General features: G+C 70.9%; 54 protein-coding genes (2 of these 54 cut by a window edge). 13 read left to right on the top strand and 41 right to left on the bottom strand.

The features are described from left to right. The 5 genes from trpB to ABZ624_RS16465 form a co-directional block, all read right to left on the bottom strand. Positions 1-632, bottom strand: the 5' end (the start) of a protein-coding gene (gene trpB / locus ABZ624_RS16485) for a tryptophan synthase subunit beta (RefSeq protein ID WP_360088291.1). It extends 652 nt beyond the left edge of the window; only the first 632 of its 1284 coding nucleotides appear in the window; the start codon lies at positions 630-632; its stop codon lies beyond the left edge, outside the window. 297 nt (positions 633-929) lie between these two features. Continuing rightward, positions 930-1739 (bottom strand): indole-3-glycerol phosphate synthase TrpC, encoded by an 810-nt coding sequence (trpC, locus tag ABZ624_RS16480; protein WP_360088288.1) that lies wholly within the window; start codon positions 1737-1739, stop codon positions 930-932. 134 nt (positions 1740-1873) lie between these two features. Then, positions 1874-2266 (bottom strand): DUF2752 domain-containing protein, encoded by a 393-nt coding sequence (locus ABZ624_RS16475; RefSeq protein ID WP_360088587.1) that lies wholly within the window; start codon positions 2264-2266, stop codon positions 1874-1876. 170 nt (positions 2267-2436) lie between these two features. Further along, positions 2437-2691, bottom strand: a complete 255-nt coding sequence (locus ABZ624_RS16470) for an HGxxPAAW family protein (RefSeq protein ID WP_360088285.1) — start codon at positions 2689-2691, stop codon at positions 2437-2439. Between the two features lie 168 nt (positions 2692-2859). Next, complete coding sequence (locus ABZ624_RS16465) at positions 2860-3501, bottom strand: TIGR02234 family membrane protein (protein WP_360088282.1); 642 nt, start codon at positions 3499-3501, stop codon at positions 2860-2862. A gap of 259 nt (positions 3502-3760) precedes the next feature. Between ABZ624_RS16465 and ABZ624_RS16460 the strand changes: the two genes are divergently transcribed. After that, positions 3761-4981, top strand: a complete 1221-nt coding sequence (locus ABZ624_RS16460) for a S53 family peptidase (RefSeq protein ID WP_360088279.1) — start codon at positions 3761-3763, stop codon at positions 4979-4981. Positions 4982-4987: 6 nt separating this feature from the next. Here the strand turns inward: ABZ624_RS16460 and ABZ624_RS16455 are convergent, their stop codons facing one another. Further along, positions 4988-6466 (bottom strand): anthranilate synthase component I, encoded by a 1479-nt coding sequence (locus ABZ624_RS16455; protein ID WP_360088276.1) that lies wholly within the window; start codon positions 6464-6466, stop codon positions 4988-4990. Between the two features lie 11 nt (positions 6467-6477). Continuing rightward, on the bottom strand, positions 6478-6903 hold the full coding sequence (hisI, locus tag ABZ624_RS16450) for a phosphoribosyl-AMP cyclohydrolase (RefSeq protein WP_360088273.1): 426 nt from the start codon (positions 6901-6903) through the stop codon (positions 6478-6480). 82 nt (positions 6904-6985) lie between these two features. On the opposite strand from hisI, the gene ABZ624_RS16445 reads away from it, so the two are divergent. After that, positions 6986-7621: a TIGR03085 family metal-binding protein gene (locus tag ABZ624_RS16445; protein ID WP_360088270.1), complete on the top strand. Its 636-nt coding sequence runs from the start codon at positions 6986-6988 to the stop codon at positions 7619-7621. 60 nt (positions 7622-7681) lie between these two features. Here ABZ624_RS16445 and ABZ624_RS16440 read toward each other — a convergent pair whose 3' ends face one another. From ABZ624_RS16440 to hisD, 10 genes are all read right to left on the bottom strand, one after another. Next, a complete protein-coding gene (locus ABZ624_RS16440) occupies positions 7682-9118 on the bottom strand; it encodes an MFS transporter (RefSeq protein ID WP_360088267.1) in 1437 nt (478 codons plus the stop codon). 14 nt (positions 9119-9132) lie between these two features. After that, positions 9133-9720 carry a helix-turn-helix domain-containing protein gene (locus tag ABZ624_RS16435; RefSeq protein WP_360088264.1) on the bottom strand — a complete coding sequence of 196 codons (588 nt, stop codon included), beginning with the start codon at positions 9718-9720 and terminating at the stop codon, positions 9133-9135. 93 nt (positions 9721-9813) lie between these two features. Further along, entirely contained in the window at positions 9814-10569 is a 756-nt protein-coding gene (gene hisF, locus ABZ624_RS16430) for an imidazole glycerol phosphate synthase subunit HisF (protein ID WP_360088261.1), read from the bottom strand. Between the two features lie 6 nt (positions 10570-10575). Then, positions 10576-10971 (bottom strand): RidA family protein, encoded by a 396-nt coding sequence (locus ABZ624_RS16425; protein ID WP_360088258.1) that lies wholly within the window; start codon positions 10969-10971, stop codon positions 10576-10578. Then, complete coding sequence (priA, locus tag ABZ624_RS16420; RefSeq protein ID WP_360088255.1) at positions 10968-11693, bottom strand: bifunctional 1-(5-phosphoribosyl)-5-((5-phosphoribosylamino)methylideneamino)imidazole-4-carboxamide isomerase/phosphoribosylanthranilate isomerase PriA; 726 nt, start codon at positions 11691-11693, stop codon at positions 10968-10970. Before priA ends, ABZ624_RS16425 begins: the two co-directional genes overlap by 4 nt. A 3-nt stretch (positions 11694-11696) precedes the next feature. Further along, a complete protein-coding gene (gene hisH / locus ABZ624_RS16415) occupies positions 11697-12341 on the bottom strand; it encodes an imidazole glycerol phosphate synthase subunit HisH (protein WP_360088252.1) in 645 nt (214 codons plus the stop codon). Next, on the bottom strand, positions 12338-12502 hold the full coding sequence (locus ABZ624_RS16410) for a hypothetical protein (protein ID WP_360088249.1): 165 nt from the start codon (positions 12500-12502) through the stop codon (positions 12338-12340). Before ABZ624_RS16410 ends, hisH begins: the two co-directional genes overlap by 4 nt. Before the next feature lie 4 nt (positions 12503-12506). Beyond that, positions 12507-13100, bottom strand: coding sequence for an imidazoleglycerol-phosphate dehydratase HisB (gene hisB, locus ABZ624_RS16405; RefSeq protein WP_055710051.1), 594 nt, complete (start codon positions 13098-13100; stop codon positions 12507-12509). Beyond that, the gene (locus ABZ624_RS16400; RefSeq protein WP_360088246.1) at positions 13097-14209 is read right to left on the bottom strand and encodes a histidinol-phosphate transaminase; all 1113 of its coding nucleotides are present in this window, start codon (positions 14207-14209) and stop codon (positions 13097-13099) included. The genes hisB and ABZ624_RS16400 overlap by 4 nt, the downstream gene beginning before the upstream one ends. Beyond that, entirely contained in the window at positions 14206-15531 is a 1326-nt protein-coding gene (gene hisD, locus ABZ624_RS16395) for a histidinol dehydrogenase (RefSeq protein ID WP_360088243.1), read from the bottom strand. Before hisD ends, ABZ624_RS16400 begins: the two co-directional genes overlap by 4 nt. A 163-nt stretch (positions 15532-15694) precedes the next feature. Here hisD and ABZ624_RS16390 point away from each other — a divergent pair, with 163 nt between their 5' ends. The 4 genes from ABZ624_RS16390 (at position 15695) to ybaK (ending at position 19764) form a co-directional block, all read left to right on the top strand. Then, complete coding sequence (locus tag ABZ624_RS16390) at positions 15695-17272, top strand: oxidoreductase (protein WP_360088240.1); 1578 nt, start codon at positions 15695-15697, stop codon at positions 17270-17272. Positions 17273-17408: 136 nt separating this feature from the next. After that, on the top strand, positions 17409-18491 hold the full coding sequence (locus tag ABZ624_RS16385) for a hypothetical protein (protein WP_360088237.1): 1083 nt from the start codon (positions 17409-17411) through the stop codon (positions 18489-18491). Positions 18492-18502: 11 nt separating this feature from the next. After that, positions 18503-19243 (top strand): LON peptidase substrate-binding domain-containing protein, encoded by a 741-nt coding sequence (locus tag ABZ624_RS16380; protein ID WP_360088234.1) that lies wholly within the window; start codon positions 18503-18505, stop codon positions 19241-19243. A 17-nt stretch (positions 19244-19260) separates the two neighbouring features. Continuing rightward, complete coding sequence (ybaK, locus tag ABZ624_RS16375; protein ID WP_360088231.1) at positions 19261-19764, top strand: Cys-tRNA(Pro) deacylase; 504 nt, start codon at positions 19261-19263, stop codon at positions 19762-19764. Between the two features lie 54 nt (positions 19765-19818). On the opposite strand, the gene ABZ624_RS16370 is transcribed toward ybaK, so the two are convergent. The 4 genes from ABZ624_RS16370 to ABZ624_RS16355 form a co-directional block, all read right to left on the bottom strand. Then, positions 19819-20454: an AAA family ATPase gene (locus tag ABZ624_RS16370; protein WP_360088228.1), complete on the bottom strand. Its 636-nt coding sequence runs from the start codon at positions 20452-20454 to the stop codon at positions 19819-19821. Between the two features lie 34 nt (positions 20455-20488). Next, positions 20489-21310, bottom strand: a complete 822-nt coding sequence (locus ABZ624_RS16365; RefSeq protein ID WP_360088225.1) for an ABC transporter permease — start codon at positions 21308-21310, stop codon at positions 20489-20491. Between the two features lie 76 nt (positions 21311-21386). Beyond that, a complete protein-coding gene (locus ABZ624_RS16360; protein ID WP_360088222.1) occupies positions 21387-22400 on the bottom strand; it encodes an ABC transporter ATP-binding protein in 1014 nt (337 codons plus the stop codon). A gap of 112 nt (positions 22401-22512) precedes the next feature. Further along, positions 22513-23724, bottom strand: coding sequence for an NYN domain-containing protein (locus tag ABZ624_RS16355; protein ID WP_360088219.1), 1212 nt, complete (start codon positions 23722-23724; stop codon positions 22513-22515). A 226-nt stretch (positions 23725-23950) separates the two neighbouring features. On the opposite strand from ABZ624_RS16355, the gene ABZ624_RS16350 reads away from it, so the two are divergent. Then, positions 23951-24127 (top strand): hypothetical protein, encoded by a 177-nt coding sequence (locus tag ABZ624_RS16350; protein ID WP_360088216.1) that lies wholly within the window; start codon positions 23951-23953, stop codon positions 24125-24127. Positions 24128-24198: 71 nt separating this feature from the next. Here the strand turns inward: ABZ624_RS16350 and dnaE are convergent, their stop codons facing one another. Then, positions 24199-27738, bottom strand: a complete 3540-nt coding sequence (dnaE, locus tag ABZ624_RS16345; protein WP_360088213.1) for a DNA polymerase III subunit alpha — start codon at positions 27736-27738, stop codon at positions 24199-24201. Between the two features lie 201 nt (positions 27739-27939). Between dnaE and ABZ624_RS16340 the strand changes: the two genes are divergently transcribed. From ABZ624_RS16340 to ABZ624_RS16325, 4 genes are all read left to right on the top strand, one after another. Then, on the top strand, positions 27940-29280 hold the full coding sequence (locus ABZ624_RS16340; RefSeq protein WP_360088210.1) for a DUF2252 domain-containing protein: 1341 nt from the start codon (positions 27940-27942) through the stop codon (positions 29278-29280). Positions 29281-29348: 68 nt separating this feature from the next. Beyond that, positions 29349-30038: a hypothetical protein gene (locus ABZ624_RS16335; RefSeq protein ID WP_360088207.1), complete on the top strand. Its 690-nt coding sequence runs from the start codon at positions 29349-29351 to the stop codon at positions 30036-30038. Between the two features lie 79 nt (positions 30039-30117). Beyond that, positions 30118-30960, top strand: coding sequence for a thioredoxin domain-containing protein (locus ABZ624_RS16330; protein ID WP_360088204.1), 843 nt, complete (start codon positions 30118-30120; stop codon positions 30958-30960). 92 nt (positions 30961-31052) lie between these two features. Continuing rightward, positions 31053-32723 (top strand): alkaline phosphatase D family protein, encoded by a 1671-nt coding sequence (locus ABZ624_RS16325; RefSeq protein WP_360088201.1) that lies wholly within the window; start codon positions 31053-31055, stop codon positions 32721-32723. A 7-nt stretch (positions 32724-32730) separates the two neighbouring features. Here ABZ624_RS16325 and ABZ624_RS16320 read toward each other — a convergent pair whose 3' ends face one another. Continuing rightward, the gene (locus ABZ624_RS16320; protein ID WP_360088198.1) at positions 32731-33309 is read right to left on the bottom strand and encodes a dienelactone hydrolase family protein; all 579 of its coding nucleotides are present in this window, start codon (positions 33307-33309) and stop codon (positions 32731-32733) included. Positions 33310-33414: 105 nt separating this feature from the next. Here ABZ624_RS16320 and ABZ624_RS16315 point away from each other — a divergent pair, with 105 nt between their 5' ends. Then, positions 33415-34521: a mechanosensitive ion channel domain-containing protein gene (locus tag ABZ624_RS16315; protein WP_360088195.1), complete on the top strand. Its 1107-nt coding sequence runs from the start codon at positions 33415-33417 to the stop codon at positions 34519-34521. Between the two features lie 61 nt (positions 34522-34582). On the opposite strand, the gene ABZ624_RS16310 is transcribed toward ABZ624_RS16315, so the two are convergent. The 5 genes from ABZ624_RS16310 to ABZ624_RS16290 all read right to left on the bottom strand — a co-directional run bounded on the left by ABZ624_RS16310 (position 34583) and on the right by ABZ624_RS16290 (position 39626). After that, a complete protein-coding gene (locus tag ABZ624_RS16310; protein WP_360088192.1) occupies positions 34583-36169 on the bottom strand; it encodes a Na+/H+ antiporter in 1587 nt (528 codons plus the stop codon). Between the two features lie 94 nt (positions 36170-36263). Further along, positions 36264-36731 carry a GNAT family N-acetyltransferase gene (locus tag ABZ624_RS16305; protein WP_360088189.1) on the bottom strand — a complete coding sequence of 156 codons (468 nt, stop codon included), beginning with the start codon at positions 36729-36731 and terminating at the stop codon, positions 36264-36266. Beyond that, positions 36728-37672, bottom strand: a complete 945-nt coding sequence (locus ABZ624_RS16300) for an RluA family pseudouridine synthase (RefSeq protein WP_360088186.1) — start codon at positions 37670-37672, stop codon at positions 36728-36730. Before ABZ624_RS16300 ends, ABZ624_RS16305 begins: the two co-directional genes overlap by 4 nt. A gap of 89 nt (positions 37673-37761) precedes the next feature. After that, positions 37762-38361, bottom strand: a complete 600-nt coding sequence (gene lspA / locus ABZ624_RS16295) for a signal peptidase II (protein ID WP_360088183.1) — start codon at positions 38359-38361, stop codon at positions 37762-37764. A gap of 59 nt (positions 38362-38420) precedes the next feature. Then, complete coding sequence (locus ABZ624_RS16290; protein WP_360088180.1) at positions 38421-39626, bottom strand: TraR/DksA C4-type zinc finger protein; 1206 nt, start codon at positions 39624-39626, stop codon at positions 38421-38423. 606 nt (positions 39627-40232) lie between these two features. Between ABZ624_RS16290 and ileS the strand changes: the two genes are divergently transcribed. Continuing rightward, positions 40233-43376 (top strand): isoleucine--tRNA ligase, encoded by a 3144-nt coding sequence (gene ileS, locus ABZ624_RS16285; RefSeq protein ID WP_360088177.1) that lies wholly within the window; start codon positions 40233-40235, stop codon positions 43374-43376. Positions 43377-43542: 166 nt separating this feature from the next. Here ileS and ABZ624_RS16280 read toward each other — a convergent pair whose 3' ends face one another. The 13 genes from ABZ624_RS16280 to ABZ624_RS16220 form a co-directional block, all read right to left on the bottom strand. Next, positions 43543-44694 carry a DivIVA domain-containing protein gene (locus ABZ624_RS16280; protein ID WP_360088174.1) on the bottom strand — a complete coding sequence of 384 codons (1152 nt, stop codon included), beginning with the start codon at positions 44692-44694 and terminating at the stop codon, positions 43543-43545. 52 nt (positions 44695-44746) lie between these two features. Continuing rightward, the gene (locus tag ABZ624_RS16275) at positions 44747-45037 is read right to left on the bottom strand and encodes a YggT family protein (RefSeq protein ID WP_351247084.1); all 291 of its coding nucleotides are present in this window, start codon (positions 45035-45037) and stop codon (positions 44747-44749) included. A 61-nt stretch (positions 45038-45098) separates the two neighbouring features. Continuing rightward, positions 45099-45740: a cell division protein SepF gene (gene sepF / locus ABZ624_RS16270; RefSeq protein WP_360088171.1), complete on the bottom strand. Its 642-nt coding sequence runs from the start codon at positions 45738-45740 to the stop codon at positions 45099-45101. A 128-nt stretch (positions 45741-45868) separates the two neighbouring features. Next, positions 45869-46588, bottom strand: a complete 720-nt coding sequence (locus ABZ624_RS16265; protein ID WP_360088168.1) for a YggS family pyridoxal phosphate-dependent enzyme — start codon at positions 46586-46588, stop codon at positions 45869-45871. A gap of 6 nt (positions 46589-46594) precedes the next feature. Beyond that, a complete protein-coding gene (gene pgeF, locus ABZ624_RS16260) occupies positions 46595-47323 on the bottom strand; it encodes a peptidoglycan editing factor PgeF (protein ID WP_360088165.1) in 729 nt (242 codons plus the stop codon). After that, positions 47320-48528, bottom strand: a complete 1209-nt coding sequence (gene ftsZ / locus ABZ624_RS16255; RefSeq protein WP_360088162.1) for a cell division protein FtsZ — start codon at positions 48526-48528, stop codon at positions 47320-47322. The genes pgeF and ftsZ overlap by 4 nt, the downstream gene beginning before the upstream one ends. Positions 48529-48807: 279 nt before the next feature. Beyond that, complete coding sequence (locus ABZ624_RS16250; protein ID WP_360088159.1) at positions 48808-49605, bottom strand: FtsQ-type POTRA domain-containing protein; 798 nt, start codon at positions 49603-49605, stop codon at positions 48808-48810. Between the two features lie 26 nt (positions 49606-49631). After that, on the bottom strand, positions 49632-50720 hold the full coding sequence (gene murG, locus ABZ624_RS16245) for an undecaprenyldiphospho-muramoylpentapeptide beta-N-acetylglucosaminyltransferase (protein WP_360088156.1): 1089 nt from the start codon (positions 50718-50720) through the stop codon (positions 49632-49634). A gap of 6 nt (positions 50721-50726) precedes the next feature. Further along, the gene (ftsW, locus tag ABZ624_RS16240) at positions 50727-52088 is read right to left on the bottom strand and encodes a putative lipid II flippase FtsW (protein ID WP_360088153.1); all 1362 of its coding nucleotides are present in this window, start codon (positions 52086-52088) and stop codon (positions 50727-50729) included. Positions 52089-52156: 68 nt separating this feature from the next. Further along, entirely contained in the window at positions 52157-53593 is a 1437-nt protein-coding gene (gene murD / locus ABZ624_RS16235; RefSeq protein WP_360088150.1) for a UDP-N-acetylmuramoyl-L-alanine--D-glutamate ligase, read from the bottom strand. After that, the gene (gene mraY / locus ABZ624_RS16230) at positions 53575-54648 is read right to left on the bottom strand and encodes a phospho-N-acetylmuramoyl-pentapeptide-transferase (RefSeq protein WP_360088147.1); all 1074 of its coding nucleotides are present in this window, start codon (positions 54646-54648) and stop codon (positions 53575-53577) included. Before mraY ends, murD begins: the two co-directional genes overlap by 19 nt. Then, the gene (gene murF, locus ABZ624_RS16225; protein ID WP_360088143.1) at positions 54645-56051 is read right to left on the bottom strand and encodes a UDP-N-acetylmuramoyl-tripeptide--D-alanyl-D-alanine ligase; all 1407 of its coding nucleotides are present in this window, start codon (positions 56049-56051) and stop codon (positions 54645-54647) included. Before murF ends, mraY begins: the two co-directional genes overlap by 4 nt. A 28-nt stretch (positions 56052-56079) precedes the next feature. Then, positions 56080-57325, bottom strand: the 3' portion of a protein-coding gene (locus ABZ624_RS16220; protein ID WP_360088140.1) for a UDP-N-acetylmuramoyl-L-alanyl-D-glutamate--2,6-diaminopimelate ligase. It continues 275 nt past the right edge of the window; the window shows 1246 of its 1521 coding nt (coding positions 276-1521); the start codon falls outside the window, past its right edge; its stop codon occupies positions 56080-56082.

Here is a 57325-nt window from a genome sequence, read left to right as displayed (position 1 = left end):
GGGAAGGGGTGCGGTCCGGCGACGGTCCCGAACAGGTAGTGCGTGTGGTCCACGTTGGCGACCCAGTCGCGGAACGCCTCGTTGATGGCGTCCTTCAGGGTGCGGCTGCCGGACTTCACCGCGACGACCTCGGCGCCGAGCATGCGCATACGGGCCACGTTCAGGGCCTGGCGCTGGGTGTCGATCTCGCCCATGTAGATGGTGCAGTCGAGGCCGAAGAGGGCACAGGCGGTGGCCGTGGCGACGCCGTGCTGGCCGGCGCCGGTCTCGGCGATGACCCGGGTCTTGCCCATCCGCCTGGTGAGCAGGGCCTGGCCGAGCACGTTGTTGATCTTGTGGGAGCCGGTGTGGTTGAGGTCCTCGCGCTTGAGGAACACGCGGGCGCCACCCGCTTCCGCGGCGAAACGGGGTACTTCAGTCAGCGCCGACGGACGGCCCGTGTAGTTGACCAGCAGGTCGTCGAGTTCCCGGGCGAACTCGGGGTCCTGCTTGGCCTTGTCGTACTCGACGGCGACCTCGTCCACGGCGGCGACGAGGGCCTCCGGGATGAACTTGCCGCCGAACGCGCCGAAGTAGCCCTCAGCACTGGGGACCTGACCCTCCGGGTCGGGGTAGAAGAAATTGCTGGGCATGCCAGAACCTCACGGTGAGTGTGTGTGAAAAGACACTATTCGCCGTGGGGGCGGAGTCAGTCGTACGACCTCAGGCCGTGTGTGGCTGGTCGCGCAGTTCCCCGCGCCCCTTTGGGGCGCGCTGCCATCGACGGCCGTTCACCTGCCCAGGTTCGTCGCCGATGACGTACCGCACCCTGCGACCGTGGACACGCCTCGCGGGGGCGCGGCAGCCCCTTGGGCGGCAGCCGCGTGCCAGGCGGGCGTGCCGGTCCATGGTCGTCACGGTGGGAGTCATCGGTACCAGCCTACCGGCGGTCAGCCCCGCCCGTGCCGCAGAGCGGGGTGTTCGCCCGCGGCGACCAGGTCGGAGACGGCGGTCTTCGGGTCACGGCCGGTGACCAGGGACTCGCCGACCAGGACCGCGTCGGCGCCGGCGTTGGCATAGGCGATCAGGTCGTGCGGGCCACGGACACCGGACTCGGCGACCTTGACGACGTGGCCCGGGATCTCCGGTGCGACCCGCTCGAACGTGCCGCGGTCGACCTCCAGCGTCTTCAGGTTGCGCGCGTTGACGCCGATGATCCTGGCGCCCGCGTCCACGGCCCGCTCGACCTCGTCCTCGTCGTGGACCTCGACGAGCGGGGTGAGGCCGATGGAGACCGCCCGCTCGATCAGCGACTCCAGGGCCGGCTGGTCCAGCGCGGCCACGATCAGCAGCACGAGGTCGGCGCCGTACGCCCGGGCCTCCCACAGCTGGTACGAGGTGACGATGAAGTCCTTGCGGAGTACCGGGATGTCCACGCGCGCGCGGACGGCTTCCAGGTCGGCCAGCGAGCCGCCGAAGCGGCGCTGTTCGGTGAGGACGGAGATGACGGCCGCGCCGCCCGCCTCGTAGTCCGCGGCCAGCCCGGCCGGGTCGGCGATCGCGGCCAGCGCGCCCTTGGAGGGGCTGGAGCGCTTGACCTCGCAGATCACCTTCACGCCGTCGCCCTTGAGCGCGGCCACCCCGTCCTTGGCGGCGGGGGCCTTGGCCGCGCGCTCCTTGAGCTCGTCGAGGCTGACGCGTGCCTGCCGCTCCGCGAGGTCGGCACGGACTCCGTCGATGATCTCGTCGAGCACACTCACGCGAGCGGCCCCCTTTCAGACGGTGGTTCCTTCAGGTGTGGAAAACCTGTGGTCACTGCGATGGTATCCGCAGCGGCGCGGAGCCCTCGCATCCGGTGGACGCCGGTCCCACTCCCTGGACGTCCACCGCTTGATCAGGGATGCAGCCAGCCTCCCGACGGCAGGTTCCGGACGGCCGTGAACACCAGCAGCACCGCGCCGGCGGCCCAGAGGTGCACCGGTCCCAGGTCCACGCGCATCGGCCGGCCGCGTGCCGCGCGGATCACCCACACGGTCCACAGCACGGCGAAGCCCAGGTAGGCGGCGACGCCCAGCGCGTTGTCGTGCAGGGCGGTGAGGAGGTCGCCGTGGACGAAGGCGTGCGCGCTGCGCAGGCCGCCGCAGCCGGGGCAGTACAGGCCGGTGAGCCGGTACAGCGGGCAGACGGGGTAGTGACCGGGTTCGTTCGGGTCCACGGCACCGACGTATGCGAAGGCTCCGGCGACGGCGGTGAGGAGCCCGGCCGGGAGGGCGAGGCGCCGCCACAGCGGGTCGGCAACGGCGTCATACGGGACGGCCTGCGGGACCGGGAGACTGTCGGCGTTCACGCGACCATTGTCTCCTGCGCGTCGGCACCACGCGCGCGATCCGCACACCGCGAGGGGCGGCCCCATCCTCTCCGGATGCGGGCCGCCCCTCGCGGAAGCGGTGGGTGCGTTCAGCTCTCCGCGGCGACCGGCTCACGGGTCGCGACGGGGCCCTCGGCCATCTTGAGGGGCTTCCGGTCCGCGCCGAGGCCCATGGCCTTCATGATGCCGCCGACCACCGCGCCGGCGAGGATGAGCACCATGCCGGCCCAGAAGCCGACGGCGTTGGCCATCACCATGAAGGCGCCCGAGACGCAGAAACCGATGAAGGTAATGATGACACCGGTCCAGGCGGCCGGGGTGTGGCCGTGGCTGCTGCCCGCCATGTCTGTGCTCCTCGTTGCTGTGTAGGTGTCCCAGGGGAGTGTCGTACGGGTCGTACCGCTCGGGGCCCGTCCGTCACTGTCCGAGCCGGACGCTCGTCGTCCATTGTCCCGTACGGGCGCGTGTGCCGGACGCGGGGGTGGCGTCTGCTTCGCCACATCCGCGGTGGGTCAGGCTCCCGTCGGGTCCTCGCCCCGGTCCAGGGCCTTCCAGATCTCCTCGGGCCGCTCCGGGTCGACCGGCCGTGCCTTGCGGCGCGGGCGGTCGGTGCCGCGCTCGTAGCGGCCGGACATGGCGGGCCACTGGCTGCCGTAGCGCAGCGCGAGCAGGCCGGCGAGCAGGATCAGCGCGCCGCCGACGGCCGCGACGTACGGCCAGCCGGTGTGGCTGAGCGCGGCGACGGTGGCGGAGGTGTCGCCGCTCGCCTGGGCGGCCTTCTCGTCCAGTGCCGAGCTGTCCGAGGCGGCGAAGAGGGCGGCGGCCGTGATACCGGCTCCGGACAGCGCGAGCAGCCCGGCGACGGCGAACCGGCCGGCCCTGCGGACGGCGAAGACGGCGACGAGCGCGGCGAGGCCCACTATGGCGAGGGCCGCGGGGATGCCGGTGACGTCGCTGCCCTTGGCGGTGAGCGGGAACGCGCCGCCGGCCACCGTCGCGGTGCCCTCCGCCCAGCGCTGCCGGGTCGCGAGCAGCGCCACGGCCGCGCCGAGCGCACCGCACAGGAGGGCGAGGGCGAGGCTCCGCCGGCCGGACCGGGTGGGTCCGTCCGCTTCCGAGCGGGGGTGAGGTACAGCAGCAGTCATGTACTCCACTATCGCCTCAACCCGCTGCGAACCGTCACCCGGGTCCGTCAACCCATGGGGAATCCAGCCTTCCGTCACGACAGGCTCAGGAACGGCACATGAATTCTCCAGGCACGGCAAAGGAAGGTCCCGTCTTCAACCGTCGCCTTGTTGACGTGGCCCCGACATCCGTAGGTTCTGCGCGACCTCGGCGCGACACCCCGCGCCGTGGTGGCATCGCGCACCCCCCACAGCCCTTCCCGGTTCACCCACCTCGTGGAGGAGTACGTTGCGCAGAACCGTTTCCCTCACCGCCGTGGCCACGCTCGCCACGGCCGCCCTCGCCCTGGCCGCACCGGCCGGCCAGGCGGCCCGGGCCACCGCCTCCCCGTCCCACGGCGTCACCGTCGCGCACGCCTGTGCCGCCCCGGCGAAGAAGGGCGAGATGGCCTGTAACGCCCTCCAGGTCACCTCGGGCACCCCGAAGTCGGCGCACGCCGAGAGCGATCTGACCGCGGCCGCCGCGCCCTCCGGCTACGGCCCCGCCTCGCTGCAGGCGGCGTACAACCTGCCCGCGGCGAGCGGCGGTTCGGGCCAGACGGTGGCGATCGTCGACGCCTACGACGACCCGAACGCCGAGTCCGACCTCGCCGTCTACCGCTCCCGGTACGGCCTGTCCGCCTGCACCACCGCGGGCGGCTGCTTCCGGAAGGTGGACCAGAGCGGCGGCACCCACTACCCGCGCGCCGACTCCGGCTGGGCCGAGGAGATCTCCCTCGACCTCGACATGGTCAGCGCGGCCTGCCCCAACTGCAGGATCCTGCTGGTGGAGGCGAGTTCGGCAAGCATGACCAACCTCGGCACTGCCGTGAACACCGCGGTCCGCCTCGGTGCGAAGTTCGTCTCCAACAGCTACGGCGGCTCGGAGTCCTCCAGCGACGCGACGTACGACTCCAGCTACTTCAACCACCCGGGCGTCGCCATCACCGTCTCCTCCGGCGACAACGGCTACGGCGTGGAGTACCCGGCCGCCTCCAAGTACGTGACCGCGGTCGGCGGTACGTCCCTGAGCACCGCGTCCACCTCCCGCGGCTGGAACGACACGGTGTGGAGCGGGGCCGGCTCCGGCTGCTCCACGTACGACGCCAAGCAGAGCTGGCAGAAGGACACCGGCTGCGCGGGCCGCACGGTCGCGGACGTCTCGGCGGTCGCCGACCCGAACACCGGGGTCGCGGTCTACGACAGCTACCGCTCGGCCACCGGCTGGATGGTCTTCGGCGGCACCAGCGCCTCCTCCCCGCTGATCGCGGCGACCTACGCGCTGGGCGGCGCCCCGTCCTCCGGTTCGTACCCGGCGTCCTTCCCGTACGCGCACACCTCGGCGCTGTACGACGTGACCAGCGGCTCCAACGGCAGCTGCGGCGGGTCGTACCTGTGCACCGGCACCACCGGGTACGACGGCCCGTCCGGGCTCGGCGTCCCGAACGGCACCGCCGCGTTCACCGGCTGAACTCTTCTATGAGCTGAGCCTGTTGGCCGTGTACACCGCGCGGAGGACCGCCGCCGCCTTGTTGCGGCACTCCTGGTCCTCCGCCAACGGGTCGGAGTCGGCGACGATGCCGGCTCCGGCCTGCACGTACGCCGTGCCGTCCCGCAGGAGGGCCGTACGGATCGCGATCGCGGTGTCGGAGTCGCCGGCGAAGTCCAGATAGCCGACACAGCCGCCGTACAGGCCGCGCCTGGCCGGCTCCAGCTCGTCGATGATCTGCATCGCCCGCGGCTTGGGCGCGCCGGAGAGGGTGCCCGCCGGGAAGCAGGCGGTGAGCACGTCGAAGGCCGTACGGCCCTCGGCGACCTTGCCGGTGACGGTGGAGACGATGTGCATCACGTGCGAATAGCGCTCGATGGACATGAAGTCGACCACCTCGACCGAGCCGGGCTCGCAGACCCGGCCGAGGTCGTTGCGCCCGAGGTCGACGAGCATCAGGTGCTCGGCGCGCTCCTTGGGGTCGGCGAGCAGTTCCTCGGCGAGGGCCTGGTCCTGCTGCGGCGTGGTCCCGCGGGGCCGGGTACCGGCGATGGGGTGGACCATCGCCCGCCCGTCCTCGACCTTCACCAGGGCTTCGGGGGACGAGCCGACGACGTCGAACCCGTCGAAGCGGAACAGGTACATGTACGGCGAGGGGTTCGTGGCCCGCAGGACGCGGTAGACGTCCAGGGCGCTCGCCGTGCACGGGGTCTCGAAGCGCTGCGAGGGCACGACCTGGAAGGCCTCGCCCGCGCGGATGCGCTCCTTGATGTCCTCGACGGCCATCTGGAAGTCCGGGCCGCCCCACAGCGCGGTGTACTCGGGCAGCTCGGAGGGCGGCAGGACGGCCGGGGGCTGGGCGACCGCGCGCGTGAGGTCGGCCTCCATGGCGTCGAGGCGGGCCACGGCGTCGGCGTAGGCCTCGTCCACGCCGGTGTCGAGGTCGTTGTGGTTGATCGCGTTGGCGATCAGCAGGACCGAGCCCTCCCAGTGGTCCATGACGGCGAGGTCGCTGGTCAGGAGCATGGTCAGTTCGGGCAGGTGCAGGTCGTCGCGCTCGCCGGGGCCGATCTTCTCCAGCCGGCGGACGATGTCGTAGCCCAGGTAGCCGACCATGCCGCCGGTGAAGGGTGGCAGGCCCTCCTGGTGGGGGGTGTGCAGGGCCTGGATCGTCGCCCGCAGGGCGGCCAGCGGGTCACCCTCGACGGGGACGCCGACGGGCGGGGTGCCGAGCCAGTGGGCCTGTCCCTCGCGCGCGGTCAGCGTGGCGGCGCTGCGGACTCCCACGAAGGAGTAGCGGGACCAGGAGCGGCCGTTCTCCGCGGACTCCAGCAGGAAGGTGCCGGGGCGCTCCGCGGCGAGCTTGCGGTAGAGCGCGACCGGGGTGTCGCCATCGGCGAGGAGCTTGCGCGTGACCGGGATGACACGCCGGTCGGTGGCGAGCTTGCGGAAGGTCTCGAGGTCCATGGCGGCTGACCTTACTGACCGGATGCCGAAGCGGCGGAACCGGCGTCCTGGTCGTCGTCCTGGTCGGCGTCCTTGAGGAGCACGTCCTCGTCGAAGCAGGTGCGCGCGCCGGTGTGGCAGGCCGCGCCCAGCTGGTCGACCTTGACCAGCACGGTGTCTGCGTCGCAGTCCAGCGCGACCGACTTCACCCACTGGACGTGACCCGAGGTGTCGCCCTTGACCCAGTACTCCTGGCGGCTGCGGGACCAGTAGGTGCAGCGGCCGGTGGTCAGCGTGCGGTGCAGCGCCTCGTCGTCCATCCAGCCGAGCATGAGCACCTCACCGGTGTCGTACTGCTGGGCGATGGCGGGCAGGAGACCGTCGGAGCTGCGCTTGAGACGGGCGGCGATCTCCGGGTCGAGGCTGCTGGGCCGGGGCATCCCGGTCGTACTGGTCATGGGTGCCATTGTGCCGCGCGGCACCGACAGTGACCGGCTCTGTCCATTGGGCGGACCTTCCACGGGGTCGTAGGCTGACTGCATGTCGACCTTTGCCAAGCGTGAACGGCTTTTGCTCGCCGACCTCTTGGAAACCGTCGGTCCGGACGCCGAGACCCTCTGCGAGGGCTGGCGTACCCGGGACCTGGCCGCGCATGTGATCGTGCGTGAGCGCCGCCCGGACGCGGCCGGGGGCACGCTGATCAAGCAGCTCGCGCCGCGCCTGGAGAAGGTGATGGCCGAGTACACCGCGAAGCCGTACGAGGAGCTGATCCAGCTGATCCGCACCGGCCCGCCGCGCTTCTCGCCGTTCCAGCTCAAGCAGGTCGACGAAGCGGCCAACATCGTCGAGTTCTACGTCCACACCGAGGACGTCCGCCGCGCCCAGCCGGACTGGACCCCGCGTGAGCTGGACCCGGTGTTCCAGGACGCCCTGTGGTCCCGGCTGGAGCGCACGGCGCGGCTGGTGGCCCGGGGTGTGCCGACGGGGCTGGTGCTGCGCCGCCCGGACGGGCAGACGGCGGTGGCGCACCGGGGCACCCCGGTGGTGACGGTGACCGGAGAGCCGTCGGAGCTGCTGATGTTCGCGTTCGGCCGGCAGAACGCGGCGAAGGTGCAGGTGGACGGCGAGGCGGACGCGATCGCCACGCTGCACGAGTCCAGGCAGCTGGGCCTGTGATGCCGGGGGCGGGCAACGGCGATCCGGTGCAGCCGGTTCGGCCGAAGGAGTGAACCGCGGTCAGCCGGGGAGCTCCGCGCGGCGCAGAGCCGGTACGACGAGGGCGACGAGCCCGCCGAGGCCGCAGACGGCGGCACTGACCACGTAGACCGGACCGAGCCCCCAGGCGCCGATCGCGGCCGCCGCGACGGGCATGCTCAGCGGGGTGACACCCAGGCTGATCAGACTGGAGGCGGCGGTGACGCGGCCCAGGCGGGCGGGGTCGGACTGCGTCTGCAGCAGGGCCCCGCACAGGGCGCCGCTGAGCCCGGCGAGCAGGCCGACGAGCAGGGCCGTACCGACGGCCGCGGCCAGGCTCGACACGAAGGCGAGGGCGCCGACGGCCACGGAGCCCGCGGCACACGTGCACCCGGTGACCAGTCCGGCACGCGGCAGCCGCCCTCGCACCGTCAGCAGCAGCGAGGCGGCTCCCGCGCCGGCCCCGAATCCGGCCAGCACCCAGCCCATGCCGGAGGCGCCCCAGCCGCGATGGTCGGCGAGCAAGGTCAGGACGACGTTCAGCGGGCCGACGAAGCCCAGGTCGCCGAGGGCGATGACCAGCATCAGCGGGGCGAGGACGCGGTGGCGGCGGATGTGGCGCAGACCGTCGCGAAGGTCGCTCCACACCGTGCCCGTCGCACCGAACGTGTCGTCCCGGGCCGCGCCCGACGCCACAGATCTGTCATCCCGGGCAGCCCCCGGCGCCGCAGGTGCGTCGCTCCGGGCGGTCCCCGGCGCCTCGGACGTGTCGCGCCATGCGGCCCCCGGCACCTCGGTGTCTCCCCATGCGGCCCCCGGCGCCTCGGACGTGTCGCCCAGGGCTGTCCCCGGCTGTCCGGGCGTCCGGCCCGTCGGCAGGTCCCGTATCCGTACGGAGAGCAGCAGCGGGACGGAGACGGCGATGAAGAGGCCGGCGAGCGCGAAGGCCGCGGCCGCGCCGCCGAGGGCCACGCCGAGGCCGCCGAGCGGGGCGCCGACGACGCTGGAGAGACGGATGGCGAGGCCGCGCATGCCCTGGACCCGGGCCAGCTGGTCCTTTTCGGTGAGGCGGGCCGGGAGGGCGCCGACCGCGGGCATGAAGACGGCGTCGACGGTACCGAAGACCAACGCCAGCAGGGCGAGCGGCCACAGGCCGGGGCGGGTGAGGGACAGCAGGGCGGCCACGGCGAGGACGGCGGCGCAGCGCACGGCGTCGCTGCCGATGACCACCCGGCGCGGCCCGAACCGGTCGGCGACGACTCCCCCGCCCAGCATCAGCACGGCCCTGGGCAGCGCACTGGCCGACATCACCAGCCCGGCCTGCGCCGGCGTCCCGGCCCGCACGGCCGCCCAGGACAGGGCGAGGTAGTAGACGTTGTCGCCCAGCATCGAGGAGGTGTAGGCAGCGAGCCAGCGGCGGACGTTGGGGTCGCGGTGGGCCTGCGGCGCGGTCTCCGGCGGTGTCAGCACGGCGGTCACGGCAGGGGGTCCTCTCAGACGCGGAACGGGAAGCCGTACACGTGCAGCGCGACGTGCTCGCGCCCTTGGGTGTCGCCGACGGCCTCACGGGCGCGCCCCTGCTCGTCATAGCGCTTGAGCAGGTCGTGCAGGTCCTTCTTCAGCCCGGCCAGTTCCTCCGCGGTCAGTCTGAGCAGCGATTCGGAGTCGTGGGCGGCGCCATTCCACTCCGCTCCCCAGTGGGCGCGCTCGTCCAGGTACCTGCGGTACATCTCGGCGCGCTGTTCCAGGAACATGCGCGAGGCCGCCAGATGGGCGGCCACCTTCTCGGGGGCGTCCTGGAAGTCCTGGTCGCGGATGGAGACGCCTTCGGAGGACGGCTGCCACCAGCGCTCGCGGGCGTCCGCGCGGCGCGGCTCGGCCTCCTCCACCAGCCCGTGCTCGGCAAGCTTGCGCAGGTGGTAGCTGACCAGGGAGACGGCCTCGTCGACCTGTTCGGCGAGCTGGGAGGCGGTGGCCGCCTCGGCGATGAACAGCAGCCGGTAGAGCTTCATGCGCAGGGGGTGGGCAAGCGCCTTCAGGGTGCCCACGTCCGTGATCCGGCGCTCCTCTTCATGAGCCATACCCCGACGGTAGATAGGAAAGAGAAGTTGCACAACAGATTTTGCGCAACTTCTCTTTCGTGTCTTCTTCTCGTGCCGGAGGTCAGCGCGGCGTCACCGCACCGGGTGACCGGCCTCCCGCAGTGTCTGCTTCACCTCGCCGATCCTCAGGTCTCCGAAGTGGAAGACCGACGCGGCAAGTACCGCGTCCGCGCCGGCCTGGATGGCCGGCGGGAAGTGGGCCAGTGCGCCGGCGCCGCCGGACGCGATCACCGGGACGGTCACGTGTTTGCGGACGGCCGCGATCATCTCCAGGTCGTAGCCGTCCTTGGTGCCGTCCGCGTCCATGGAGTTGAGCAGGATCTCGCCGGCGCCCAGCTCGGCCGCGCGGTGCGCCCACTCGACGGCGTCGATGCCGGTGCCGCGCCGGCCGCCGTGCGTCGTGACCTCGAAGGAGCCCGACTCGGTGCGGCGGGCGTCCACCGACAGCACCAGCACCTGACGGCCGAAGCGCTCGGCGATCTCACGGATCAGTTCGGGGCGGGCGATCGCGGCGGTGTTCACGCCCACCTTGTCGGCGCCCGCCCGCAGCAGCTTGTCCACGTCCTCGGCCGTGCGGACACCGCCGCCGACCGTCAGCGGGATGAACACCTGCTCGGCGGTGCGGCGCACCACGTCGTACGTCGTCTCCCGGTTGCCCGAGGACGCGGTGATGTCCAGGAACGTCAGCTCGTCGGCGCCCTCGGCGTCGTACACCTTGGCCATCTCGACGGGGTCGCCCGCGTCGCGCAGGTTCTGGAAGTTGACTCCCTTGACGACCCGGCCGTTGTCCACGTCCAGGCAGGGGATGACTCGGACCGCCAGGGTCATGACTGCTCAGGCTCCTCTGAATGCTTCGAGTTCTACTTCGACCAGGATGCGCGGGTCGACGAAGCCGTCGACGACGAGCAGGGTCGAGACCGGGCGTACGGAGTCGAACATCTCCTTGTGCGCCCGGCCGACGGCGTCCACGTCCCGCACATGGGTCAGGTACATCCGCGTACGGATGACGGAGTCGATGCCGAGTCCCAACTCGCCGATCGCCTCGATGGCGCTGGTGAAGGCCACCTTGGCCTGTTCGTACGGGTCGCCCTCGCCGTACAGCACATCGCCCCGGAAGGACGTCGTGCCCGCCACCAGCACACGGTCGCCCGCCGCCACGGCACGTGCGAAACCGAAACTCTCTTCCCAGGGACTTTCGCTCTGCACGCGCCGTACGGCTTCGGACGTCATGACGACACAGCCTCCAAGGCCTCTTCCAGGGTGAACGCCTTCGCGTACAGGGCCTTCCCGACGATGGAGCCCTCGACACCGAGGGGTACCAGTTCGGCGATGGACCGCAGGTCGTCCAGGGACGACACACCGCCCGAGGCCACCACCGGGCGGTCCGTCGCCGCGCACACGTTCTTCAGCAGCTCCAGGTTCGGGCCCTGCAGCGTGCCGTCCTTCGCGATGTCGGTGACGACGTACCGGGCGCAGCCCTCCTTGTCGAGGCGCTCCAGCGTCTCGTAGAGGTCGCCGCCGTCGCGGGTCCAGCCGCGGCCGCGCAGGGTGGTGCCGCGCACGTCCAGGCCGACCGCGATCTTGTCGCCGTGCTCGGCGATGACCTTGGCGACCCACTCGGGGGTCTCCAGCGCTGCCGTGCCCAGGTTCACGCGCGTGCAGCCGGTGGCCAGGGCGGCGGCCAGGGAGGCGTCGTCGCGGATGCCTCCGGACAGCTCCACCTTGATGTCCATCGCCCGGCTGACCTCGGCGACCAGCTCACGGTTGTCGCCCGTGCCGAAGGCGGCGTCCAGGTCGACCAGGTGCAGCCACTCGGCGCCGGACCGCTGCCAGGCGAGGGCGGCCTCCAGCGGGGAGCCGTAGGAGGTCTCGGTCCCGGACTCGCCGTGCACGAGGCGGACGGCCTGGCCGTCACGGACGTCGACGGCGGGGAGGAGTTCGAGCTTGGCCATGGTCTACAGGGTTCCGATCCAGTTGGTGAGGAGCTGGGCGCCGGCGTCGCCGGACTTCTCGGGGTGGAACTGGGTGGCCCACAGGGCGCCGTTCTCCACGGCGGCCACGAACGGCCTGCCGTGCGTCGACCAGGTGACCTTGGGGGCCTCGATCACCGGGTTGTGCGACTCCAGGGCCCAGTCGTGGACGGCGTAGGAGTGCACGAAGTAGAAACGGGCGTCGGCGTCCAGGCCGGCGAACAGCTGTGAGTCGGCGGGGGCCTCGACGGTGTTCCAGCCCATGTGGGGCACGACGTCGGCCTGGAGCGGGGCGACCGTGCCGGGCCACTCGTCCAGGCCCTCGGCCTCCACGCCGTGCTCGATGCCGCGCGCGAAAAGGATCTGCATACCGACGCAGATACCCATCACGGGCCGGCCGCCGGACAGCCGACGGTCCACGACCCAGTCACCGCGGGCGGCGCGCAGGCCCTGCATACAGGCGGCGAACGCGCCGACGCCCGGCACGAGCAGTCCGTCGGCGTTCATGGCCTTGTCGAAGTCACGCGTTATCTCGACCTCGGCGCCCACGCGCGCGAGCGCACGCTCGGCGGAGCGGACGTTGCCGAAGCCGTAATCGAAGACGACGACCTTTTTCGTAACAGCGCTCAACTCCACACCTCCAGCCGCATGACGCCCGCGACGAGGCACAGGCCCGCGCCGATGGAGAGCAGCACGATGAGGCTCGTGGGCATCTTCTGCTTGACGAAGGAGATGATGCCGCCGACCAGGAACAGACCGACGACGATCAGCAGGGTCGAAAGACCGTTCATGGGTTTACAGCGCGCCCTTCGTGGAGGGGAGGATGCCGGCCGCGCGCGGGTCGCGCTCGGAGGCGTAGCGCAGCGCCCGGGCCAGGGCCTTGAACTGGCACTCCACGATGTGGTGCGCGTTGCGCCCGTAGGGCACGTGCACGTGCAGCGCGATCTGCGCCTGGGCCACGAAGGACTCCAGGATGTGCCGGGTCATCGTGGTGTCGTACTCGCCGATCATCGGCGCCATGTTCTCGGGCTCGGTGTGCACGAGGTAGGGCCGGCCGCTCAGGTCGACCGTCACCTGCGCCAGCGACTCGTCCAGCGGGACCGTGCAGTTGCCGAAGCGGTAGATGCCCACCTTGTCGCCGAGCGCCTGCTTGAAGGCGGCGCCGAGCGCGAGGGCGGTGTCCTCGATGGTGTGGTGGGAGTCGATGTGCAGGTCACCGTCGGTCTTCACGGTCAGGTCGAACAGACCGTGCCGGCCGAGCTGGTCGAGCATGTGGTCGTAGAAGCCGACGCCGGTGGCGATGTCGGTGCGGCCGGTGCCGTCGAGATCGATCTCGACCAGCACCGAGGTCTCCTTCGTGGTGCGCTCTATGCGTCCAACGCGGCTCATGCCTCAAGCTCCTTCTTCAGTTCACGGACCGCGTCGAGGAACGCGTCGTTCTCGTCCGGGGTGCCGGCCGACACCCGCAACCACCCCGGTACGCCGTTGTCCCGGACCAGGACGCCCCGGTCGAGGATCTTCTGCCAGGCCTCGTGGGCGCTCGCGAACCGGCCGAACTGCACGAAGTTCGCGTCGGACTCGATGACCTCGTATCCGGTCGCGCGCAGCTCGGCGACCAGCCGGTCCCGCTCCGCCTTCAGCTGCTCGACGTAACCCAAAAGCGTGTCGGTGTGCTCCAGCGCGGCCAGTGCGGTCGCCTGGGTGATCGCCGACAGGTGGTACGGCAGCCGGACGAGCTGGACGGCGTCGACGACCGCGGGGTCGGCGGCGAGGTAACCGAGGCGCAGCCCGGCCGCGCCGAACGCCTTCGACATCGTCCGGGAGACGACCAGGTGCGGGCGGCCTTCCAGCAGCGGCAGCAGCGAGTCGCCGTGGCTGAACTCGATGTAGGCCTCGTCCACGATCACCATCGACGGCCTGGCCGCCTGGGCCGCCTCGTACAGCGCGAGGACCGTCTCCGGCGGGACAGCGTTGCCCGTGGGGTTGTTGGGGGTGGTGATGAAGACGACGTCCGGCTTGTGCTCGGCGATCGCCCGCTCGGCGGCGGCGAGGTCGATCGTGAAGTCCTCGTTGCGGGGCCCGGAGATCCAGCCCGTGCCCGTGCCGCGCGCGATGAGTGAGTGCATCGAGTACGACGGCTCGAATCCGATGGCCGTACGGCCCGGTCCGCCGAAGGTCTGCAGCAGCTGCTGGATGACCTCGTTGGAGCCGTTGGCGGCCCACACGTTCTCGATGCCGAGCGGGTACTTCCCGGTCCTCGTCAGATACGCGGCCAGCTCGGTGCGCAGCTGGACCGCGTCCCGGTCGGGATAGCGGTTCAGGTCGCGGGCGGCCTCCCGGACCCGCTCCGCGATCCGCTCGACCAGCGGCTCGGGCAGCGGGTAGGGGTTCTCGTTGGTGTTCAGCCGTACGGGGACGTCCAACTGGGGCGCGCCATAAGGGGACTTGCCGCGCAGCTCGTCCCGTACGGGAAGATCGTCGATCCTCACGTCGCTCACTTGCTCTCGGGTACCTTCCAGCCGAACCTCGCCTTGATCGCCGCGCCGTGCGCCGGCAGGTCCTCCGCCTCCGCCAGCGTCACCACGTGATGCGCGACCTCGGCCAGCGCGTCCTTCGTGTAGTCGACGATGTGGATACCGCGCAGGAAGGACTGCACGGACAGGCCCGAGGAGTGGCAGGCGCAGCCGCCGGTGGGCAGGACGTGGTTGGACCCGGCCGCGTAGTCGCCGAGCGATACGGGGGCCCAGGGGCCGATGAAGATCGCGCCGGCGTTCTTCACCCGGTCGGCGACCGCGGCGGCGTCGGCGGTCTGGATCTCCAGGTGCTCGGCGCCGTACGCGTCGACGACCCGGAGGCCCTCCTCGATCCCGTCGACCAGCACGATCGCGGACTGCCGGCCCTTCAGCGCGGGCACGATCCGGTCCTCGACGTGCCTGGTGGCCGCGACCTGCGGCGCCAGCTCCTTCTCCACCGCCTCCGCCAGCTCGACGGAGTCGGTGACCAGCACGGCCGCCGCGAGCGGGTCGTGTTCGGCCTGGCTGATCAGGTCCGAGGCCACGTGCACCGGGTCGGCCGTGTCGTCGGCGAGGACCGCGATCTCCGTCGGGCCGGCCTCGGCGTCGATGCCGATCTTGCCGGTGAAGAAGCGCTTGGCGGCGGCGACCCAGATGTTGCCGGGGCCGGTGACCATGTTGGCGGGCGGGCAGGACTCGGTGCCGTAGGCGAACATCGCGACGGCGGTGGCGCCGCCCGCCGCGTAGACCTCGTCCACGCCGAGCAGCGCGCACGCGGCGAGGATCGTCGGGTGCGGCAACCCTTCGAATTCCGCCTGGGGCGGGGAGGCGAGCGCGATGGACTCGACGCCGGCCTCCTGCGCCGGTACGGCGTTCATGATCACGGACGAGGGGTAGACGGAGCGGCCGCCCGGCGCGTACAGCCCGACGCGCTCGACCGGCACCCACTTCTCGGTGACGGAGCCGCCGGGCACGACCTGGGTGGTGTGCGTGCTGCGGCGCTGCTCACGGTGGACCAGGCGGGCGCGGCGGATGGACTCCTCCAGGGCCGCGCGCACGGCGGGGTCGAGGGCCTCCAGCGCGTCGGTGAGCGCCTGGGCCGGGACACGGACGGATTCCAGCCGTACTCCGTCGAACTTCTCGGCGAAGTCGATCAGCGCCGCGTCACCACGATGATGCACGGCCTCGCAGATCGGACGCACCTTCTCCAGGGCGGCCTGAACGTCGAAGTCGGCTCGGGGCAGCAGGTCGCGCAGGGCGGGGCCCTCGGGAAGGGCGTCGCCTCGCAGATCGATTCGGGAAATCACAGTCCCAATTCTCTCAGACCGGTGTCGCGAGCCGGTGGCGCGTATCAATGGCTGATACAGAACGTGGCCGAACTCGGAAGATCACCCTCACCTTTAGTGTTCCGGACATCACCCAGCGGGCATGAACGGCTGTACGAAAGTACGGGACCAGGAGAGGACAAAGGTGACCGAGGGGGCCGGCTTCGTCGCCGGAGACCTGCCGGACGAGCTGACCGCGGCCGAGGCGGGCATGTGGCAGGCCTTCCGCAACGGCACTGTGTACGACCTGAGCAGCGGGGACGCCGTCGTGGACGACCCGCACGGCGGGCACCCGTGGGGTCCGGAGCGCGCGGTGCGGGCGCGGATCGTGGCCTGGCTGCTGCTGGACGGTCCGCCCGCGCTCGCGGGCCGGGTGTCCTCGCTGAAGCTGACCGGCGTGCGGATCACGGACACGCTGGACCTCTCGGGCGGCACGGTGCAGCCGTACGTCGAGCTGCGCGGCTGCCGCTTCGACGAGGAGGTCCGGCTGCCGGAAGCCCGCTTCACGACCCTGCGCCTGGTGGAGTGCGCGGTGCCGCGCCTGGAGGCCGCCCGGGTGCACACCGAGGGCGATCTGCATCTGCCGCGCTGCCGCTTCCAGCACGGCGTCCGGCTGACGGACGCGCACATCGGCACCGATCTGCTGCTCAACCAGTCGGTCGTGTACCGCGACCGCAGCGGGCGGTCGATCGCGGCGGACGGCCTCACGGTCGGCCAGGACCTGCAGGCGGAGCTGCTGGAGTCGCACGGCGAGCTGAGCCTGCGTGCCGCGCAGGTCGGCGTCTCGCTCAGCCTGCGCGGCGCGAAGCTCGACAACCCGTACTCCCGCTACGCCCTGAACGCCCCCCAGCTCACCGTCGAGCGCACCCTGTACCTGACCCCGGCCGGCGTGGGCAGCTCACTGCTGAGCGGCACGACACCCGCCCGCGGGACACGGATCCAGCCGTTCGAGTGCCGGGGCGGGCTGCGGCTGGACGACGGACGGTTCGGGGACGCCGTCGACCTGGAGCGGGCGCGGTTCGTCCTCAGCGACGACCAGGTGCTGTCGATGCGCCGGTTGCAGACGCCGGAGCTGCGCTTCCTCGGGGACGCCCCGCAGTGCGGCCAGGTGCTGCTGTCCGGTGCGCGGATCGTCAACCTGGTGGACCGCGCGGCCAGCTGGCCGGGCCCGGGCAGTCTGCACATGGGCGGCTTCACGTACGAGAACCTGGTCCCGCGGGGCCCGTTCCCGCTGACCCGGCGCCTGGACTGGGTGGCGGCGGCCACCGCCGAGTACAACCCGGAACCGTACGAGCGGCTGGCCGCCGTCCTGCGGTCGGCCGGGGAGGACGAGGACGCCCGGGAGGTGCTGCTCGCCAAGCAGCGCCGGCGCCGCGAGACGCTGCCACCGGCCGCCAAGATCTGGGGATACGTCCAGGACTGGACGGTCGCCTACGGCTATCGGCCGGGCCGGGCCGCCGTGTGGATGGCGGTGCTGTGGGCGGCGGGCACGCTGGCGTTCACACACGCGGACCATCCGCCGATGAACCACGACGGCCACCCGTACTGGAGCCCGGCCCTGTTCACGCTGGACCTGCTGCTGCCGGTGATCGACTTCGGCCAGGTCGGCCAGTGGCAGCTGCGCGGCGCCTGGCAGTGGCTGGCGGCGGTGATGGTCCTGCTCGGCTGGATCCTGGCGACGACGGTGGCGGCGGGGGCGAGCCGGCTGTTGAGACGGGGCTGAGGAACATCGGGGGGCAAGGTGTGCCCACCCGACACAAAAGGTGAACTATCACTTTTACCGGTCCTTGACCGTCGGCCATACAACTTTCCATGACTTGCCCGAAGGCTCTGGCGCGCTGCCGACCTGCGGTCTTTCAATGGTCAGCACCATGGCTCTGCTGCCTTCGTTCATCCGCCCCACCCGGATGGCCAAACGCTCCGCACGTCCGGCCGGCCGTCCGTCCGGGGACGAGACCGTGCTCGACGCGCCCGACGACCGGCTCTCGCCCGCCCTGGTCCTGGCCGGCCGGGGCGAGTTCGACGCCGCGGCCCGCCTGCTGGCCGTCACCCGCGCCACAGCCGCCTGGGAGAACCACGACCGGTACGTACGGCGCCTGGCCGCCTTCGCCGGCTCGCGCTCCGAGTGGTTCGAGTCCTGGCGCGCCGCCGCCCCGCGCGACCCCGGCCTGCTGCTGGTCCGGGCGCAGCTGGCGGTGGACCGCGCCTGGCCCTCACCGGCCCGCGCCGAGCTGCTGCGCGAGGTGAGCCCGCTGATCACGGCCGCCGCCCGCGCCGACGACCGCGACCCGGTGCCCTGGCGGATCGCGCTGGACCACGCGCGCGGCTCGCGGGCCGGCCACCGGTACTTCGAGGAGCTGTGGGAGGCGGCCGTCCGACGCGCCCCGCACCACTACGGCTGCCATGTGGCCGCCCTGCGCTATCTGGCCGCCTCCTGCTGCGTCCAGTGGGGGGACACCCCCCACACCCCGCGTGCCTCACACCGCGAGTGCTTCGACTTCGCCGACCAGGCCGCTCAGGACGCCCCGGCCGACGCGCTGGTCCAGGCCCTGCCGGCCCGGGCCGCCTTCGGCTGCCTGACCGACGGCTGCGGTCCCGAGATCCCGCGTCCCCGGCTGGACGCCGCGGCCGACCGGGCGCTGGCGCTGTCCGCCCGCTTCCCGGCGGCCGACCCGTGGCCCGCCGAGATCCGCAACAAGCTCCTGTACGTCCTGATGCGCCTGGACCGCTGGGAGGACGCCCGCGACCAGCTGTGCCTGATCGGCCCGTACGCCACGTCCTTCCCCTGGGAGCGCTTCTCCGACGACCCGCTCGGCCACTTCCTGCGGCTGCGCGAACACCTGCTGACGCCGGGTCCCCGGCCCGTCCCCGCGGGGCTGATGACCCGGCCGCCGGTCCCGCTCGGCGGGCTCGGCGGACACGACCGCGCCGGTGACCACTAGGCTGGGGCGCCGTGACCACCGCCCGTCTCCCGCTCTTCCCGCTGAACACGGTGCTGTTCCCGGGACTCGTGCTGCCGCTGAACGTCTTCGAGGAGCGCTATCGCGCCATGATGCGTGAGCTGCTCAAGACCCCGGAGGACGAGCCGCGCCGGTTCGCCGTCATGGCCATCCGCGACGGCCACGAGGTGGCGCCGAGCGCCCCCGGCATGCCGGACCCCACGGCACAGCCCGAACGCGGGCCGTCCGCGGGCTTCGGCCCGGACCCGCTCAAGGCCTTCCACGGGGTGGGCTGTGTGGCGGACGCGGCGACCATCCGGGAGCGCGCCGACGGCACCTTCGAGGTACTGGCGACGGGTACGACCCGGGTACGGCTGCTCTCGGTCGACGCGTCGGGGCCGTTCCTGACCGCGGAGCTGGAGGAGCTGCCGGAGGAGCCGGGTGACGAGGCGGGCGCGCTGGCCGAGGGGGTACTGCGCTCCTTCCGCCAGTACCAGAAGCGGCTGGCCGGCGCCCGTGAACGCTCGCTGTCGACGGGCGCGGACCTCCCGGACGACCCTTCTGTGGTCTCCTACCTGGTGGCGGCGGCGATGGTGCACGACACACCGACCAAGCAACGGCTGCTCCAGGCACCCGACACCGCGTCCCGGCTGCGTGACGAGCTGAAACTCCTTCGCGCGGAGACGGCCATCATCCGTAGCCTGCCGTCACTGCCCGCGTTCGAGCTGACGCGTACGCCGACCAGTCTGAACTGAGAGACCAGCACGCACCGATGGCGAAGAAGCCGAAGAAACAGCAGCAGCCCGGGGGCACCCCCGCGACGGTCGCCCTGACGTCGGCCGGACTGGACTTCACGGTCCACGCCTACGACCACGACCCCTCCCACCCCTCCTACGGCGAGGAGGCGGCCGAGGCCATGGGCGTCTCCCCCGACCGCGTCTTCAAGACCCTGGTGGCGGACGTCGACGGCGCCCTGACGGTGGCGGTGGTCCCGGTGTCCGGCTCCCTCGACCTGAAGGCCCTGGCGGCGGCGGTGGGCGGCAAGCGGGCGACCATGGCCGACCCGACGCTGGCGGAGCGGACCACGGGGTACGTACGGGGTGGTATCTCACCGCTCGGCCAGCGCAGGAGACTCCCGACGGTCCTCGACGACTCGGCGAACGCCCACGAGACCATCTGCGTGTCGGCGGGCCGCCGGGGCCTGGAAGTGGAGCTGGCCCCAGCGGATCTGGCGAAACTGACGGCCGCGGTACTGGCACCCATCGGACGGGGCTGACGGGCGCGGCCGGGTGGTGCGAACCGGAGGGCCAGGGGGGCGGATCCCCCCTGGTCACGGCTGGTTCGGATACGGCAGCTCAGGATCCCGGGGCCCGAACAACGCCGTGAGCCCGAGGTGGACCAGCAGCGCACCCAACGGCCACGCCAGCAGCGCACCCTTCGCCCCCAGCTTCAACGGCGCCGAGAAGGTGACCCCCTTCCCCACCGCCCTCGCATGCGCGAGCACATCGGACTGGGGCCCCAGCCATGCCCCCAGCCGCCACGCCAGCAAGGACCCGAGCAGCGCGCCCAGTCCCAGGGCCACCGCTATCGGCACACCCCCACGCCGCCGCAGCAGAAAGACCGCCACCGCGCTGACGACCCCGAAGCCCAGTCCCAGGAGGGTGAACGTGCCGTCCACCCCGACCGCCTGCTCCCCCTCGCTGTCCTTGAGATAGACCACCCAGCCGTTCCCGACCCGGTCGCCGACCAACGGCACATGCGGCGCCAGCCACCACCACAGCAGCCCCAGCAGCACCCCGCCCAAAGCCACGGCCACCGTGATCACGGCGGCATCCCGCACTTCGCTCTTCATCCCGGGGCCGTCCTGTTCGTACCTTTCCTCACCCGGCGTCCCGGCAGGCGGCGGTGCCTGCCGGACGTCGTGCGGGGAGTCGTCGTGCGGTGGCGGAGTCAACGGTGCGGTCACCCTGCCATCGTGCCAGGTGGCGCCGTGCGCCGCGTCACCGGACGGCGGCCCTGCGATACGCCCAGGTCGCGACGGCCAGCGAGACGACTCCGACACCCGCGCACACCCCCAGGTCGACGAGGACCACGGCCCAGTCCGGGTGGGCCCCGAAGGTCCGGGCGTACGCCTCCACGCCGTACGTCGACGGCAGCAGATCCCGTGCCAGCCGGATGACCTCCGGCATCCGGTCGGCCGGCAGCACCCCCAGCAGCAGCGCCGCCGACATGCCCAGCTGCCCGAGCAGCGTGGCCAGCTCGGGCCGCGGCGCGAGCAGCCCGCAGGCGGCGCCGAGCCCGGACAGCGCGGCCCCGGCCAGCGGGATCACGGCCAGCAGAATCCACAGGTTGGACAGCGGCAGCCCGAACAGCACGCACCCGAAGACGGCCGTCACCAGCGTCCCCGGCACCGTGAAGGAGGCGTACGCCGCCGCCGCGCCCAGCACCACCGCGGCCGGCGGCACGGGCAGCGTGGCGTAATGATCGAGCCCGCCGCTCGCCCGCAACTGCCCGAAGTACTGCGACAGCAGATTCAGCGCCACATACGCGACGACCAGCACCGCCGAGCCCGCCACCACCGACTGGGCCTCACCGCCGCTGTCGACGACACCGCGCATCATCACGGTGATGCCGACGGACTGGAAGGTGGCCACGAACAGCAGCGGGATCCGCGCCACCCGGGCCCGGGACAGCTGCGCCCGGTAGACGGCCACCAGCGACGGCCACAGCCGCGCGGGCGGCCCGAGTTCGGCCGGGCCCCGTACCGTCTCCGGCACGGCCGCGGCACTGCCCGGCAGAACCCCCGCGGGTACGACACTCACGTCGAGCTGCTCCTCTTCCCTACGGCGGTCGCGTAGACCGCCGTACAGACCCATACGCATGGCACGACCGCCGCGCTCACGCCTTCACCAGCCCCTGGCGTGCCGCGCCGCCCAGTGCCAGGTACACGTCCTCCAGGCTGGGCGTGGCGAGCGTGAAGTCGTCCAGCGCGGCGAAGGCGGCCCCGCCCGTCACGGTGGCGACGGCGGCACGGGCCTCCTCGGGCGCGAGCCGGAGCGTCCAGCACCGCCCGGACTCCACCGCGCGTTCCCGCAGCACGGCGACCTCGGGCACCTCCAGCGGCGCCCGCTCCCGCCACACCAGCTCGACCCGCACCTCCCCGGCGACCTGTTCCTTCAGCCCGGCCGGGGTGTCGCAGGCGATGACGCGGCCCTGGTCGACGACGGCGACCCGGTCGAGCACGGCCTCGGCCTCGATGACGTTGTGGGTGACCAGCAGCACGGTCGTACCGCGCTCGGCGCGCCGCCGGTCCAGGGCCGCCCAGACCGCGCGCCGGGCCACCGGGTCCATGCCGGTGGTCGGCTCGTCCAGCACAAGCAGCGGCCGCTCGCCGACGAGGGCGGCGGCGAGGCAGGCGAGCCGTCGCTGCCCGCCGGACAGCTTCTTCAGCGCCCGCCCGGCGATCGGCGTGAGCCCCAGCTCCTCCAGTACGGCGTCCCGCTCGGCCCGCGCCCGCCGCACGTCCAGGCCGCGCAGGCGTCCGGTGGTCTCGGCGGCGAGGGATACGGTCAGCTCGTCCAGCGCGGAGGACTCCTGGCCCAGGTAGGCGAGGATGCGCGCGGCGCGCTCCGGGTGCCGGACGATGTCGTGCCCGAGGATCTCGATGCTGCCGGCGTCCGGCCGCAGCAGTCCGGTGAGCTGCCGTACGAGCGTGGACTTGCCGGCGCCGTTCGGCCCGAGCAGCCCGAACACCTCGCCGCGCCGCACGTCCAGCTCGACCCCGTCGGTGGCCCGCACCGCGGGGGTGCCCGGCACGCCGCGCCGTCCCTTCACGGCCGGATAGGTCTTCCGGAGCCCGCGCACGCGTACGACCTCGTCATGCCGAAGTGCCTGTGCCGCGCGCGTACTCACAAGGGACGAGGGTACGGGGTCGGGGGCCTTTACTCGCCTTTGGGGCCACTTCTGTACGTGCCCCGTAAGAAGGCCCGCCGCAACGGCGCTCAGCCGAGACAGCGAAGCCGGCTCACTCCCCCGCCATGCTCTCCGCCGCGGCCGGAACGTCGATCTCCCGCCAGAAGCCCGCCCGAATGGCGTAGCGGTCGTGCTCGTCGATCTGGTCGTCCTTGTGGGCGAGCAGCCCGAACCGTGCGGCGTACCGCAGCAGCTCCCCGTCGATGCGGTGCGGGATGCGCGGGTACATCTGCGACAGCTTCTGCAGATGTCCCTGGTCGCCGAGCCGGGAAATCCAGCGGCGGGCGAAGACCTGCCCCACCTCGTACGGGTCGCCGCCGACGGTGGTGATGTCCTCCTCGCGGTCGGCCCACCGCTGCTCGGCCGTGGTGAGCTGGGCGAGCGTCGGCATGGAGGCGACATCGGGCGGCTCGGCGACCCCGCCCGGCCGGTCCACCCAGCCCTTGTCGGAGGACCAGCGCAGGGTCGCGGTCGCGGGGTGCTGGACGGGCTGGCTGCCGGGGGCGCGCAGTGCGGCCAGGTCCTTCGGCGTGGGTACGCCCTTGGAGGCGGCGGCCCGCTCCTGGGCGCCGTTCCCCGTCGCGGCGGCCGGGGGCGCGCCCTGCTCGGCCGACCGCTCGGCCGCCGCGGCGAGCGCGGACTCGGGCAGGGGAGCGGAGAGGATCGCGGCGATCTCGGGCCGGGGCGCGGGCGGCGGGGCGCAGACGCCGGTCAGTTCCTTGGCGCGGACGGCCTGGGTGATCCAGGCGCGGTCCAGGACGCGCCGCTCGTCGGCCTCGGCGACCAGGTCCTCGGACTGGTTGTAGTCGCCGTCGGCGGCCTGGACGGCCCACAGGTGGACGGCGACGCCGTGTTCCTTCGCAGCCATCATGCCGGGCAGCAGATCGCCGTCGCCGGTGACGAGGACGATGTCGGAGCAGGCGCGGTTGCGGGCCAGCTCGGTCAGCTCGGCGTGCATGGCGGCGTCCACGCCCTTCTGCGCCCAGCGTCCGTCGCTGCGGGTGAGGGCGCCGAGGCGGACGGTGACACGGGGCATCACGCGCAGCCGGCGGTGCTCCGGTTGGGGGACACGGTCGGGGGCGCCGTCGAACCAGTAGATGCGCAGCAGCGGGCGCTCGGTCTCCGACTCGGCGCGTTCGCGCAGGGCCTGGATCAGCGCGGGGTGATCGACGGTGATCCGGGACCGCGAGGGCTCACCTGCGAGGAGGCTGGCGGCGGCGCCCAGCAGGTACCCGGCGTCCACCAGGACGATGCAGCGGTCCACGCGACTCACCCTCTTCCCGGGAGGTTTTGCTTCGGACTTCCTTCGAGTCTGCCCGACCACGCGGAGGTTAACGGCCCGAACTCGATCTTCGGCGTGGCGTTTGTCGAATCCCGCTCGCCCACCACCCCTGTTACAGACGGTAATTATCCGACATGCGCCTGATGTCAGCGTATGTGAATCTGGTCCCGGCCCTGGCCCCTAGATCCCCCACAGGAGGCAGATCACCATGGCCAAGAACAAGAACCGCAAGCAGGGTGGCCCGCAGAACCGCGTGCCGAAGGCCGAGCAGGCTCACGAGCACGCACAGCGGTCGCAGGAGACCCACGAGTCTCCGGTGGCGCACATCCAGGGCAGCCCGGCGGATGTTGCTCGCAAGAAGCAGAAGAGCTTCGGTCACAACTAAAGGGCAGTTGAAGCCCAGGCACAGTGAAGGGGCGCACCCGACCGGGGTGCGCCCCTTCACACGTCATCGGCTCAGCCGGCCAGGCAGGACGGGCCGAGCAGCACCTTCAGGTCGCCGAACAGCGCCGGGTCGGGCTTGACCCGGTGCCGGTCCAGGCGCAGGACGGTGGTCTTGCGGGGGCCCTGGAGCTTGATGCGGACCTCGCTGTCGCCCTTGTGGTGGCTGAGGATCTCACCGAGGCGGCTGACCATGGGCGGGGTGACCCGGGTGGCCGGGATCGTGAGGATCACCGGCGCGTTGGTGCCCGCGTTGGACAGGTCCGGGACCATCAGCTCCATGGCGACGAGCCGGGGCACGTCCTCGCGCTTGTCGAGGCGGCCCTTGACGAACACGACGGCGTCCTCGACGAGTTGGGTCGACACCAGCTGGTAGGTCGCCGGGAAGAACATGCACTCGATGGAACCGGCGAGGTCCTCGACGGTGGCGATCGCCCAGGCGTTGCCCTGCTTGGTCATCTTGCGCTGCAGGCCCGAGATGATGCCGCCGATGGTGACGACCGCGCCGTCCCCGTGCTCGCCGCCGGTGAGCTGGGCGATGCCCGCGTCGGCCTTGTCGGCGAGGACGTGTTCCAGACCGAAGAGCGGGTGGTCGGAGACGTACAGACCGAGCATCTCCCGCTCCTGGGCGAGCAGATACGTCTTGTCCCACTCGTCGGTGGAGAACTCCACGTCGAGTCCGAAGCCGGGTTCGCTGCCGGTGTCCTCGCCCATGCCGCCGAAGAGGTCGAACTGCCCCTCGGCCTCCTTGCGCTTGACCGCGACCACGTTGTCGATCATCGGTTCGTACTGCGCCGTGAGCCCCTTGCGGGTGTGCCCCATCGTGTCGAAGGCGCCGGCCTTGATCAGGGATTCGGTGGTGCGCTTGTTGCAGACCACCGCGTCGACCTTGTCGAGGTAGTCGGGGAAGGAGGCGTACTTCCCCTTGGCCTTGCGGCACTTGATGATCGACTCGACGACGTTGGTGCCGACGTTGCGCACGGCGGACAGGCCGAAGAGGATCACGTCGTCGCCCTGGGCCGCGAAGTTCGCCTCGGACTCGTTGACGTTCGGCGGGAGCACCCGGATGCCCATGCGGCGGCACTCGTTGAGGTAGACCGCGGACTTGTCCTTGTCGTCCTTGACGGACGTCAGGAGCGCGGCCATGTACTCGGCGGGGTGGTTCGCCTTGAGGTAGGCGGTCCAGTACGACACCAGGCCGTACGCGGCGGAGTGCGCCTTGTTGAAGGCGTAGCCGGCGAAGGGGACCAGCACGTCCCAGAGCGCCTGGACGGCCTCGTCGCTGTAGCCGTTCTTGCGGGCGCCGGCCTGGAAGATGACGAAGTTCTTCTCCAGTTCCTCCGGCTTCTTCTTGCCCATGACGCGGCGGAGGATGTCGGCCTCGCCGAGCGAGTAGCCCGCGATGATCTGGGCGGCCTTCTGCACCTGCTCCTGGTAGACGATCAGGCCGTAGGTGACGTCCAGGACCTCCTTGAGCGGCTCCTCCAGCTCGGGGTGGATCGGCGTGATCTCCTGCTGCCCGTTCTTGCGGAGGGCGTAGTTCGTGTGGGAGTTCATGCCCATCGGGCCCGGGCGGTACAGGGCCGACACGGCGGAGATGTCTTCGAAGTTGTCGGGCTTCATCAGCCTGAGCAGCGAGCGCATGGGGCCGCCGTCGAACTGGAAGACGCCGAGGGTGTCGCCGCGCTGGAGCAGCTCGAAGGTCGTGGGGTCGTCCAGCGGCAGGGAGAGCAGGTCGATGTCGAGGCCCTTGTTGGCCTTCACCATCTTGACCGCGTCGTCCATGATCGTGAGGTTGCGCAGGCCCAGGAAGTCCATCTTCAGCAGGCCGAGCGACTCACAGCTCGGGTAGTCCCACTGGGTGATGGTCACGCCGTCGGTGTGCCTCACCCAGACCGGGACGTGCTCGGTGATGGTCTCACTGGACATGATCACGCCGGCGGCGTGCACACCCATCTGCCGGACCAGGCCCTCCACGCCGCGCGCGGTGTCGATGACCTTCTTCACGTCCGGCTCGTTCTCGTACATCCCGCGGACCTCGCCGGCCTCCGAGTAGCGGGGGTGGCTGGGGTCGGTGATGCCGGACAGCGGGATGCCCTTGCCGAGGACGTCGGCGGGCATGGCCTTGGTGATGCGGTCGCCCATCGCGTACGGGTAGCCCAGCACGCGCGCGGAGTCCTTGATCGCGTTCTTGGCCTTGATGGTGCCGTAGGTGCCGATCATGGCGACCTTGTCGGCGCCGTACTTCTCGGTCACGTACCGGATGACCTCGACGCGCCGGCGCTCGTCGAAGTCGATGTCGACATCGGGCATCGAGATGCGCTCGGGGTTGAGGAACCGCTCGAAGATCAGGCCGTGCGGGATCGGGTCGAGGTCGGTGATGCCCATGGCGTAGGCGACGATCGAGCCGGCCGCGGAGCCTCGGCCGGGGCCCACCGCGATGCCCTGCTTCTTGGCCCACATGATGAAGTCGGCGACGACGAGGAAGTAGCCGGGGAAGCCCATCGAGATGATGGTGTCCATCTCGTAGTCGGCCTGCTTCTGGCGGTCCTCGGGGATGCCGCCGGGGAAGCGGCGCTCCATGCCGCGGCGGACCTCCTCCTTGAACCAGGTGACCTCGGTGTAGCCCTCGGGGATGTCGAACTTGGGCATGAGGTCGCGCTTCTCGAACATGCCGGTGGTGTCGACCATCTCGGCGACGAGGAGCGTGTTGGCGCAGCCCTCCTGCCAGGCGTCCGAGGAGTCGATGGCGTACATCTCGTCCGTGGACTTCAGGTAGTAGCCGGTGCCGTCGAACTTGAAGCGGTCGGGGTCGGAGAGGTTCTTGCCGGTCTGGATGCACAGCAGGGCGTCGTGGGCGCCCGCCTCGTGCGCGTAGGTGTAGTGCGAGTCGTTGGTGACCAGCGGGGGGATGCCGAGCTTCTTGCCGATCTCCAGCAGGCCGTCGCGGACCCGGCGCTCGATCTCGATGCCGTGGTCCATCAGCTCCAGGAAGTACTTGTCCTTGCCGAAGATGTCCTGGTACTCGGCGGCGGCCTTGAGGGCCTCGTCGAAGTGGCCGAGGCGCAGCCGGGTCTGCACCTCGCCCGAGGGACAGCCGGTGGAGGCGACGATGCCCTCGGACCACCGGGCGATGGTCTCCTTGTCCATCCGGGGCCACTTCTGCAGCCAGCCCTCGGCATAGGCGTCCGAGGAGAGGCGGAAGAGGTTGTGCAGACCCGTCCTGTTCACGGCCCACATCGTCTTGTGGGTGTAACCACCGGAACCGGAGACGTCGTCCCGCTTCTGGTGCGGCTGGCCCCACTGGATCTTGCGCTTGTTGCGCCGGGACTCGGGCGCGACATACGCCTCGATCCCGATGATCGGGGTGATTCCGGCTTTCTTCGCGGAGTGGAAGAAGTCGTACGCCCCGTGGAGGTTGCCGTGGTCGGACATGGCGATGTGCGTCATGCCCATCTCGTTGCAGGCGTTGAACATGTCCTTGAGCCGCGCGGCACCGTCCAGCAGCGAGTACTGGGTGTGGACGTGCAGGTGCGTGAACGGCGGCTTTGACACGGTATGGCCTCCAACGGAAACACTGGGCGGCGGGCGGGGGACAGTTCTGGGGGTCAGCGTCGAAGTCTATGCCCCGGCACTGACACTCGCGGGGGATCCCCGCGTACCTTCATGCGGGAACCGGGCACTGCCGCGTGGCGTCGCCCGTTGGAGACGGCAGAAACGCTGTCGTACAGGTAATGCACCAGGAGGCACCCAGCGATGTCGGCACCCCAGCTCAGCGACGAGCAGCGCGGCGAGGAGATCATCGCCGTCTTCGACACCGCCTTCGGCCGGCTCCTGGCCGCCGACCCGGCCGCGTTCCGGGTGAAGTTCCGGAAGATGGCGGCCTCGGCCTTCGCGTTCTACCGGGGCACGGCGTGCCTCTTCTACCACGACCTGACGGCGAATAAAGAGTTCGGCTCGCAGCGCGGCGGCCCGTACCTGGACGACCGCACCTCGCGCGTGTGGATCCACGGCGATCTGCACGCCGAGAACTTCGGCACGTACATGGACTCCAACGGCCGCCTGGTCTTCAACGTCAACGACTTCGACGAGGCCTACGTCGGCCCGTTCACCTGGGACCTGAAGCGCTTCTCGGCCTCGATCGCGCTCATCGGGTACGCGAAGGCGCTCAGTGACGAGCAGATCACCGAGCTGGTGACGGTCTACGCGGCGGCCTACCGCGAGCGCATCCACGCCCTCGCCACGGGCGCCAAGAGCGACGAGGTGCCGCCGTTCACCCTGGACACCGCGGAGGGCCCGCTGCTGGGCGCGCTGCGTGCCGCCCGCTCGCTCACCCGCTTCGAGCTGCTGGACTCGATGACCGAGATCCGCGACTTCGAGCGCCGCTTCGCGCCGGGCGGCGGCTCCATCGAGCTGGACGCCGCGACCCGCTACAAGGTCCTGGCCGCCTTCGACGGCTATCTGGAGACCCTGCCGGACTCCTCCCTGGCCCGCCCGGACTCCTACCGCGTGAAGGACGTGGTCGGCCGCCGGGGCATCGGCATCGGCTCGGCCGGCCTGCCGTCGTACAACATCCTGCTGGAGGGGCACAGCGACGCCCTGGAGAACGACGTCGTGATCTACATCAAGCAGGCCCAGACCCCGGCCGTCTCCCGGCACATCACGGACCCGGCGATCGCCGGCTACTTCCAGCACGAGGGCCACCGCACGGTCATCTCCCAGCGCGCCCTGCAGGCGCACGCGGACCCGTGGCTGGGCTGGACCGAGCTGGACGGCGCGGGCCAGCTGGTCGCCGAGGTCTCGCCGTACGCCGTGGACCTGGACTGGGGCGACATCGACGACCCCGAGGAGATCGCGGCCGTCGTCGCCGACCTGGGCCGGGCCACCGCCACCATGCACGCGGCGGCGGACGACCAGTCCGGCGAGTCCCTGGTGCCGTTCTCCACCGAGCGGGCCATCGACGCGGCGCTCGCGGCCGACGAGGAGGGCTTCGCGCCCCTCCTGGTGGACTTCGCGCACAGCTACGGCGCACGCGCGCGTGCCGACCACCAGGTCTTCGTCGACCTGTTCCGCAACGGCCGGATTCCGGGGCTGTAACCTTCGCGCACTCACAGACACCCTTTAGGGGTCCCTTAACCGCGTACGTGACAGACTCTTCTTTCACCATGGACATATCCGGGACCCAGCTCAGAGCCGTGCGCGCGGCGCTGTTCACGGCTGTCGTCGTGACGCTCAGCACCGCGTCGCACGTACTGCTGTCGCGGGCCCCGCTGCCGGTGGCGTCCGTGCTGACGGTCTGTGCCGGCGTGTTCGTCACCGCGTACGCGCTGGCGGGCCGCGAACGCGGCTTCGGCCGGATCGCGGCCCTGCTGATCCCGCTGGAACTGGCCGCCGACACGGTGTTCACCACCGGCCAGCACACCTGTTACGGCAGGGCGGGCGGCCCGGTCGCCGGCCCGCTGCACGCCTTCGGCTTCAAGGTGCTGTGCGAGGGCGGCGCCGTCGGCACCCCGCTGGCCCAGGTGACCGGGGCCCACGGCCGCCCGGGGGCGCTGCTCGCGCACGCCAGTCCGGCGGCCGCCTGGCTGCTGCTCGCCGCACACATCGGCGTGGGCCTGCTCGCCGCCGCCTGGCTGCGCCGGGGCGAGCGGGCGCTGGTCCAGCTGCTGCGCGCGGTCGCCGCCACCACCTTCCGGCCGCTGCTGCTCGCGGTGGCCGCGGTCACCGTCCGGCTGACCCCGGTCCGCCGGCTGCCGCGCCCGGCTCCGCGCCGGGCTGCCGCCCGCGACCGGCTTTTCGTGCACTCCCTGGGACGCCGTGGACCGCCGTGCTCGCCCGCTGCCGCCGCCAGCTGAGCGGCAGCACTGAGCACTACCAGTCCCCCACACGTATCCCGCGTACGACATGTGCGCGTCCCACATGGAGATCACCAACATGAGCAAGCGGAACGGCCAGGCGGCGAAGACGGCGGCCCGGGAGCGGCTGCGCCAGGAGCGCGAGCGGCAGGCCAAGCGCGACAAGGCCAAGCGGCAGCTCGTCGTGGCCGCCTCGGCGGTGGCCGTACTGGGCGCGGTCTTCGGCATCAGCTACGCCATCATCCAGGCGAACCAGCCCAGCTACTGGGAGGGCCTGAAGGACGCCAAGGTCGTCGCTCCCGCCCACACCACGGGCACGAACGGCACCACGGTCGTCATCGGCAAGGACACCGCCAAGAAGACCCTCAAGGTCTACGAGGACCCGCGCTGCCCCGTGTGCGCCTCCTTCGAGCAGGCCGTCGGCCCGACCGTGAAGAAGGACATCGACGACGGCAAGTTCAAGATCCAGTACATCGGCGGCACGTTCCTCGACGGCGACTCGCTGAGGGACGGCAAGATCGGCGCCAACGGCGTGGGCTCCAAGAACGCCATGAGCGCCATGGGCGCCGCGCTGAACGTCAGCCCGGAGGCGTTCCTGGCGTACAAGAGCGCGCTGTACTCCGCGAAGTACCACCCCGCCGAGACGGACGACAAGTTCAAGAGCGACGACTACCTCATCGAAATCGCCGACACCGTCCCGGCGCTGAAGAACAACACCGCGTTCGAGCAGGCCGTGAAGAAGGGCACCTACGACGCCTGGGCGCTGGCCATGTCGAAGACCTGGGACACCAACAAGGACGGCGTGACCGGCACCCCGAGCTTCGTCATGAACGGCAAGATGCTCACCACCGACAGCCAGGGTCACCCGCCCATGACCGTGGCCGACTTCAACAAGCTGGTGGACGCGGCCCTCAAGGGCTGACGGCTCGTCGGAAATCGCCTTTCACGTGAAGAGCGGGCGAACTTTCGAGGTTCGCCCGCTCTTGCCCATACCGATCAGTAACCTGATCGGTCGTGACCAGTCGATACAGAGCATCCGAGGCCGCCAAGGGCCTCAACTCCCTCGCACCGCGCCGCCGTACGGTCGTCAAGGCCGCGGCGGCGACTGCTGTGCTGGCGGGGCCGCTCGCCGCCGCCCTGCCGGCGCGCGCCGCCGACCGGGCCCCCGCCTTCCTGCACGGTGTCGCCTCCGGTGACCCGCTGCCCGACGGCGTCCTGCTGTGGACCCGGGTGACTCCGACGCCGGAGGCCACGCCCGGCTCGGGCGTCGGCCCGGACACCGAGGTGAACTGGGTCGTCGCCAGGGACAAGGCGTTCACCAGCATCGTCGCCAAGGGGTCCGTCACCGCGACCGCCACCTCCGACCACACCGTGAAGGCCGACGTCCGGGGCCTGGAACCGGCCACCGACTACTGGTTCCGGTTCTCGGCCGGCGGCACCGAATCCCCGGTGGCCCGTACCCGCACCGCGCCCGCGGCGGACGCGAACGTGTCCGGGCTGCGCTTCGGCGTGGTCAGCTGCGCCAACTGGGAGGGCGGCTACTTCGCCGCCTACCGCCACCTCGCGGCCCGCAACGACCTGGACGCCTGGCTGCACCTCGGCGACTACATCTACGAGTACAAGTCCGGCGAGTACGCGGCGCGCGGCACGGTCGTCCGCCCGCACGCCCCCGCGAACGAGATCATCACGCTCGCCGACTACCGCATCCGGCACGCCACGTACAAGACCGACCCCGATCTGCAGGCCCTGCACCTGAAGGTGCCGGTCGTCGCGATCTGGGACGACCACGAGTTCGCCGACAACGCCTGGTCGGGCGGCGCGGTCAACCACACCGAGGGCGCCGAGGGCACCTGGACCGCCCGCAAGGCGGCCGCCAAGCAGGCCTACTTCGAGTGGATGCCCGTCCGCCCCGCCATCGAGGGCACCACCTACCGGCGGCTGCGCTTCGGCAAGCTCGCCGACCTGTCCCTGATGGACCTGCGTTCCTTCCGCTCCCAGCAGGCGTCCGCCGGCAGCGGTTCGGTGGACGACCCGAACCGGACGATCACCGGCCGGGCCCAACTGGACTGGCTGAAGGCCGGGTTGAAGGCCTCCGACACCAGGTGGCGGCTGGTCGGCAACTCCGTGATGATCGCGCCGTTCGTCATCGGCTCCCTCACCGCCGACCTGCTCAAGCCGCTCGCCAAGCTGCTCGGCCTGCCGCAGGACGGCATCGGCGTCAACACCGACCAGTGGGACGGCTATACGCACGACCGCCGCGAACTCCTCGACCACCTGCGCTCGAACGCCATCGGCAACACCGTCTTCCTGACCGGCGACATCCACATGTCCTGGGCCAACGACGTGCCGGTGGACGCGGGTACCTATCCGCTGTCGCCGTCGGCGGCCACCGAGTTCGTCATCACGTCGGTGACCTCCGACAACCTCGACGACATCGTCAAGGTCCCCGAGGGCACGGTCTCCGCGCTCGCCGCGCCGGTCATCGAGGCCGCCAACCGGCACGTCCACTGGGTGGACACCGACCGGCACGGCTACGGCGTGCTGGACATCACCGCCGACCGCACGCAGATGGACTACTACGTCCTGTCCGACCGCACCGACGCGAACGCCACCTCCACGTGGGTGCGCTCCTACCGCACCCGCAGCGGCACCCAGAAGGTCGAGCGGACCTACGACCCGGTGTAGCCGCCGGCTACACCGACTGCAGGCTGTCGAGGAAGCCGAGCGCCACCCGCCAGGTGGCCTCGGCGGCCTCGGCGTCGTAGTCCGGCAGCCCGGGGTCGGTGTAGAGGTGCCCGGCGCCGGCGTAGCGGTAGACCTCCACATCGGCTCCGGTCCGGCCCATCTGCAGATACCAGGCGCTCAGCCAGTCGTCCGTCTCGAACGGGTCCGGCTCGGCCACATGCAGCTGCACCGGCAGCCCGTCCACGTGCGCGGCCGGCGCGATGTCCGACGTGCCGTGCAGGAGCAGCAGCCCGCGCGCCTTGTCGTCGCCGAGGGCGAGGGTCTGCGCGATGGAGGCGCCGAGCGAGAACCCGGCGTACACCAGCCCTCGCTCCGAGTACGGCGCCGCCGCCAGCACGGCCCGCTTCAGCAGCTCCTCCTTGCCGATCCGCTCGTTGAACTCCATGCCCTCCTCGACGGTGCCGAACGTGCGCCCCTCGAAGAGGTCGGGCGTCCACACCTCGTGGCCCGCCGTACGCAGCCGGTCCGCGGCGTCGCGCACCGCGGGCCTGAGGCCGTAGGTCGAGTGAAAAAGCATGATGTTCATGAGGCCATGGTGCCAGCCGGTGCGGGCGCCGCCGGAGCCGCCGTACCCACGAACCCGCCGAACTCACATGTTCATGGCCGCCGAGCGCCGGTTAGAAGCGGAGGCATGGAGAACCTGCTCCGACCTGTGATCGTGATCGGCGGCTCGGTGCTGATCACCCTGGCGATCGGCTGGGCCACCGACCGGCTGCTGTGCAAGGCCGACGCGCGTGACCGCGACACCCCGCTGTGGGGGCTGCTGCGCCGTGGCCGAGTCCCGTACCAGCTCGTGCTGTGCGCCGCCCTGCTGCGCGGGTCCTACGACCAGGCGAAGCTGCTGGAGCGGCACCAGGCCGGCATCGGCCGGACGCTGACGCTGGTGCTGATCGGCTCCGCCGCCTGGCTGGTGATCCGGATCGCGGCGGCGATCGTCGAGACCACCTACAGCCGCTACGCCCGCGCGCACCGGGACCCCGCCCGGGTGCGCAGGGTGCGCACACAGGTGGAGCTGATCATGCGGGTGGTGTCCGCGATCGTGATCGTCGTGGCGATCGCCGCCATGCTGCTGACCTTCCCGGCGATGCGCGCGGCCGGCGCCTCACTGCTCGCTTCGGCGGGCATCATCGCCGCCATCGCCGGTGTGGCCGCCCAGTCGACCCTGTCCAATATGTTCGCCGGGCTGCAGATCGCCTTCGGTGACATGGTGCGGATCGGCGACACCGTCGTCGTGGACGGCGAGTGGGGCGCGGTGGAGGAGATCACGCTGACCTTTCTGACGGTACGCACCTGGGACGAGCGCCGGATCACCATGCCGGTGTCGTACTTCACCTCCAAGCCCTTCGAGAACTGGTCACGGGGGACCCCGCAGATGACGGGCATCGTCTACTGGCACCTCGACCACAGCGCGCCCGTCGAGGCGATGCGCGAGAAGCTGCGCGACATCCTGCGCCAGTGCCCGGCGTGGGACGGCCGCGCCTACGGCCTGGTGGTGACGGACAGCACACCCACCACCATCCAGGTGCGCGCCCTGGTGACCGCGAAGGACGCCGACGACATCTGGACGGTGCGGGTCACGGTCCGCGAGCAGATGATCACCTGGCTGATGACCGAGCACGCCTACGCGCTTCCCCGCGTCAACACCTCCGAGGCGGTGCTCCCGCCGCACCGCCTCCCGTACCGCGACGGCGCCTCACTCCGCAAGGACTACGACGTCCCGCGCACCCGCCGCGGCTGACGTCCCCTTCGACGTCCGCTCCGAGTTGTCCACAGGCCGCTTGTGCGACACGTGGGCACGGTCACCGCAGACTCCGCACGTCCAGATGCCGGAGCACCCGGTCCACGATCTCCGGATCCGCCCCCGGCTCGCTGCGGGCCGCCAGCACCTCGTGCCGCGCCGCGCTCAGCATCTCGTTCTGGATGTTCCGCACCCGTTTCAGCCGCCGGGCCCGCTGGTGCTGGGCCTCCCTGCGCTCCTCCTCCCCCATGTCGGGACTGATCCGGATCCCGATGTCGAAGGCGCGCCGCAGCATCTGCTCGGACAGGTCCTCGGGCAGGTCCTCCACCTGCTCGATCTCCCGCAGCCGGCGCTTGGCCGCCTTGGCCGCCCGCACCGCCAGCTCCTTCTCGAACTCCTTCTCCCGTTCGGAGTCGGCCCGCACCCCGAGCCACCTCACCAGCGACGGCAGCGTGAGCCCCTGCAGGACCAGTGTGACGATGATCACCCCGAAGGCGATGAAGACGATCTCGTCCCGGTCGGGGAACCGGGATCCGTCAGCGGTCTTCAGCGGAACGGCAAGCGCCAGCGCCACCGAGGCCACCCCGCGCATCCCGGACCACCACATCACGACGGTCTCCCGCCAGCTCACCGGGATCTCCTCGTCGTAGTCCCGCCGCGCGTGCAGCCGCTTGGTCAGCCAGGTCGCCGGCAGCAGCCACAGCAGCCGTACGACGATCACCACGCCCACGACGGCGGCCGCCCAGCCGAGCATCTCGCCCCACCGCCCCTGGGCCGTGCGGATGGCGTTGTGCAGCTCCAGGCCGATGAGCCCGAAGGCGACGCCCGTGACGAGCGTGTCGATGATGTCCCAGAAGGTGTGCCCGGCCAGCCGGGTCATCACGTCGTCGGCGTCGGTGGCGTACTCGGCGAGGAAGAGCGCCGTGGTGAGCACCGCCAGCACCCCCGAGCCGTGCAGCTTCTCCGCGAGCACATAGGAGGCGTACGGCACCAGCAGGGTCATGCCGATCTGCAGGGTCGGATCGCCCAACAGGTCCATCAGCCGGTTCGCGCCCCAGCCGAGCACCAGGCCCACGAGCACCGCGACGACGGCGGACAGCACCAGGTCCAGGCCGGCCCGCCACGGCGAGAACGAACCGCTCACGGCCGCGGCGATCGCCACGTGGTACAGCACGATGGCCGTGACGTCGTTGAAGAGACCCTCGCCCTCCAGGATCGACACCAGGCGGCGCGGCAGCCCGAGCTGTCCGGCGACGCTGGTCGCGGCGACCGGATCGGGCGGGGCGATCAGCGCGCCGAGCGCGACGGCGGCGGCGATCGGCAGCCCCGGCACGATCGCGTTGGCGACGAACGCCACGCACACCGTCGTCACGAACACCAGGGCGACGGCCAGCAGGAGAATCGGGCGGACGTTGGCCGCGAACTGCCGCCAGGAGGTGCGCCGTACAGCGGCGTAGAGCAGCGGCGGGAGCAGCCCGGGCAGGATCAGGTCCGGCGGGATGTCCACGTTGGGCACGAAGTCGGCCACCGCGAGGGCCCCGCCGAACAGCGTCATCAGCACCGGCGCCGGCACCCCGATCCGGTCCCCCACAGGGACGCTCACCAGGGCCCCGAGCAGCAGGACGAACAACAGGGCCAACTGATCCACGGCCGGCGCTCCGGGGGTCGACGATCACACGGCAGGCCTCAAGCCTGCCATCCGGCCGCAGGGAACGCCTGCCGCCCGACGACGCGGCCGGCGCCTACAGGGCGCGGCGCATCGCCCGGTGCGCAATGCCGGCGTCCGGGAACTCCGGGCCGTACGCCGCATAGCCGAGGCGCTCGTAGAAGCCCAGGGCGTGGGTCTGCGCGTGCAGGTCCACCGCGGTGAGGCCACGCGTGCGTGCCGCGTCCTCGATCGCCCGCACCAGGGCCACGCCGACACCGAGCCCGCGGGCCTCGCGCGAGACGGCGAGCCGCCCCAGGGAGCCCACCGCCGCGTCCCCGCCCGTCTTCGCCGCCGCGGCCTCGCCGTACAGCAGCCGCCCGGTGCCGAGCGGCACGCCGTCCTCGCGGACCGCCAGGACATGCACGGCGACCGCGTCGTAGGCGTCGTACTCGATGTCCTCGGCGACGCCCTGCTCGACGACGAAGACCTCCTTGCGGACCGCGAAGCACGCCTCGCGGTCGGCGGGGTCCTCGGCGATCCGCACGGTGTACGGCGCGCTCACGCGTACGTTTCCTCGCGGACCTGGTCGAGGGCCTCCTGCAGGTCCTCGGGGTAGTCGCTCGCGAACTCCACCCACTGGCCGTCCCCGGGGTGCTCGAAGCCGAGGCGCACCGCGTGCAGCCACTGGCGGGTCAGGCGCAGCCGCTTGGCGAGGGTGGGGTCGGCGCCGTAGGTGAGGTCGCCGACGCAGGGGTGGCGGTGGGCGGACATGTGGACGCGGATCTGGTGGGTACGGCCGGTCTCCAGCTTCACGTCCAGCAGCGAGGCGGCGCGGAACGCCTCGATGAGGTCGTAGTGCGTCACGGAAGGCTTGCCCTCGGCCGTGACCGCCCACTTGTAGTCGTGGTTCGGGTGGCGGCCGATCGGCGCGTCGATCGTGCCGCTCGTCGGGTCCGGGTGGCCCTGGACGAGGGTGTGGTAGCGCTTGTCGACCGTGCGCTCCTTGAACTGGCGCTTGAGCGACGTGTACGCCCGCTCCGACTTGGCGACCACCATCAGGCCCGAGGTGCCGACGTCCAGGCGGTGCACGATGCCCTGGCGCTCGGCGGCGCCGGAGGTGGAGATCCGGTACCCGGCGGCGGCGAGACCGCCGATGACGGTCGGGCCGGACCAGCCCGGCGAGGGGTGCGCGGCCACGCCGACCGGCTTGACGATCACGACCACGTCCTCGTCGTCGTGCACGATCTCCATGCCCTCGACCGGCTCGGCGACCACCTGCACCGGCGCGGGCGCCTGCGGCATCTCGACCTCGAGCCAGGCGCCGCCGTGCACCCGCTCGGACTTGCCGACCACCGCGCCGTCGACCTGGACCTTGCCGGCCGCGGCCAGCTCCGCCGCCTTCGTGCGGGAGAAGCCGAACATGCGGGAGATGGCGGCGTCGACGCGCTCGCCCTCCAGGCCGTCGGGCACGGGCAGGGTTCGGATCTCGGGAATCGTGCTCACCCGTCGAGTATGCCGGACGGGCGGCAACGCCCCGAACGCGCCTGTGGACAACTCCCGCTGTGGATAACTCCCGGCACCCCCCGCGAGAGTCAGTCCTTGTGGACCGTGCCGTCCGGGTCCAGGCCGCGGAAGGACAGCAGCACGATCAGGATGCCGCCGCACACGATCGCCGAGTCCGCCAGGTTGAACACGGCGAAGCCCTTGGGCGCGATGAAGTCCACGACCTTGCCCTCGAAGACGCCGGGCGCCCGGAAGATCCGGTCGGTGAGGTTGCCGAGGGCGCCGCCGAGCAGCAGGCCGAGCGCGATGGCCCAGGGGTAGCTGTAGAGCTTGCGGGCCAGGCGGATGATCACCACGATCACGGCCGCGGCGATCAGGGTGAAGATGACCGTGAAGGCCGCGCCGAAGCCGAAGGCCGCGCCCGGGTTGCGGATGGCGTTCAGCTCCAGCCAGTCCCCGATCAGCTTGATCGGCTCGTGCCCCTCCAGCTTGGCGACCACGAGCGTCTTGCTGATCAGGTCGAGGGCGTACGCGAACGCGGCCACCGCGAACAGCAGGGCGATCCGGCGCCCGCGACGGTCCCGTACCGGGGCCGGGGCCTGCTGCCCGTCAGCCCCGGCCACCGCCGTCTGCTCGCCGCTGTCGTCCGGGGTGTCCGGCGTACCGATGATGCGCTCCGCCTCTGCCACGTGAGTCCCTCAACCTAGGTGCCTGACTGAGGACGAGACTACGGCACGGCCCGGTACGCTCAGGAGCGGCGTTCCTGCTTCTGTTTGCACTCCACGCACAGCGTGGCCCGCGGGAAGGCCTGCATCCGGGCCTTGCCGATGGGGTTGCCGCAGTTCTCGCACAGGCCGTAGGTACCCGCGTCCAGCCGCTCCAGCGCGTGCTCGTTCTGGACCAGCATCTCGCGCGCGTTGGCGGCGAGCGCCAGCTCGTGCTCGCGCGTGATGTTCTTGGTGCCGGTGTCGGCCTGGTCGTCTCCCGCGCCGTCGCCGGAGTCCCGCATCAGGCCTGCCAGGGACGCCTCGGAGGAGCTGATCTCGTTCTGCAACCGCTCCACCTCGGACAGCAGCTCGGCACGGGCCTTCACGACCTCCTCCGGGGTCCAGGGATCCTCACCGGGGCGCACCGCCAGTTCGCCGGGCTCCGCCGCGGCGACCCGCGCCTTGGGAACGGCGGTCTCCGCCGTGGCCGTGCCAGGAGTCTTCTTCGCAACCACTGTCGTGGCTCCCGTCTGCTTCGCGGCCCGCGCCGCGCCCGCTTTCTTGGCCCTGCTCGTGTGGGCCGCCTCCGTGGAGACGCCCTCGGCGGCCGTCCTCCCGCTGCCGGCCTTCTTCGCCGCCGGCTTCTCGACGGCCGTCTCCTCCGCCTCCGCCACCCCCTTCACCTTCACCGCGGTCTTCTTGCCGACGGCCTTCCTGGACACCTGCTTCTTCGGAACCGCCGCCCGGTCCGCCACCGCCTCGCCGGCGACCGCCTTCCCGGCCGGCGCCTTCCCGGCCGGCGCCTTCCCGGCCGGCGCCTTCCCGGCCGACGCCTTCCCGGCAGCGGTCTTGTCCTTGGCGGTGGGTTTGCCGGCAGCGCTCGTCCTGGCTGCCGTTTCCTTCGGGGCCGCCTTCTTGGCAGCCGCAGCCGCCTTCTTTCCGGCCTGCTTTCCGGCCTGCTTTCCGGCCTGCTTTTCGACGGCTGCTTCCTTGACCGGCGCCTTCTTACCGGCCGTCTGCTTCACCGTGGTCTTCTTCGCGGCCGTCCTATCGGCGGCCGGCTCTGCACCCGCTCCCCCCGTGTCCTTTCCCCCCGTGTCCTTTCCCCCGGTGCCCTTCCCCCCGGTCACCCTCTTCGTCCCGGCCACTCCCTTGGCCTCACCGCCGGAGGCAGCCGCGCCGGAGGCAGCCCGGCCCCTGCGCCGACCGGTCGCCGGCTGCTGTACGGCGGTCTCTTTCGCCACCATGGCCGCGGCCCCTTCACATATTGTGATCTTGCTCGCGAATCGTGCTGGGACGATAAATCGACTTGAGTCCCGCGGCAACGGGGCACACCGCCCGATTCGCCCGCCCGCACCCCCCGCGCAGCGGGCCTGCATCCGTTGTGCCCAGCTCCCCGCCGGGTAATCCGCCGGAGCCGGGCCTCGCCGGACCCGGGCGCACGCCCCCTCGCCATTCGGGTCATCCCGGCCCCTCGCACCGCCCGCCGCGGCACCGCACGCAAATCCGGTCGGCCGCTGTCCGCGCGGCGCCGTACACTGGGCGGAGCGAAAAGCGTGGATGGGGACGAGTAGCGGCGTACGCGGCCGAGAGCGACCCGGGGACGGTGTGAGCCCGGGGGCGAGCGCGACGTGAAGATCACCCCGGAGCCGCCGGAAGAAAGCCGCAGCCGCAGGGCCAGCGCGAGTAGAACCGGCTTCGCGACCCCAATGAGGGGGCTCACCGGCGCGTACGGCGCGACGGAGGGCCAAGGAGGGTGGTACCGCGGGAGCGCGCCGCACACGGCGTAGGCAGGATCGAAGGCTCTCGTCCCTCCGACGGAAGGCAGCAAGTCCGTTGGAGGATGCTCGCAGATGACAGCGCCGACGTACCGCCAGGTGCCCGCACAGGTCGACCTGCCCGCTCTTGAGCACGCCGTGCTCGACTTCTGGCGCGACCAGAAGATCTTCACCAAGAGCCTGGAGCAGTCCGAGGGCCGCCCGGAATGGGTGTTCTACGAAGGCCCGCCCACCGCCAACGGCATGCCCGGCGCCCACCACATCGAGGCGCGCGTCTTCAAGGACGTCTTCCCCCGCTTCCGCACCATGCGCGGCCACCACGTGGCCCGCAAGGCCGGCTGGGACTGCCACGGCCTCCCGGTGGAGCTGACGGTCGAGAAGGAGCTCGGCTTCAGCGGCAAGCAGGACATCGAGGCGTACGGCATCGCCGAGTTCAACGCCAGGTGCCGTGAGTCCGTGCTCCGCCACACCGACGCGTTCGAAGCGCTCACGACCCGCATGGGCTACTGGGTCGACCTCAACGACGCGTACGTCACGATGGCCCCCGAGTACATCGAGTCCGTCTGGTGGTCGCTGAAGGAGATCTTCACCAAGGGCCTGCTGGTCCAGGACCACCGCGTGGCCCCCTGGTGCCCGCGCTGCGGCACCGGCCTGTCCGACCACGAGCTGGCGCAGGGCTACGAGACGGTCGTGGACCCGTCCGTGTACGTCCGCTTCCCGCTCACCTCCGGGCCGCTCGCCGGCGAGGCCGCGCTCCTGGTGTGGACGACGACCCCCTGGACCCTGGTGTCCAACACGGCGGTCGCCGCGCACCCGGAGGTCACCTACGTCGTCGCGACCAACGGCGAGGAGAAGCTCGTCGTCGCCGAGCCGCTCGTGGGCAAGGCGCTCGGCGAGGGCTGGGAGAGCACGGGCCAGACCTTCACCGGCGCCGAGATGGAGCGCTGGACGTACCAGCGGCCCTTCGAGCTCGTGGAGTTCCCGGCTCCGGCCCACTTCGTGGTGAACGCCGACTACGTCACCACCGAGGACGGCACGGGTCTGGTCCACCAGTCCCCCGCCTTCGGTGAGGACGACCTCAAGGTGTGCCGTTCCTACGGCCTGCCGGTCGTGAACCCGGTCCGCCCGGACGGTACCTTCGAGGAGGACGTCCCGCTGGTCGGCGGCGTCTTCTTCAAGAAGGCGGACGAAAAGCTCACCGAGGACCTGTCGCAGCGCGGCCTCCTCTTCAAGCACCTGCCATACGAGCACAGCTACCCGCACTGCTGGCGCTGTCACACCGCGCTGCTCTACTACGCGCAGCCCTCCTGGTACATCCGCACGACGGCGATCAAGGACCGCCTCATCCAGGAGAACGAGACGACCAACTGGTTCCCGGAGACGGTCAAGCACGGCCGCTTCGGCGACTGGCTGAACAACAACATCGACTGGGCGCTGTCACGTAACCGCTACTGGGGCACCCCGCTGCCGATCTGGCGCTGCGAGGACGACCACCTCACCTGCGTCGGCTCCCGCGCGGAGCTGACCGAGCTGACCGGCACGGACCAGTCGGACCTGGACCCGCACCGGCCGTACATCGACGAGGTCACCTTCACCTGCTCGCACGAGGGCTGTGCGCAGACGGCCACGCGCGTGCCGGAGGTCATCGACGCCTGGTACGACTCGGGTTCCATGCCGTTCGCGCAGTGGGGCTACCCGCACAAGAACAAGGAGCTGTTCGAGAGCCGCTACCCGGCGCAGTTCATCTCCGAGGCCATCGACCAGACCCGCGGCTGGTTCTACACGCTGATGGCCGTCGGCACCCTCGTCTTCGACAAGTCGTCGTACGAGAACGTCGTCTGCCTCGGCCACATCCTCGCCGAGGACGGCCGCAAGATGTCCAAGCACCTGGGTAACACCCTGGACCCGATCCCGCTCATGGACCGGCACGGCGCGGACGCGGTGCGCTGGTTCATGGCGGCCGGCGGCTCCCCGTGGGCGGCCCGCCGGGTGGGCCACGGCACCATCCAGGAGGTCGTCCGCAAGACCCTGCTGACGTACTGGAACACGGTCGCCTTCCAGGCGCTGTACGCCCGTACGTCGAGCTGGGCGCCCAGCGCGGCCGACCCGGTCCCGGCCGAGCGCCCGGTGCTGGACCGCTGGCTGCTGTCCGAGCTGCACGCCCTCACGGACCAGGTGACGCAGGCGCTGGAGGCGTACGACACCCAGCGCGCCGGCAAGCTGCTGTCCGCGTTCGTCGACGACCTGTCCAACTGGTACGTCCGCCGTTCGCGGCGCCGCTTCTGGCAGGGCGACAAGGCCGCGCTGCGCACGCTGCACGAGGTGCTGGAGACGGTCACCAAGCTGATGGCGCCGATCACCCCGTTCATCACCGAGCGGGTGTGGCAGGACCTGGTCGTGCCGGTGACCCCGGGCGCGCCGGAGTCCGTGCACCTGGCCTCCTGGCCGGAGGCGGACCTGTCCGCCATCGACCCGGAGCTGTCCAGGCAGATGGTCCTGGTCCGCCGGCTGGTGGAGCTCGGCCGGGCCACGCGCGCGGAGTCGGGCGTCAAGACGCGTCAGCCGCTGTCCCGCGCGCTGATCGCGGCGACCGGCTTCGAGTCCCTCGACCCCGGGCTGCACACGCAGATCACCGAGGAGCTGAACGTCTCGTCGCTGGCGTCGCTCTCCGAGGTGGGCGGCTCGCTGGTGGACACCACCGCGAAGGCCAACTTCCGTGCGCTGGGCAAGCGGTTCGGCAAGCGGGTGCAGGACGTGGCCAAGGCCATCGCCGGTGCCGACGCCGCCGCGCTCTCCCTCGCCCTGCGCGAGGGCACGGCCTCCGTGGAGGTCGACGGTGAGACGGTCACCCTCGCTCCGGACGAGGTGATCATCACGGAAACCCCGCGTGAGGGCTGGTCGGTGGCCTCCGACTCCGGCGCCACGGTCGCACTCGACCTGGAGATCACGGAGGAGCTGAGGCAGGCGGGCCTGGCCCGTGACGCGATCCGGCTGATCCAGGAGGCCCGCAAGAACAGCGGGTTGGATGTGGCCGACCGGATCGCTCTGCGGTGGACGTCCACGGACCCGGCGGTGGTCGCCGCGCTCGGCGAGCATGCGGGACTGATCGCCGAGGAGGTCCTGTCGAAGGACTTCCAGCAGGGCGAGGCCGACGACAGCTACGGCGAGCCGTTCACCGACGAGGGGCTGGCGCTGACGTTCCGGCTGCGCAAGGCGTAAGCACCGTCCGTCCTGAGAAGGGCCCGGTCTCCACTGAGGAGGCCGGGCCCTTCTTGAAGTGCAGGTGACGCAACCCGCGTAAAAAGGGCGGGCCCCCAGGACCGAAGTCCAAGGGGCCCGCCCTATTGAGCGCTGCCGACGCCGTTGTCGTACTAGTGCCCGGTGCTCAGTTGTCGTCCTCGTCGATCAGGAACCCGCGCATCGGCGAGGGTGCCTGGCCCATCGGGGACGGACCCTGCGGACGGACCGGAGCCATGGGCTGGGTCATGGCCGGGGTCATCTGCTGCTGGCCGCCGTAGGACGGGGCGGACGGAGCGGGGTTGCCGCCCATCGTCTGGTTGCCGCCGTACGACGGGGCGCTCGCGCCGGCCGGGGCCATGGAAGGCGCCGGGGACGGCGGCAGAGACGCGGTGGCCGGGGTACGCGGCGGGGCCAGCGAGTCGTCGGCCTGGGTCTCCAGCTGGCGCAGCTGGGACTCCAGGTACGACTTCAGGCGCGTGCGGTACTCGCGTTCGAAGCCGCGCAGGTCCTCGACCTTGCGCTCCAGCGTGGCGCGGGCGGACTCCAGGGAGCCCATCGCGACACGGTGCTTCTCCTGCGCGTCCCGCTCCAGGGCGTCGGCCTTGGCACGGGCGTCACGCTCCAGACCCTCGGCGCGGCTGCGGGCCTCGCCGACGATCTTGTTGGCCTCGGAGCGGGCCTCGGCGATCGCCTGGTCGGCGGTCTGCTGGGCCAGCGAGAGGACACGGGCGGCACTGTCGCCACCGGGGCCCTGACCCATCGGGCCGGGACCGCCCATGGGACCGCCCATGGGGCCACCCATCTGCTGCTGCATGGGCGGCTGACCGCCCATCGGGCCCTGACCCATCGGACCCTGACCCATCGGACCCTGGCCCATCGAGCCCTGGCCCATCGGGCCGGGACCCTGCGGGCCGCCCTGGCCGCCGGGACCGGCGGGCAGCTGCGGGGCGCCGCTCGGCAGCTGGGGCGGGCCACCCATGGGGCCGCCCATCTGCTGCTGCGGCGGGCCCGATATGCCGGCGGGCACCGGCGCGCCGGGACCTCGCATGCCCTGCTGCTGAGGATGCTGCTGCTGGTCCTGCTCCGGCGGGCCCTTGCGCATGTTCTGCTGGTTCTGCGCGGCCGCACGCGTCGCCGCGGCCAGCTTGGCGCGCAGGTCCTCGTTCTCGCGGAGCAGACGGGTCAGTTCGGCTTCGACCTCGTCGAGGAAGGCATCGACCTCGTCCTCGTCATAGCCTTCTCGGAGGCGGACGGTCGTGAACTGCTTGTTCCGCACGTCCTCGGGGGTCAACGGCATCTCTTCACCTCAACGTAGTCATCGGCAGTCGGCAAGACCGTATCGTCCATCCTCATCCCACGAAGCTCCCCGTGATCGAGAGGAGGATGTAGACAATGATCATCAGTACGAAGAAGGACAGGTCGAGCGCCACGCCCCCGAGACGCAGCGGCGGAATGAACCGCCGCAGAAGCTTCAGCGGTGGATCGGTGACAGTGTAGGTGGCCTCCAGTACGACCACCATCGCCTTGCCGGGTTGCCACGAGCGGGCGAACTGGAACACGTAATCCATGACCAGCCGGAAGATGAGCACGGCGAGGAACACCAGCAGCGCGGTGTGGACCACCGTGACGAACACGCTCATGGCCTGCGCTTCCCTCTCCCCTGTTCCATGCTCTTCCGAGCCTCGATCCGGTTGTTGCGTCTCAGCTCTGGTTGAAGAACCCGCCCTCTGCGATGCGGGCCTTGTCCTCCGCCGTGACATCGACGTTAGCAGGAGACAACAGGAACACCTTCTGCGTCACCCGCTCGATGCTGCCGTGAAGACCAAACACCAAACCGGCCGCAAAGTCGACAAGTCGCTTCGCGTCTGTGTCATCCATCTCAGTCAGATTCATGATCACCGGGGTGCCCTCACGGAAGTGTTCCCCGATGGTACGGGCTTCGTTGTAGGTCCGGGGGTGAAGCGTGGTGATCCGGTAAGGCTCTCGCTCGGACACAACCTTGGGCATGATCACCGGTGCGTTCTTCTCGAGGGACTGACGTTCTTGTGTGATGGATGCCACGGGCGCGATGCGCGCCGGACGTCCGGTATCCGCGGCGAGCGCCGTCGAACGGGCCACCGGCTCGCGTGGCGCGGGCGGTTGCACGATTCGCACCTCTTCATCCCTTTGGGGCTGATGTGCGCTGTGCGACGAATGTGACGATTCATGCCGTCGGTGGTCCCGCTCGGGCTCCGGGTCCAACTCGGGTTCGAAGTCGTCGTCGGGGTCGAATCCGCGGCCGTCGTACCCATCGTCCTCCACGAGGCCGAGGTAGACCGCCATCTTGCGCATCGCGCCGGCCATGCTCTGAGTCCTCCGCTCTGTGGTGGATCGGCTGACGACTGCCAAGTGCCCGCGATCCACGTGGTCGTTGTGCCCGTCTTCACAGGCATTGACCATATTTTCTGCTGTGGTCCGACTTCCTGGCGACGTTACCCGAGGCTGGGGCGGACTCCGAGTACCGCAGTGCCGACGCGCACATGTGTCGCCCCGGCGGCCACGGCCTGTTCGAGATCCGCACTCATCCCTGCTGACACCATGGTTGCAGCCGGATGGGCTCGGCGCAGGTCAGTCGACAAATCCATGAGCCGCCGAAACGCCTCCTGTTCGCGTCCCGCGTACTCCCCGGTGAGCGGAGCGACGGTCATCAGTCCGTCGAGCCGCAGCCCCGGTGCCTCGCCGACGAGGTCGGCCAACTCTTCGATTCCGTGCGGGGACACGCCTCCGCGCTCCCCCCGGCCGCTCGCGCCCGCGTCCAGCGCGACCTGGATCAGGCAGCCGACCTCGCGTTCCGCCCGCACCGCCTCCTTCGACAGCGCGGTGACGAGCCGGGCGCGGTCGACGGACTGCACGACATCGGCGTAACCAACCACTGAACGAACCTTGTTGGTCTGCAATTGACCGACAAAGTGCCATTTCAGTGGAAGATCCGCGCACGCGGCGGCCTTCGGGGCCGCGTCCTGGTCACGGTTCTCGGCGACATGACGCACACCGAGTTCCGACAGGATCCGCACATCGCTCGCCGGGTAGGTCTTGGTGACCACGATCAGGGTCACCTCCTCCCGCTTGCGCCCCGCCGCCACACACGCGGCGGTGATGCGCTCCTCCACTTTCGCCAGATTTCCGGCGAGTTCGGTCTTACGGTCCGTCATACCCCATCAGTCCAGCCACACGTAGCTCGCGAGCCGCCCGGTCGTGCGGTCACGGCGGTACGAGAAGTGGTCGCCCGACTCCAGCGTGCACACCGGTGACTGCGCCCGGTCGCACACCCCGAGCCGGTCGAGCTGCGCGTGCACCCCGGCGCTCACGTCGACCGCCGGCGTACCCCAGCTCGTCTCAGCGTGCGCCGCCGGCTCGACGGCGGCCACTTCGGCGCGCATCGGCTCCGGCACCTCGTAGCACCGCCCGCAGACGGCCGGTCCGGTGCGCGCGACGATCCGGCCGGGCTCGGCACCGAGTCCGGCCATGGCCCGTACGGCGGCGGGGACGACCCCCTTGACCATGCCGGGCCGTCCGGCGTGGACGGCTGCCACGACCCCGGCGACGGGATCGGCCAGCAGCACCGGCACGCAGTCGGCGGTGAGGACGGCGAGGGCGAGCCCACGGCGGGCGGTGACGATCGCGTCGACCTCCCGGACCGGGCGGTCGCCCCAGGGCTCGTCCACCACGGCCGCGTCGGCGCCGTGCACCTGGTTCATCCAGACGACCCGGCCCGCATCGATGCCGAGCGACTTGGCGGCGATGTCCCGGTTGGCCCGTACGGCCTCCGGGGCGTCGCCGACCGCGCCGCCCAGGTTCAGCTCCTCATACGGAGCGGCGCTCACCCCGCCCCACCGGTCGGTGAAGGCGAAGTGCGCGCCGCTCACGCTCTCGCGCCGTCCTATCACTTGAGGAAGTCCGGAACGTCCAGTTCCTCGGCCGCGCTGTCCGAGTAGGTCCGCGGCGCCGGCGTCACCGGCGGGGCGACCGGGATGTCGGGCACCGGCTCGGGCGCCGGCTCCGGGTCCTCCTTCGGCGTCACACTGCCGAGCGAGCCGAAGGCCGGCCGGCTGGGCTCGGCCGGCCGTGCCGGGGCGGGCTCCTCGCGACGGGGGGCCGTCGAAGTCGAGGCCGAGCCGAGGACGTTGTCCCGGCGGGCCGGCGGCTGGCCGCCGTCGAAGCCGGCCGCGATCACGGTGACCCGGACCTCGTCGCCGAGGGCGTCGTCGATGACCGCTCCGAAGATGATGTTGGCCTCGGGGTGGGCGGCCTCGCTGACCAGCTGGGCGGCCTCGTTGATCTCGAACAGGCCGAGGTCGGAGCCGCCGGAGATGGAGAGCAGCACACCGCGGGCGCCGTCGATGGACGCCTCCAGCAGCGGCGAGGAGATCGCCATCTCGGCGGCGGCCACCGCGCGGTCGTCGCCGCGGGCCGAGCCGATGCCCATGAGCGCCGAACCGGCCTCGGACATGACCGACTTCACGTCGGCGAAGTCGAGGTTGATCAGACCCGGAGTGGTGATGAGGTCGGTGATGCCCTGGACACCGGAGAGCAGGACCTGGTCGGCGGACTTGAAGGCGTCCAGGACCGAGACCTGGCGGTCCGAGATGGACAGCAGCCGGTCGTTGGGGATCACGATGAGGGTGTCGACCTCTTCGCGCAGTTCGGCGATGCCGTCCTCGGCCTGGTTCGCGCGGCGCCGCCCCTCGAAGGTGAACGGGCGCGTGACCACGCCGATGGTCAGGGCGCCCAGATTGCGCGCGATGTTGGCCACGACGGGTGCGCCGCCGGTGCCGGTGCCGCCGCCTTCACCGGCTGTCACGAAGACCATGTCGGCCCCCTTGAGGACCTCCTCGATCTCCTCGCGGTGGTCCTCGGCGGCCTTGCGGCCGACGGCCGGGTTGGCTCCGGCGCCGAGTCCGCGGGTGAGTTCCCGGCCGACGTCGAGCTTGACGTCGGCGTCGCTCATCAACAGCGCCTGTGCGTCGGTGTTGATGGCGATGAACTCGACACCCTTGAGACCGACCTCGATCATCCGGTTGATGGCATTGACACCACCGCCGCCGACACCGATGACCTTGATGACTGCGAGGTAGTTCTGCGGTGCTGCCACGTCGAAGGCCTCTCGCCTCGAATTACGTTGTCGCCGCCGTGCGGTGCCCCGCGCCGGGACGACGGATGCCGAATGGGACGGTCCGTAGCGCCGACCCGAACCCTAACCCTGAAGTTTAGGGTTACCAGTGTGTCTGTTCCCTGGAGTCTTCTGAACAGGACACTAAGTCGACAAGTGGCGCCCGTTCAACGAACACGCCGAACCTCCCGTTTTTCTTTTCACCCTATGTGATCAGCCATAGCAGTGCCCAACCAGGGTGCTGGCCTGCGCTGATGTGCGTCAACTCCGCGATGACGCAGGGGCGGTGGGGACACTGACATCGAAGTGCCGCGCGCCGGGAGCTGCTTTCATGAGAGCTGTGAGGGTCCGTGCCTTGGCGCGGCCGTTCTCGCCACTTCCCCACAAGACCGTACGGCCGTCGGCCAGCACCAGCGAGATGGCGTCAAAGGAACGGACTTGGACGGTCCGGGTCCGCTGCGCGACGGCGGCCGGCAGATCGCCGGCGACCCGGACCGCCTCGCGCACCAGCCGGTCGGTGCCGAAACGCCGGAAGCCGGCGGCGCCGGAACCCGTGCGGGAGGCGGACAATTCCAGCATCGGAATGGCGTTCGGCGCCTGCGAAACCGTAGCGAACCGGACACCTTCGTCATCGACTTCCGTGAAGTTCCCGCCCTTTCGGAGCAGCAGGACCGGAGTGCGCTCGGTCACTTTCAGCCCGATTCCATGGGGCCAGGAACGGACTACGTCAACCGTGTCGATCCGGGGCAATCTCCGGCGCAATCGGGCCTCGATGGCCCCCGTGTCGACGGACATCATCGGCGCCCCGACCGGCACGTCCGCCGCGTCGCGCACCTCGGCGGACGTCAGCACGCGCGTGCCGGACACCGACACGTGGTCGACGCGCAGCCATGAGGAGCCGTACAACACCCATGCCGCACCGGCGCCGAAGAGCACTGCGGCAGCCACGACCAGGATGACGATCGTACGAAGGCGCAGTTTCCCGGACCGTCGGCCGGGCGGCGGGCCGGACGACTCCTGCTGGCGTTCACCGCGCTCGGCGGTAGTCGGTCCGGCCACCCTCACTGCCCTTTCGTCATACGGTCCTAACGGCGCGAGGCGATCGCCTCGTACACCATGCCGACGAGCAGCTCGTCGGCGTCCCGGCGGCCGAACTCGCTTGCCGCACGGGACATCTCGTACAGCCGGTGCGGGTCGGCGAGCACGGGCAGGACGTTCTGCTGCACCCACTCGGGCGTAAGCTCCGCGTCGTCGACGAGGAGTCCGCCGCCGGCCTTCACCACCGGCTGGGCGTTGAGCCGCTGTTCGCCGTTGCCGATGGGCAGCGGGACGTAGGCGGCCGGGAGCCCGACGGCGGAGAGTTCGGCGACGGTCATCGCGCCCGCGCGGCAGAGCATCATGTCGGCCGCGGCGTACGCGAGGTCCATCCGGTCCAGGTAACTTACCGGGACATAGGGCGGCATTCCCGGCATCTGCTGCACCTGCGGCAGTTCGTTCTTCGGGCCGACGGCGTGCAGGATCTGGATGCCGGCCTGCTGCAGCCACGGGGCGACCTGCTGGACCACCTCGTTGAGCCGCCGGGCGCCCTGGGAGCCGCCGGAGACGAGCAGCGTGGGCAGGTTGGGGTCGAGGCCGAACCGGTGGCGGCCCTCGGGACGGGCGGCGGCGCGGTCCAGGGTGGCGATGGCGCGGCGCAGCGGGATGCCGATGTAGCGGGCGTCGCGCAGCTTGCTGTCCGGCGTGGAGACGGCGACCCGGGCGGCGTACCGGGAGCCGATCTTGTTGGCCAGGCCCGGGCGGGCGTTCGCCTCGTGGATCACGATGGGCACGCCGAGCCGCTTGGCGGCCAGATAGCCGGGCAGGGCGACGTAACCGCCGAAGCCGACCACGACGTCCGCCTTGGTGCGCTCCAGGATCTGCTCGGCGGCCTTGATCGTGCCGCGCAGCCGGCCCGGGACGGTGATCAGCTCGGGGGTTGGCTTGCGGGGCAGCGGCACCGCCGGGATCAGCGCCAGCTCGTAGCCGCGCTCCGGGACGAGCCTGGTCTCCAGGCCGCGTTCCGTGCCCAGGGCCGTGATCCCCACGGTCGGGTCCTGCCTGCGCAGGGCGTCCGCGAGGGCGAGCGCGGGCTCGATGTGGCCCGCGGTACCCCCGCCGGCGAGTACAACATGCACCGAAATTCACCGCTCTCCGGACGAACGCGCCGCTGAGGCACGCCGTCGCATCGTGTTCCATCTCCGAGGCGCCCGGCCGGAGCCGGTGCCTCCCGCCCGCTTTCTACCAAAGCGAGGTTGCCGCATCGCAAGCGCCGCCCGCGCAGCGGGCTCGTCGCGCGCGAAGGCGATCAGCAGCCCGATGGCGAACATGGTCGGCAGCAGGGCGGACCCTCCGTAGGAGAACAGCGGGAGGGGGACGCCGGCGATCGGCAGCAGACCGAGCACCGCACCGATGTTGATCACCGCCTGGGCGGTGATCCAGGTGGTCACGCCTCCCGCGGCATACCTCACGAAGGGGTCCTCCGTGCGTCCGGCCACGCGGATACCCGCATAGCCTAGAGCCGCGAACAGGGCGAGCACCGACAGCGTCCCCGCCAGGCCCAGTTCCTCACCGGTGACCGCGAAGATGAAGTCGGTGTGGGCTTCCGGGAGTTGGCCCCATTTTTCCACACTTGCGCCGAGCCCGGAACCGAAGAGTCCGCCGGAGGCGAGGGCGTAGATCCCGTGCACGGCCTGCCAGCAGTCGGCGACGCCCGCCTTGGGCTCGGTCGCGCCGATGCAGGAGAGCCGGGCCATCCGGTTGGCACTGGTCTTGATGAGGACGAAACCGATCAGGGCGGCGATCTGCAGCACCACGGCGAACAGCCGCGTCGGCGCCCCGGCGAGCCACAGCAGGCCGAACAGGATCGCCGTGAGGATGATCGCGGTGCCCATGTCGCCGCCGAGCATGATCAGGCCGAGCAGCAGGAAGGCGACCGGTACCAGCGGCACCAGCATGTGCTTCCACTGGGTCAGCAGCTTCCGCTCCTGCTTGCGCGCGATCAGGTCCGCACCCCACAGCACCAGGGCCAGCTTGCCGAACTCACTGGGCTGGATCTGGAAGGAGCCGCCGAGGGAGATCCAGTTCTGGTTGCCGTTGACCGCCATCCCTATCCCCGGCACCTGCACCAGGGCCATCATGAAGACGGCACCGGCCAGGATCGGGTAGGCCAGCGCCCGGTGCAGTTTCACCGGCATACGGGAGGCCACGAACAGCAGTACGCCGCCCAGCGCGGCGGCCAGCAGCTGCTTGCGGAAGAAGTACGACCCCGGCAGCGACATCTGCAGCGCGGTGATCTGGGAGGCCGAGTAGACCATCACCAGGCCCAGCACGATGATCAGCACACTGCCGCCGAGGATCAGGTAGTAGGCGGTCAGCGGGCGGTCCCAGGCCTTTCGCGCGCGCGTGCACAGCCGCTGTACGGGGTTGTCGTGCGAGGACCGGGGAACGGCGGGACGCCGGGACGCCCGTTGCACGGGTGGCCGGCCGGTACGGCTACTGGGCATCGGCGCCTCCACTGAACGTCGACCGTCCCACGCGTCCCTCCCAAGATCCGCCCGGCAGGCGGCCGGGGTCAGGCTTCGAGTTCGCGGACCGCCGCCGCGAACGCGTCACCGCGCTGGTTGTAGTTGGTGAACATGTCCATGGAGGCACAGGCCGGGGCCAGCAGCACCGTGTCACCGGGCTGCGCGAGCCGCTTCGCTTCCGTCACCGCCTGGAGCATCGCCCCAGTGTCGGTCCGGTCGAGGTCCACGACGGGTACCTCCGGCGCGTGTCGCGCGAGGGCCTCGCGGATCAGGGCGCGATCGGCGCCGATCAGGACGGCACCGCGAAGTCGCTTCGCCGACTTGGCGACGAGCTCGTCGAAGGTCGCGCCCTTCGCCAGACCGCCCGCAATCCATACAATCGATTCATATGACACCAACGATGCTTCGGCGGCATGCGTGTTGGTCGCCTTGGAGTCGTCCACGTACGCCACCGAGTCGATGTCGGCGATGTGCGCGATGCGGTGGGCGTCCGGTCTGAAGGCCCTGAGGCCCTCGCGCACGGCCCTGGCGGGCACCCCGAAGGCGCGTGCGAGGGCCGCCGCGGCAAGGGCGTTGGCGATGTTGTGCGGGGCCGGCGGGTTGACGTCGGAGACCTCGGCCAGCTCCTGCGCGTTCTTCTGCCGGTTCTCCACGAAGGCGCGGTCGACCAGGATGCCGTCGACGACGCCGAGTTGGGAGGGCGCGGGGGTGCCGAGGGTGAACCCGACGGCCCGGCAGCCCTCCTCCACGTCGGCCTCGCGGACCAGGTCCTCGGTGGCCTTGTCCTCGACGTTGTAGACGCAGGCGACCCGATTGCCTTCGTAGACACGGCCCTTGTCGCGCGCGTAGGCCTCCATGGAACCGTGCCAGTCCAGGTGGTCGGGCGCGAGGTTGAGGACCGCGGCCGAATGCGCCCGCAGGGAGGGCGCCCAGTGGAGCTGGTAGCTGGAGAGCTCCACGGCGAGGACGTCGTACGTCTCCTCGCCGAGGACCGCGTCCAGCAGGGAGACGCCGATGTTGCCGACGGCGGCCGTGCGCAGGCCCGCGGCCTTCAGGATCGATGCGAGCATCTGCACGGTCGTGGTCTTGCCGTTGGTGCCCGTGACGGCCAGCCAGGGCGCCGCGTCGGGGCCCCTGAGGCGCCAGGCCAGCTCGACGTCGCCCCAGACGGGCACGCCCGCCTTCTCCGCCGCCAGGAACAGCGGCTTGTCGGGCTTCCAGCCGGGCGCGGTGACGATCAGCTCGGTGCCCTCCGGCAGGGATGCCCCGTCGCCGAGGCGCACGGTGATGCCGAGCGCCTCCAGTCCGGCCGCCTGTTCACGCGCGCGTGCGTCGTCGCCGTCGTTGACGACCGTGACGATCGCCCCGCGCGCGTGCAGCACCCTGGCCGCCGGGACGCCGGAGACACCGAGCCCGGCGACGGTGACGTGCTTGCCCTTGAAGTCGAAGAGCTCCGAGGTGGAGGTCACTTGTCCGCTGCCCATCCTGCATAGAAGAGGCCCAGTCCGACGATCACACAGATGCCCTGAATGATCCAGAACCGGACCACGACCAGGACTTCGGACCAGCCCTTGAGTTCGAAGTGGTGCTGCAGTGGCGCCATGCGGAAGACGCGCTTTCCGGTGAGCCGGAAGGAGCCGACCTGGATGACGACCGACATGGTGATGAGGACGAACAGGCCGCCCATGATGGCCACCAGCAGCTCCGTGCGGGAGAGGATGGCCAGACCGGTGAGGACACCGCCGAGGGCGAGCGAGCCGGTGTCGCCCATGAAGATCTTCGCCGGCGAGGTGTTCCACCACAGGAAGCCCAGGCAGGCGCCCATCAGCGCGGAGGCGATCACGGCGAGGTCGAGCGGGTCGCGCACCTCGTAGCAGGCGGCCGGGTTGGTCAGCGTCTGCGCGTTGGCACAGGACTCCTGGAACTGCCAGACGCCGATGAAAGTGTAGGCGCCGAAGACCAGCACGGAGGCGCCGGTGGCCAGGCCGTCCAGACCGTCGGTGAGGTTCACGCCGTTCGACATCGCGAGGATCATGAACAGCGCCCAGACGACGAACAGCACCGGGCCGATCGTCCAGCCGAAGTCGGTGATGAAGGACAGCTTGGTGGAGGCCGGGGTGTTGCCGCGCGCGTCGGCGAACATCAGCGACAGCACGGCGAAGGAGATGCCGACGATCAGCTGGCCGGCCATCTTCGCCTTGGCCCGCAGACCCAGCGAACGCCGCTTGACGATCTTGATGTAGTCGTCGAGGAAGCCGACCAGGCCCATGCCGAACATCAGGCCGAGGACCAGCAGCCCGGAGTAGGTGGGCGGGTAACCGGTGATGAGCTTGCTCAGGAAGTACGCGGCGATCGTCGCCAGGATGAAGGCGATGCCGCCCATGGTCGGCGTACCGCGCTTGCTGGCGTGCTCGCGCGGGCCGTCGTCACGGATGTACTGGCCGTAGCCCTTGCGGGCGAGGAGCTTGATCAGCAGCGGGGTGCCGATCAGCGTCAGGAAGAGGCCAATGACTCCTGAGAACAGGATCTGCTTCATCATCGGGCGGCAACCTCACCCTCGGCACCGGTCTCGACGAGCGCCTGGGCAACGCTTTCGAGCCCCACCGAACGGGACGCCTTCACGAGTACGACGTCCCCCGGGCGCAACTCGCTGCGCAACAGGTCGATCGCCGCCTGTGCGTCGGACACGTGCACCGACTCCTCACCCCACGAACCCTCGTTATATGCGCCCAGTTGCAGCCAGGAGGCTTCGATCCCCCCGACGGCGACGAGCTTGCTGACGTTGAGCCGGACGGCGAGCCGTCCGACGGCGTCGTGCTCGGCGAGCGCCTCGTCTCCGAGCTCGGCCATCTGGCCGAGCACCGCCCACGTGCGGCGCCCCTTGCCCATGGCCGCGAGCGCCCTCAGGGCGGCCCGCATGGACTCGGGGTTGGCGTTGTAGGCGTCGTTGACGATGGTCACGCCGTCCGGGCGCTCGGTGACCTCCATGCGCCAGCGGGAGAGGGTGCCCGCCTCGGAGAGCGCGGTGGCGATCTCTTCCGCGGACATGCCCAGCTCATGGGCGACGGCGGCCGCGGCGAGCGCGTTCGACACGTGGTGCTCACCGTACAGGCGCATGGTCACATCGGATGCACCGGAGGGTGTGAGAAGCCTGAAGGAGGGCTGTCCGCTGTCCGTGAGTCGTACGTTCTCGGCGCGTACGTCCGCTTCGGCCGACTCTCCGAAAAGGACCACCTTCGCCTTGGTACGCGAGGCCATGGCCCTGACCAGCGGGTCGTCGGCGTTGAGGATGGCGGCGCCGTCCTCCGGGAGGCCTTCGACGAGCTCGCCCTTGGCCTGCGCGATCTGCTCGCGGCCGCCGAACTCGCCGATGTGGGCGGTGCCGACGTTGAGCACCAGTCCGATCTTCGGCGGGGTGAGGCCGGTGAGGTAGCGGATGTGCCCGATGCCGCGGGCGCCCATCTCCAGCACGAGGAACCGCGTCTCCTCGGTGGCGGACAGGGCGGTCAGCGGCAGCCCGATCTCGTTGTTGAGCGAGCCGGGCGTGAAGACGGTCGGCGCCTTGCGCCGGAGCACCTGCGCGATCAGGTCCTTGGTGCTGGTCTTGCCCGCCGAGCCGGTCAGGGCGACGAGGGTCGCGCCGAGCCGCTTGACCACATGCCGGGCGAGGGCGCCGAGTGCGGCCTGGACGTCCTCGACGACGATCGCGGGCACGCCGACCGGGCGCGACGCCAGTACGGCGACCGCGCCCGCCTCGACGACCCGCGCCGCGAAGTCGTGGCCGTCCACGCGCTCGCCGACGAAGGCGGCGAACAGGCTGCCGGGCTCCACCTCCCGGGAGTCCCGGACGACCGGGCCCGTGACCTGCGTGGACGGATCCGGTATGTCGTGCGTCTGCCCGCCGACGACTGCTGCGATCTCGGCGAGGGAGAGGGCGATCACAAGTTCATCCCCTGGGTCTTCTGGATTTTCATCCCTGGGTTTTCTGGATGGCTTCGCGGAGCACCTGGCGGTCGTCGAACGGACGGACCACGCCGGCGATGTCCTGGCCCTGCTCGTGGCCCTTGCCCGCGACCAGCACGGTGTCGCCGGCCTGGGCGCGGCCCACGGCGGCGGCGATCGCGGCGGCCCGGTCCTCGAAGAGGAGCACCTCGCCACGCTCGTGCGCGGGCACGGAGGCCGCGCCCTGGAGCATGGTCGCGAGGATCGAGAGGGGGTCCTCGGAGCGGGGGTTGTCGGAGGTCAGTACGGCCGTGTCGGCGAGCCGGGCCGCGGCGGCGCCCATCGGGGCGCGCTTGGTCCGGTCACGGTCGCCGCCGCAGCCGAGGACCACGTGCAGCCGGCCCTTGGTGACCTTGCGCAGCGCCTTGAGCACCGACTCGACCGCGTCGGTCTTGTGGGCGTAGTCCACGACCGCGAGGTAGGGCTGCCCGGCGTCCACGCGCTCCAGGCGGCCGGGAACGCCCGGTACGGCGGCGATGCCGTCGGCGGCGGCCTGCGGGTCGAGGCCGGCCACGGCGAGCGCGACGACGGCGGCGAGGGTGTTCGCCACGTTGAAGGGACCGGCGATCGGCGACTTGGCGTGTACGCGCTCGCCGTTGGGGCCGACGACGGTGAACGTCGAGTCCATGGGGCCGACCTGGACGTGCTCAGCGCGCCAGTCGGCGTCGGGGTGGCCCTCGGCGGAGAAGGTGACGACCGGGACGGTCGCCTCCTCGGCGAGCCGGCGGCCGTACTCGTCGTCGGCGTTGACCACGCCGAGCCTGCTGCGCTGCGGCGTGAACAGCTGCGCCTTGGCCCGGAAGTAGTCCTCCATGTCGGAGTGGAACTCCATGTGTTCCGGGCTGAGGTTGGTGAACACGGCGATGTCGAAGACGCAGCCGTCGACCCGGCCGAGGACCAGGGCGTGGCTGGAGACCTCCATGGCGACCGCCTCGACGCCGCGTTCGCGCATGACGGCGAAGAGCGCCTGCAGATCGGTGGCTTCGGGGGTGGTGCGCTCGGACTTGATGCGCTCGTCGCCGATGCGCATCTCGACCGTGCCGACGAGACCGGTGGACTTGGCGGTCCGCAGACCGCCCTCGACCAGATAGGCCGTGGTGGTCTTGCCCGAGGTGCCGGTGATGCCGATCTGGAGCAGGTCGCGCCCGGGGTGGCCGTAGATGGTGGCCGCGAGCTGCCCCATCCGCGCGCGGGGGTCGTCCACGACGAGGACC

The organism is Streptomyces sp. NPDC007205 (assembly GCF_040634095.1).
Lineage (GTDB): Bacteria > Actinomycetota > Actinomycetes > Streptomycetales > Streptomycetaceae > Streptomyces.
This window is presented reverse-complemented; position numbering and strand designations above follow the sequence as displayed.

Coding starts and splice junctions, on each gene's coding strand:
- ABZ624_RS16470 (WP_360088285.1), bottom strand. CDS start 2,691: ATGGCGGGCAGCAGCCACGGCCACACCCCGGCCGCCTGGACCGGTGTC.
- ABZ624_RS16455 (WP_360088276.1), bottom strand. CDS start 6,466: ATGGACCTCGAGACCTTCCGCAAGCTCGCCACCGACCGGCGTGTCATC.
- hisI (WP_360088273.1), bottom strand. CDS start 6,903: ATGACCAGTACGACCGGGATGCCCCGGCCCAGCAGCCTCGACCCGGAG.
- ABZ624_RS16445 (WP_360088270.1), top strand. CDS start 6,986: ATGTCGACCTTTGCCAAGCGTGAACGGCTTTTGCTCGCCGACCTCTTG.
- ABZ624_RS16435 (WP_360088264.1), bottom strand. CDS start 9,720: ATGGCTCATGAAGAGGAGCGCCGGATCACGGACGTGGGCACCCTGAAG.
- hisF (WP_360088261.1), bottom strand. CDS start 10,569: ATGACCCTGGCGGTCCGAGTCATCCCCTGCCTGGACGTGGACAACGGC.
- ABZ624_RS16425 (WP_360088258.1), bottom strand. CDS start 10,971: ATGACGTCCGAAGCCGTACGGCGCGTGCAGAGCGAAAGTCCCTGGGAA.
- priA (WP_360088255.1), bottom strand. CDS start 11,693: ATGGCCAAGCTCGAACTCCTCCCCGCCGTCGACGTCCGTGACGGCCAG.
- ABZ624_RS16410 (WP_360088249.1), bottom strand. CDS start 12,502: ATGAACGGTCTTTCGACCCTGCTGATCGTCGTCGGTCTGTTCCTGGTC.
- hisB (WP_055710051.1), bottom strand. CDS start 13,100: ATGAGCCGCGTTGGACGCATAGAGCGCACCACGAAGGAGACCTCGGTG.
- ABZ624_RS16385 (WP_360088237.1), top strand. CDS start 17,409: ATGGTCAGCACCATGGCTCTGCTGCCTTCGTTCATCCGCCCCACCCGG.
- ybaK (WP_360088231.1), top strand. CDS start 19,261: ATGGCGAAGAAGCCGAAGAAACAGCAGCAGCCCGGGGGCACCCCCGCG.
- ABZ624_RS16350 (WP_360088216.1), top strand. CDS start 23,951: ATGGCCAAGAACAAGAACCGCAAGCAGGGTGGCCCGCAGAACCGCGTG.
- ABZ624_RS16340 (WP_360088210.1), top strand. CDS start 27,940: ATGTCGGCACCCCAGCTCAGCGACGAGCAGCGCGGCGAGGAGATCATC.
- ABZ624_RS16335 (WP_360088207.1), top strand. CDS start 29,349: ATGGACATATCCGGGACCCAGCTCAGAGCCGTGCGCGCGGCGCTGTTC.
- ABZ624_RS16330 (WP_360088204.1), top strand. CDS start 30,118: ATGAGCAAGCGGAACGGCCAGGCGGCGAAGACGGCGGCCCGGGAGCGG.
- ABZ624_RS16320 (WP_360088198.1), bottom strand. CDS start 33,309: ATGAACATCATGCTTTTTCACTCGACCTACGGCCTCAGGCCCGCGGTG.
- ABZ624_RS16315 (WP_360088195.1), top strand. CDS start 33,415: ATGGAGAACCTGCTCCGACCTGTGATCGTGATCGGCGGCTCGGTGCTG.
- ABZ624_RS16290 (WP_360088180.1), bottom strand. CDS start 39,626: ATGGTGGCGAAAGAGACCGCCGTACAGCAGCCGGCGACCGGTCGGCGC.
- ileS (WP_360088177.1), top strand. CDS start 40,233: ATGACAGCGCCGACGTACCGCCAGGTGCCCGCACAGGTCGACCTGCCC.
- ABZ624_RS16280 (WP_360088174.1), bottom strand. CDS start 44,694: ATGCCGTTGACCCCCGAGGACGTGCGGAACAAGCAGTTCACGACCGTC.
- ABZ624_RS16275 (WP_351247084.1), bottom strand. CDS start 45,037: ATGAGCGTGTTCGTCACGGTGGTCCACACCGCGCTGCTGGTGTTCCTC.
- sepF (WP_360088171.1), bottom strand. CDS start 45,740: ATGGCCGGCGCGATGCGCAAGATGGCGGTCTACCTCGGCCTCGTGGAG.
- ABZ624_RS16265 (WP_360088168.1), bottom strand. CDS start 46,588: ATGACGGACCGTAAGACCGAACTCGCCGGAAATCTGGCGAAAGTGGAG.
- ftsW (WP_360088153.1), bottom strand. CDS start 52,088: ATGCCCAGTAGCCGTACCGGCCGGCCACCCGTGCAACGGGCGTCCCGG.
- murD (WP_360088150.1), bottom strand. CDS start 53,593: ATGGGCAGCGGACAAGTGACCTCCACCTCGGAGCTCTTCGACTTCAAG.
- mraY (WP_360088147.1), bottom strand. CDS start 54,648: ATGATGAAGCAGATCCTGTTCTCAGGAGTCATTGGCCTCTTCCTGACG.